This is a genomic window from Vagococcus sp. WN80Y (assembly GCF_059621045.1).
In genome coordinates this window covers 1-53874 of sequence record NZ_JCAQHY010000145.1, presented here as the reverse complement: position 1 = coordinate 53874, position 53874 = coordinate 1, and the positions used below count along the sequence as shown (strand labels likewise).

At 37.3% G+C, this 53874-nt stretch carries 47 protein-coding genes; 39 read left to right on the top strand and 8 right to left on the bottom strand.

Annotation, left to right across the window (positions count from 1 at the left end):
* Positions 1 to 260: 260 nt before the first annotated feature.
* From AC5KOD_RS09730 to AC5KOD_RS09720, 3 genes are all read right to left on the bottom strand, one after another.
* Positions 261 to 641, bottom strand: coding sequence for a PH domain-containing protein (locus AC5KOD_RS09730; RefSeq protein WP_496914359.1), 381 nt, complete (start codon positions 639 to 641; stop codon positions 261 to 263).
* Positions 642 to 747: 106 nt separating this feature from the next.
* The gene (locus tag AC5KOD_RS09725; protein ID WP_496914358.1) at positions 748 to 1179 is read right to left on the bottom strand and encodes a GNAT family N-acetyltransferase; all 432 of its coding nucleotides are present in this window, start codon (positions 1177 to 1179) and stop codon (positions 748 to 750) included.
* Positions 1180 to 1198: 19 nt separating this feature from the next.
* A complete protein-coding gene (locus AC5KOD_RS09720; protein WP_496914357.1) occupies positions 1199 to 2254 on the bottom strand; it encodes a YdcF family protein in 1056 nt (351 codons plus the stop codon).
* Between the two features lie 757 nt (positions 2255 to 3011).
* On the opposite strand from AC5KOD_RS09720, the gene abc-f reads away from it, so the two are divergent.
* The 3 genes from abc-f to AC5KOD_RS09705 all read left to right on the top strand — a co-directional run bounded on the left by abc-f (position 3012) and on the right by AC5KOD_RS09705 (position 6161).
* Positions 3012 to 4622 carry a ribosomal protection-like ABC-F family protein gene (abc-f, locus tag AC5KOD_RS09715; RefSeq protein ID WP_496914356.1) on the top strand — a complete coding sequence of 537 codons (1611 nt, stop codon included), beginning with the start codon at positions 3012 to 3014 and terminating at the stop codon, positions 4620 to 4622.
* Positions 4623 to 4705: 83 nt separating this feature from the next.
* The gene (locus AC5KOD_RS09710; RefSeq protein ID WP_496914355.1) at positions 4706 to 5143 is read left to right on the top strand and encodes a DUF1801 domain-containing protein; all 438 of its coding nucleotides are present in this window, start codon (positions 4706 to 4708) and stop codon (positions 5141 to 5143) included.
* 175 nt (positions 5144 to 5318) lie between these two features.
* The gene (locus AC5KOD_RS09705) at positions 5319 to 6161 is read left to right on the top strand and encodes an SDR family NAD(P)-dependent oxidoreductase (protein ID WP_496914354.1); all 843 of its coding nucleotides are present in this window, start codon (positions 5319 to 5321) and stop codon (positions 6159 to 6161) included.
* Between the two features lie 50 nt (positions 6162 to 6211).
* Here AC5KOD_RS09705 and AC5KOD_RS09700 read toward each other — a convergent pair whose 3' ends face one another.
* On the bottom strand, positions 6212 to 7105 hold the full coding sequence (locus tag AC5KOD_RS09700) for a LysR family transcriptional regulator (protein WP_496914353.1): 894 nt from the start codon (positions 7103 to 7105) through the stop codon (positions 6212 to 6214).
* Positions 7106 to 7360: 255 nt separating this feature from the next.
* On the opposite strand from AC5KOD_RS09700, the gene AC5KOD_RS09695 reads away from it, so the two are divergent.
* From AC5KOD_RS09695 to AC5KOD_RS09685, 3 genes are all read left to right on the top strand, one after another.
* A complete protein-coding gene (locus AC5KOD_RS09695) occupies positions 7361 to 8224 on the top strand; it encodes a sugar phosphate isomerase/epimerase family protein (RefSeq protein ID WP_496914352.1) in 864 nt (287 codons plus the stop codon).
* A 33-nt stretch (positions 8225 to 8257) separates the two neighbouring features.
* Positions 8258 to 9124 carry a shikimate dehydrogenase gene (gene aroE, locus AC5KOD_RS09690; protein WP_496914351.1) on the top strand — a complete coding sequence of 289 codons (867 nt, stop codon included), beginning with the start codon at positions 8258 to 8260 and terminating at the stop codon, positions 9122 to 9124.
* A gap of 89 nt (positions 9125 to 9213) precedes the next feature.
* Entirely contained in the window at positions 9214 to 10449 is a 1236-nt protein-coding gene (locus AC5KOD_RS09685) for an MFS transporter (protein ID WP_496914350.1), read from the top strand.
* Positions 10450 to 10500: 51 nt separating this feature from the next.
* Here AC5KOD_RS09685 and AC5KOD_RS09680 read toward each other — a convergent pair whose 3' ends face one another.
* Positions 10501 to 11388, bottom strand: a complete 888-nt coding sequence (locus tag AC5KOD_RS09680) for a LysR family transcriptional regulator (protein WP_496914349.1) — start codon at positions 11386 to 11388, stop codon at positions 10501 to 10503.
* A 154-nt stretch (positions 11389 to 11542) separates the two neighbouring features.
* Between AC5KOD_RS09680 and AC5KOD_RS09675 the strand changes: the two genes are divergently transcribed.
* The 8 genes from AC5KOD_RS09675 (at position 11543) to AC5KOD_RS09640 (ending at position 19638) form a co-directional block, all read left to right on the top strand.
* Positions 11543 to 12766 (top strand): MFS transporter, encoded by a 1224-nt coding sequence (locus AC5KOD_RS09675; RefSeq protein WP_496914348.1) that lies wholly within the window; start codon positions 11543 to 11545, stop codon positions 12764 to 12766.
* Between the two features lie 271 nt (positions 12767 to 13037).
* Positions 13038 to 15086 carry an oxidoreductase gene (locus AC5KOD_RS09670; protein WP_496914347.1) on the top strand — a complete coding sequence of 683 codons (2049 nt, stop codon included), beginning with the start codon at positions 13038 to 13040 and terminating at the stop codon, positions 15084 to 15086.
* 37 nt (positions 15087 to 15123) lie between these two features.
* Positions 15124 to 15999 (top strand): shikimate dehydrogenase, encoded by an 876-nt coding sequence (locus tag AC5KOD_RS09665; RefSeq protein ID WP_496914346.1) that lies wholly within the window; start codon positions 15124 to 15126, stop codon positions 15997 to 15999.
* Between the two features lie 30 nt (positions 16000 to 16029).
* Positions 16030 to 16788, top strand: coding sequence for a type I 3-dehydroquinate dehydratase (aroD, locus tag AC5KOD_RS09660; protein ID WP_496914345.1), 759 nt, complete (start codon positions 16030 to 16032; stop codon positions 16786 to 16788).
* Positions 16789 to 16971: 183 nt separating this feature from the next.
* The gene (locus AC5KOD_RS09655) at positions 16972 to 17847 is read left to right on the top strand and encodes an ABC transporter ATP-binding protein (RefSeq protein WP_496914344.1); all 876 of its coding nucleotides are present in this window, start codon (positions 16972 to 16974) and stop codon (positions 17845 to 17847) included.
* Between the two features lie 10 nt (positions 17848 to 17857).
* Positions 17858 to 18673: a DUF2705 family protein gene (locus tag AC5KOD_RS09650; RefSeq protein WP_496914343.1), complete on the top strand. Its 816-nt coding sequence runs from the start codon at positions 17858 to 17860 to the stop codon at positions 18671 to 18673.
* Positions 18674 to 18807: 134 nt separating this feature from the next.
* Entirely contained in the window at positions 18808 to 19260 is a 453-nt protein-coding gene (locus AC5KOD_RS09645; protein ID WP_496914342.1) for a VOC family protein, read from the top strand.
* 12 nt (positions 19261 to 19272) lie between these two features.
* The gene (locus tag AC5KOD_RS09640; RefSeq protein ID WP_496914341.1) at positions 19273 to 19638 is read left to right on the top strand and encodes a VOC family protein; all 366 of its coding nucleotides are present in this window, start codon (positions 19273 to 19275) and stop codon (positions 19636 to 19638) included.
* Between the two features lie 88 nt (positions 19639 to 19726).
* Here the strand turns inward: AC5KOD_RS09640 and AC5KOD_RS09635 are convergent, their stop codons facing one another.
* Positions 19727 to 20353, bottom strand: coding sequence for a nitroreductase family protein (locus AC5KOD_RS09635; protein WP_496914340.1), 627 nt, complete (start codon positions 20351 to 20353; stop codon positions 19727 to 19729).
* Positions 20354 to 20488: 135 nt separating this feature from the next.
* Between AC5KOD_RS09635 and AC5KOD_RS09630 the strand changes: the two genes are divergently transcribed.
* The 15 genes from AC5KOD_RS09630 to AC5KOD_RS09560 all read left to right on the top strand — a co-directional run bounded on the left by AC5KOD_RS09630 (position 20489) and on the right by AC5KOD_RS09560 (position 37225).
* Positions 20489 to 21778 carry an alkaline phosphatase family protein gene (locus AC5KOD_RS09630; RefSeq protein WP_496914339.1) on the top strand — a complete coding sequence of 430 codons (1290 nt, stop codon included), beginning with the start codon at positions 20489 to 20491 and terminating at the stop codon, positions 21776 to 21778.
* A 71-nt stretch (positions 21779 to 21849) separates the two neighbouring features.
* The gene (locus AC5KOD_RS09625) at positions 21850 to 23094 is read left to right on the top strand and encodes an MFS transporter (RefSeq protein WP_496914338.1); all 1245 of its coding nucleotides are present in this window, start codon (positions 21850 to 21852) and stop codon (positions 23092 to 23094) included.
* A 436-nt stretch (positions 23095 to 23530) separates the two neighbouring features.
* The gene (gene aroE, locus AC5KOD_RS09620; protein ID WP_496914337.1) at positions 23531 to 24391 is read left to right on the top strand and encodes a shikimate dehydrogenase; all 861 of its coding nucleotides are present in this window, start codon (positions 23531 to 23533) and stop codon (positions 24389 to 24391) included.
* A gap of 25 nt (positions 24392 to 24416) precedes the next feature.
* Positions 24417 to 25445, top strand: coding sequence for a 3-deoxy-7-phosphoheptulonate synthase (gene aroF / locus AC5KOD_RS09615; protein ID WP_496914336.1), 1029 nt, complete (start codon positions 24417 to 24419; stop codon positions 25443 to 25445).
* Between the two features lie 11 nt (positions 25446 to 25456).
* Positions 25457 to 26527, top strand: coding sequence for a 3-dehydroquinate synthase (gene aroB, locus AC5KOD_RS09610; protein WP_496914335.1), 1071 nt, complete (start codon positions 25457 to 25459; stop codon positions 26525 to 26527).
* A 118-nt stretch (positions 26528 to 26645) separates the two neighbouring features.
* Entirely contained in the window at positions 26646 to 27812 is a 1167-nt protein-coding gene (gene aroC, locus AC5KOD_RS09605) for a chorismate synthase (RefSeq protein WP_496914334.1), read from the top strand.
* Positions 27813 to 27845: 33 nt separating this feature from the next.
* Positions 27846 to 28961: a prephenate dehydrogenase gene (locus AC5KOD_RS09600; protein WP_496914333.1), complete on the top strand. Its 1116-nt coding sequence runs from the start codon at positions 27846 to 27848 to the stop codon at positions 28959 to 28961.
* A gap of 10 nt (positions 28962 to 28971) precedes the next feature.
* Positions 28972 to 30255 carry a 3-phosphoshikimate 1-carboxyvinyltransferase gene (aroA, locus tag AC5KOD_RS09595; RefSeq protein ID WP_496914332.1) on the top strand — a complete coding sequence of 428 codons (1284 nt, stop codon included), beginning with the start codon at positions 28972 to 28974 and terminating at the stop codon, positions 30253 to 30255.
* Between the two features lie 8 nt (positions 30256 to 30263).
* Entirely contained in the window at positions 30264 to 30779 is a 516-nt protein-coding gene (locus AC5KOD_RS09590; protein ID WP_496914331.1) for a shikimate kinase, read from the top strand.
* A gap of 11 nt (positions 30780 to 30790) precedes the next feature.
* Positions 30791 to 31642, top strand: coding sequence for a prephenate dehydratase (gene pheA / locus AC5KOD_RS09585; protein WP_496914330.1), 852 nt, complete (start codon positions 30791 to 30793; stop codon positions 31640 to 31642).
* Positions 31643 to 31945: 303 nt separating this feature from the next.
* Complete coding sequence (locus AC5KOD_RS09580) at positions 31946 to 32962, top strand: LCP family protein (protein ID WP_496914329.1); 1017 nt, start codon at positions 31946 to 31948, stop codon at positions 32960 to 32962.
* Between the two features lie 105 nt (positions 32963 to 33067).
* Positions 33068 to 33916, top strand: a complete 849-nt coding sequence (locus tag AC5KOD_RS09575) for a DegV family protein (RefSeq protein WP_496914328.1) — start codon at positions 33068 to 33070, stop codon at positions 33914 to 33916.
* A gap of 173 nt (positions 33917 to 34089) precedes the next feature.
* Entirely contained in the window at positions 34090 to 34659 is a 570-nt protein-coding gene (locus AC5KOD_RS09570; RefSeq protein WP_496914327.1) for a DNA-3-methyladenine glycosylase I, read from the top strand.
* Between the two features lie 264 nt (positions 34660 to 34923).
* Positions 34924 to 35808 carry an Rgg/GadR/MutR family transcriptional regulator gene (locus AC5KOD_RS09565; RefSeq protein ID WP_496914326.1) on the top strand — a complete coding sequence of 295 codons (885 nt, stop codon included), beginning with the start codon at positions 34924 to 34926 and terminating at the stop codon, positions 35806 to 35808.
* Positions 35809 to 36022: 214 nt separating this feature from the next.
* Positions 36023 to 37225: a multidrug efflux MFS transporter gene (locus tag AC5KOD_RS09560; protein WP_496914325.1), complete on the top strand. Its 1203-nt coding sequence runs from the start codon at positions 36023 to 36025 to the stop codon at positions 37223 to 37225.
* A gap of 74 nt (positions 37226 to 37299) precedes the next feature.
* Here the strand turns inward: AC5KOD_RS09560 and AC5KOD_RS09555 are convergent, their stop codons facing one another.
* Both AC5KOD_RS09555 and AC5KOD_RS09550 read right to left on the bottom strand, forming a co-directional pair.
* Complete coding sequence (locus AC5KOD_RS09555) at positions 37300 to 37971, bottom strand: hypothetical protein (protein ID WP_496914324.1); 672 nt, start codon at positions 37969 to 37971, stop codon at positions 37300 to 37302.
* A gap of 112 nt (positions 37972 to 38083) precedes the next feature.
* Entirely contained in the window at positions 38084 to 38269 is a 186-nt protein-coding gene (locus AC5KOD_RS09550; protein WP_496914323.1) for a YjzD family protein, read from the bottom strand.
* A 177-nt stretch (positions 38270 to 38446) separates the two neighbouring features.
* Between AC5KOD_RS09550 and dnaE the strand changes: the two genes are divergently transcribed.
* The 10 genes from dnaE to trmFO all read left to right on the top strand — a co-directional run bounded on the left by dnaE (position 38447) and on the right by trmFO (position 53657).
* Positions 38447 to 41779, top strand: coding sequence for a DNA polymerase III subunit alpha (gene dnaE / locus AC5KOD_RS09545; RefSeq protein WP_496914322.1), 3333 nt, complete (start codon positions 38447 to 38449; stop codon positions 41777 to 41779).
* Between the two features lie 163 nt (positions 41780 to 41942).
* On the top strand, positions 41943 to 42905 hold the full coding sequence (gene pfkA, locus AC5KOD_RS09540; RefSeq protein WP_496914321.1) for a 6-phosphofructokinase: 963 nt from the start codon (positions 41943 to 41945) through the stop codon (positions 42903 to 42905).
* A 59-nt stretch (positions 42906 to 42964) separates the two neighbouring features.
* Positions 42965 to 44728: a pyruvate kinase gene (gene pyk, locus AC5KOD_RS09535; protein WP_496914320.1), complete on the top strand. Its 1764-nt coding sequence runs from the start codon at positions 42965 to 42967 to the stop codon at positions 44726 to 44728.
* 229 nt (positions 44729 to 44957) lie between these two features.
* Positions 44958 to 46415: a S41 family peptidase gene (locus AC5KOD_RS09530; protein ID WP_496914360.1), complete on the top strand. Its 1458-nt coding sequence runs from the start codon at positions 44958 to 44960 to the stop codon at positions 46413 to 46415.
* A gap of 77 nt (positions 46416 to 46492) precedes the next feature.
* The gene (lepB, locus tag AC5KOD_RS09525) at positions 46493 to 47035 is read left to right on the top strand and encodes a signal peptidase I (protein ID WP_496914319.1); all 543 of its coding nucleotides are present in this window, start codon (positions 46493 to 46495) and stop codon (positions 47033 to 47035) included.
* 442 nt (positions 47036 to 47477) lie between these two features.
* The gene (ylqF, locus tag AC5KOD_RS09520) at positions 47478 to 48338 is read left to right on the top strand and encodes a ribosome biogenesis GTPase YlqF (RefSeq protein ID WP_496914318.1); all 861 of its coding nucleotides are present in this window, start codon (positions 47478 to 47480) and stop codon (positions 48336 to 48338) included.
* Positions 48331 to 49107 carry a ribonuclease HII gene (rnhB, locus tag AC5KOD_RS09515; protein WP_496914317.1) on the top strand — a complete coding sequence of 259 codons (777 nt, stop codon included), beginning with the start codon at positions 48331 to 48333 and terminating at the stop codon, positions 49105 to 49107. The genes ylqF and rnhB overlap by 8 nt, the downstream gene beginning before the upstream one ends.
* Before the next feature lie 64 nt (positions 49108 to 49171).
* Positions 49172 to 50044: a DNA-processing protein DprA gene (gene dprA / locus AC5KOD_RS09510; RefSeq protein WP_496914316.1), complete on the top strand. Its 873-nt coding sequence runs from the start codon at positions 49172 to 49174 to the stop codon at positions 50042 to 50044.
* Between the two features lie 134 nt (positions 50045 to 50178).
* Positions 50179 to 52257, top strand: coding sequence for a type I DNA topoisomerase (topA, locus tag AC5KOD_RS09505; RefSeq protein ID WP_496914315.1), 2079 nt, complete (start codon positions 50179 to 50181; stop codon positions 52255 to 52257).
* Positions 52258 to 52355: 98 nt separating this feature from the next.
* Positions 52356 to 53657: an FADH(2)-oxidizing methylenetetrahydrofolate--tRNA-(uracil(54)-C(5))-methyltransferase TrmFO gene (gene trmFO / locus AC5KOD_RS09500; RefSeq protein ID WP_496914314.1), complete on the top strand. Its 1302-nt coding sequence runs from the start codon at positions 52356 to 52358 to the stop codon at positions 53655 to 53657.
* The last annotated feature ends 217 nt before the right edge of the window (positions 53658 to 53874 follow it).

Here is a 53874-nt window from a genome sequence, read left to right as displayed (position 1 = left end):
CTTCAGGTATGGACTCAACTAATCCATTGACCGCTTTTACAAGGTCAGTTTCTGGAATTTTAACCTCTAAGTCTAGTGGTAAAACAACTGTTCCATGTTATAATTTTGATACATAAATAACGCTCCTCTCTGATTGGGTTTTGTCACTTTAATCATATCAAGGAACGCTATTTTTGTGTACCCTAAAACGCAAAAAAGGGGGGATAAAAGCAGATTAATTATCTACTTATGTCCCACCCTCATTTAACTTTAGAGGATGACTATTTTAGTACAGCTATTGCCAGTGCTTGTTGAATCTGAACAATATTTTTATCTTTCCTAAATTGTAGTACCTCTGCTGGCTCAACCGCACTAGAAATCCATAAGCTTAGCTCAGCATCTAAATCAAAATGGCCAGTTGTTTCAACAGTGAACCGGGAAATTGATTTGTAGGGAATTGATTTATATTCAACTTTCTTTCCAGTGAGTCCTTGTTTATCAATAATGATTAAGCGATAATCAGTAAAAATAATTAAATCTCTCACAAGTTTAAAAGCTAGATCCACCATTTCATGAGGCATTAAAACATCTTCAAGTCGTTGTTGAACTTTTTCATTGTTAGCTCGTGAGGCATTACCCATTAATCCATCAAAAATACTCATGCGCATCTCTCCTTTGTTGACCATTTATTGTGTATTTATTAAATCATACCATGGGATTGGGCCCACTACAATAATGAAAGAGTGCTGAGCGGTTGCAGTGGGCATGTTAGTGAGTTGAGCCAGTGATATGTTTAACTAAATAAATTTTACTTTGCTCAACTTTTGGTAGCCCTTTGACTTCTCCAAAAATAGTAAAGCCATTTTTTTCATAAAATAACGGAGCCTGCCAGATCATAGTTTCGACAATCATCAAATGGCAGCCTCGTTCTAAAGCAAGTATCTCGGCCTCTTTTATCAAAGCACTACCAACACCACCGTATCTAATTTGTGTGTCGACTCCTAATAGGCTAATATGAAGATGGTTCCAAACAATTGAACCAGTTAATCCACCGAGATAATGATCGCCATCATAAGCGGCTAGCGAAACCATTTCTGGTTGATAAGCAGGAATTGGCTCAGATTGATTTAGACTATGTTGCTCCAATAATTTTGCTAATTTTTCTTCATTCTCAGTTAAGGGAATAGATATGATTATCATATGGTAGCTCCTTTTAGTGTTATAGTTTTAGCAATAAATCAAAGATTAATGGTAAGAGTGATAAACCGAATAGAATCGTAATTATGGTCAAGTGTTTCTTTTTAGTCATGACAAGATAGCCGATGTATTCACGAATGAATGCAGTTGGTAAATAGTATAGACGTGTTTTAGCCCCGACTCCGCGAGCTTTTATATCGATTAATCTAGCAAGTTTACCTGCTCGCAATAGATGATAGTTGTTAGTTGCAATGACAACCTGTTTGTCAGTTAATCCTGTAATCTGATCATTAGAACTGGCAACTCGTTCTGAAAACAGCAAATTTTCTCGAGTGTTAGTTGATTTATCTTCTAGATAAATTGTTCTAACGTCGTATTCTTGTTCCTCGATGTAATTGCTCATCGCTTGGGCCTCAGAAATTTCTTCATCTTCTCCCTGTCCTCCAGATAGTATAATAGTTGGATAATGTCCTTTTGTAACAACCTGCTTGTTATAGAGTTGTATGCCACTGTTAATTCGGGCCGCTAGAAGGGGGGTTACTTTATCCCTATTAAGTCCTGCACCTAAAATAATAATGTAATCAACTTTATAATTAATTGGGTAAAAGTTGTATAAGATTGCTGTTAACGCGAAGAGAATAAAGGTCATAGCAAAATAGATAAACGATGCATTGAGGAATCCAAATAGTTTTAATATGATAGAGTTACTAACTTTAGTGTTAACTAAAAGCAAAGTAAACTCAAATACAATTAATCCCGTTGCTATGATTAAAGGAAGCATGTTGGCAAGAGATTTGCGTTCATGTTTGAGTAAAATGCGTTCATTCCAAAAAAGCGCAATAATCATGGCGTAAATACCAAAAAGTGCTAAAGTCAGTAGTGGTAGAGAGACAGCGATAGCAAGTATTAGGGCAAGTGTATTGTTGACTTTTTCGAGGCCAATAAAGAACATCAAACTGACGCCTCCTAAAAAATACAAAAAGAAAAAACCAGTCCAAAGACTTGTTGGTTTTTGATAAATCCAATAGAGAAAGAGAAAAGTTGGAATAAAAATAAACAATGTGATAGCGATTAGCATATATGTGACCCCTTTAGCAACTTTATAGTATTAGTATAACACGCTTGCTAGAGACAATTAAAGGAAATAGAATAATCTGAAAAAATAGTTATGATAGTGGAATAATAAAGGAAATTGACGTTCAAAAAAATTTTCTAGTAGAGGGATAAAATAGGATTGGATGCGCTTTTTGTTATTGATCTTTTAGAATGCTATAAAAAAGAATAAATTTACAAATCAAAAAGTGAGAACTTTCGCTAATTATCAGAGACACCTAGTCGAAATATAAGATCATTAAGTTAAAGATTAATCCTTTTAAAGTAACCTAATTCATTTTTTTCTAGCTAATCCGTATGTAAACTATTATTCATAACTGAATCAAATAATATCCTTCTATAATTTAGTAGCTCACGAGAAGCCAGCTTACAGTTTTTGAATTGTTAAATAATAACTTTCAATTGATGTGTACTGAAAAAAATCTTCCATAAACTTTAGTTAATGAAGATAGTTGCAAGTAGACAGGGTATTCTGTTATAATACAACTATCTATTGAAAGAACGAGGTAAAGTGCATGAAGAACTAATCTTATTGTCAATTTATTTTTTATAATAAACCAATAGGATTAGTGGGCACTTTTTTAGAAACAATATAAATGAACAAAGAGGTTTCTTTGTTTTACACTTGCTAATCCTTCCATCTTAATGGGAGGATTTTTTGTCAGTTAAATAAATTGTAACAGATGAAAAATCCTTTCTTTTACATGAAAGGCAGTGATTTTATGATAGAGTTAATGCGGATATCAAACCTTGAAGTAACAATTGAAGACTATTTGTTATTTGAAGCGCGTAATTTAGGAATTAAAAAAGGAGACATCATCGGTATAGTTGGTAAAAACGGAGCCGGGAAAACTACATTATTAGATAGATTATCAGGTAAGGGAGAATACTCTGGGAGTATTTTTAGCGAGTTATCTGATTCTGATCGAGTCTACGTTGAACAAGAAGTAGAGGTCTATGATCAAGGCAATTTTACTAATTTTGAGCAAGGAGCGCTTAGTCGTTATTGGCAATCACAAGAGGGATTTGAACACCTCAGTGGGGGTGAAAAATTAAAGAAGAGAATTCGCGATGCGTTAAGTAAAAAAAGCGAATTGCTATTCTTAGATGAGCCAACTAATCATCTTGATGAAGAAAGTGTAACAGAATTAATCAAGGCATTAAAACAGTACCGAGGCGCTATTGTATTGGTTTCTCACGATCGTTATTTTTTGGATCAAATAACAACCGCCATCTGGGCTATTGAAGATCATGAGGTTAACGCTTTTAAAGGAAACTATACTGCTTACTTAAATCAAAGAGAGGCGCTTAGGGAACAACAAAGACGTGAGTTTAATAAACAACAAAAAGAAATTAAGCGAGTGAAAAAAGAAATTCAAAAACTTTCTAATTGGTCGGATTCGGCGCATTCACAATCAACTAAACAAGAGGGGTTTAAAGAATATTATCGATTAGCGGCTAAGCGGATGGATGCACAGAAAAAATCTATTCAAAAACGCTTAGAGGCTGATTTAGATAAAAGAACTGTTGAACGTGTTAAAGATGATTATCGTGTAAGCTTTCAGTTGGCAACTTCTAAGTTAAAAAGTGGCCCAGTTTTTTTAGTAGAGCAATTACAAAAGAACTTTGACGGACATGTTATTTTCGTTCAATCCGATTTTTCAATTATGTTTGGAGATCGAGTTGCCATTATTGGTCACAATGGCTCTGGAAAAACGACATTATTAAAGAATTTATTAGGGATTGAACCCTATCAAGGTAAAATCTGGCAATCAGAATTTGCTGATATTGGTTACTTAAGTCAAGAGGTATATGATTTACCAAACACTCAGTCAATTTCCGATTATTTCGATGTCAATCGTGATCAGTTAGGACAGGTTTTAACACTCTTCGTCCACCTTGGATTTCATGTAGAGCAATGGGATACGAAGATTTCAGATCTAAGTATGGGAGAACGTGTTAAAATTAAATTAATGTCACATATTATTACCCAGAAAAACGTGCTAGTGTTAGATGAGCCGACAAATCACCTTGATATTCCTGCCAGAGAAGAATTGGAGCGTGTACTTGAGAGCTATAAAGGAACAATTATATTTGTTTCTCATGACAGATACTTTAGAGAAAAAGTTGCTTCTCGGACATTGGAAATAGTCAATCAAAAAATTGTTTCCGTTTCTGAAAAAGTCACTAGTCAACCTACAGATAAGTTGTTATTGGAGTTTCAACGAGATGAATTATTATCAAAACTTTCAGTTTTGCCAAGTGGTGGGCAAGAATATCAACAAACTAGTGAGGCTTTTGAACGTGTTATTAAGCAGTTGAGAGAAATATAGTCTTACAATGGTAGACAAGTTTCTGGTCAATCACGGGGGTGGTTTGCTAAACTAAGTTTAAGTAAAACGAGAGGGTGATTTAAGTGACGCAAATTTCGACCTATATTCAAACAATTCCCGAAAAATGGCGAGATTCCTATGTAAAACTTGATAAGATAATCGATATAAACATTCCAAAGGGGTTTGAAAAAGTAATGCAGTATGGTATGCCGAGCTATGTGGTTCCTTTAAGTAGGTATCCCGATGGTTATTTGAATCGTAAGAATGAGCCTCTTCCTTTCTTAAGTTTGGCAGCTCAAAAAAATTATTTGTCTCTGTATCATCTAGGGATTTACGCTGATAAGGAGTTATTGGCTTGGTTTGAAAATGAATATCAAAAGCAAGTTCCAACGAAGTTGAACATGGGGAAAAGTTGTTTACGATTGAGTAATCCAAAGCATATTCCCTTTGAGCTGATTGGTGAACTAGTTAGCAAAGTGAGTGTTGATCACTGGATTAATCTTTATGAGCTAAAAAAATAAACTTAAACACTGTAACGGAAATACTTACCGCTACAGTGTTTTTAATAATACCACCTACTACTTTTAGTCTATCTATAGGTATTGGCTATAGAATTAAAAAAAAAAGCAATTAGTCAAATAGATTTACCTGAGATATAGTGAATGTATAAACAAGAACGGGAGGTTTTTGAATAAAATGGATAAACAATGGTTAGATTTAGCAGGTGATGTTTGTGTAATTACAGGTGCTGTAGGTGGCATGGGAACTGAGATTTGTAAAGAATTTGCTAAACAAGGAGCAAACTTAGTTCTAGTTGACTTGAATGGTGAAAAATGTCAAGAATATGCAGAAGAACTAGTGAAGGACTATGGTATTCAGGCCATTGGTGTATCGTGTAATACAACAAGTGAGGAAGCGGTAGATGGCTTAGTTGCTAAGGTCAAACAGACTTTTGGTCGTTGTGATGTGTTAGTTAATACGGCTGCGATTTTAAAATTTTGTCCCTTAGAAGATTTACCATTGGATGAGTGGAAATTAACACTAGATGTCAATTTGACTGGTTATTTTCTAGTTTCACAACGAATTGGTCGATTAATGATTGAACAAAATGCAGGTAGAATGGTTCATATTTCAACAATAGCATCTAAAAGCCCTGAAACATACAGTGGGGCGTATAGTTCTACAAAGGCTGCAGTTAGCATGTTATCTAAGCAAATCGCGGCAGAGTGGGGTCAATTCGGGATTCGTAGCAACGCTATTCTTCCTTGTTTTGTTAAAACTCCCTTATCTAAAAAGTTTTATGAAGATAAAGAAGTTGAGTCAGGTCGCGAACGAATGACCGCCAATCGTCGTATTGGAGAAACAATTGATATTGCAAATGCTGTTTTATATATGGCGAGTAATCGTTCAGATTATTCGAATGGAGCAGAATTGACGGTTGAAGGTGGTTATAATGTCATGCTTGGTGATTTAGTTCCTAGACCAGGTGGACGTCGCAATTTTGCGATTGAACAACATGAAAAATCAGTAGAGAAATAGAAATGAATAAAAAGTCGATTGGGGTAGTTTACATTACCCAATCGGCTTTTTTAAATAAGGTGTTTATAGTAGGTATTTTCTAGTACATATTGCTTAAAATGATACACAACTGGTGGCAAATAGATATTTTTTGGAATGGCAAGGTAAAAGATACGTTCCCAGCTGAGATTCACAATTTCAATTTTTTTTAGGGGCAAAGAATCTAATAATGGCATATTCGGAACAATAGAAATACCAAAACCTTGACTGACAAAGCCAGCAATTACCTGGTCTTCTTCTACTTCAAAAGCGATTTTTTGAGTTAGATTAGCTTTTTTAAACAAATCGTTTACGATGGATCTAAGACCACTAGATTGTGAAAAAGCGATATAGGAGTAATTAAGCGTGTCCCTCAAATCAACAGTTTCTTGCTTAGCTAGTGGATGATCTAGTGGAACAATTAGAACAAGCTCTTGTGAAGCGATAGGAAAAAAATCAATGTCGTCTTCTTCCTGAACGTAGGAACAAAAGCCTATATCATATTTTCGTTCCTTGATACCTGCAATGATTTCACTTGTTACGCCTGAGTGGAAAGAAAAATCGATCTCTTTATCATGGTTTTTAGCCAAATAGTTACGAACCAGTTCAGGTACAAATGAGGTGCCGAGAATTTGTAAAAAACTAAGCTCAATTCGACCGAAACCACTACTAATTTTTTCAAGGGTATCAATACCTGTGTCTAATGTTTGTAATGACTTCTCGACATACCCTTGGAAAACCTTCCCTTGTTTTGTGAGGATAACATTACGACCGTCTTTCTCAAATAAGCGAACACCTAATTCATCTTCAAGCAAGGAAATAGCATTACTTAAACTAGGTTGTGTAATGTTTAACAATTTGCTTGCGTTTGTGTAATGTTGAACATTTGCTAGGGTTTCAAAATAGCGTAAGTGGTGTAAATTCATAGTTGTTTTCTCCTAAAGTTAACCTGATACTGTCATCATAACAAACAACTAGGGATAAAAACAAGTTAATCTATTCGATTTATCTATAGATTAACTAAAAAAAACAATTAGACGTTAAAGAAAACAGAGTATAGTATGTGAAGTATAGAAAGATAAAATTTTCACATGGTGAGTTGCGCACACTTATTAATGAAGATTATCTGGGCGAATAACAGACTAATCCAATTAACAATTATTAAAGAAGGAGAGTTTATCATGAATTTAGCAGGAAAACGTGTACCATTAACTATCAGTTCTTATACATTAGGAATGGAAATTGATTTTGAGGAACGAGTAAAAGTCGCTAAAAAGGCAGGGTTTGATGGAATAGGCTTACGAGCTGAAACTTATATGTTGGCGGTTAAGCAAGGGTATTCAGATGCGGATATGCTTCGTGTTCTGGAAGAAAATAAGATGGAAGTATCTGAGGTTGAATACATTACGTTGTGGGCTGACCCGAATAAGACGAAAGAAACGCCTGAAACGTTGTTGCAGCAATTTAAAGAGCAAACGGTTTTCCATATGGCTCGTTTATTTAATGTCGGTCATATTAACTGTGGTTTAATGGAGCACTATTCTCAGGAAGTATTAGCACAAGCGTTTAAAGAGTTATGTGATCGAGCAAAAGAGCTCATTATTGGGTTAGAATTTATGCCTTATAGTGGTGTACCAGATTTGGCATCTGCATGGGAAATAGTTGATTTAGCGGGCTGTGAGAATGGGATGTTGATTTTAGATACATGGCATTGGGCTAGAGCTAATCAAACCGCTGCAGATTTAGTTGGAATTCCAAAAGAAAAATTTATTTCAGTTCAAATCTGTGATGTTTTGGAAAGACGTTATCCAGAGACTATTTTGCGAGATGAGTCAATGCACGATCGTTTAAGCCCTGGTACTGGTTGGGGAGATACAGTCGGTTTCTTAAAAGCAATTAAAGAACATGGTATTGAACCAGTTGTTATTGGCACAGAAGTGATATCTGACCCGATTTTAGCGATGGGATATGAAGAATCAGCCGCGCAGAATTATGCAACAAGTATTAAAGTGATTCAGGAAGCATGGCCAGAATTATTGGCATAACAATATAAGGAATCAAGAAAGAGGAGGACATACATGGAAGCGAGAATTTCAGGAACAACTGGCTTATTGGGGTTAATCGGTAGTCCAGTCGGACACTCTGGTTCACCAGCAATGTATAATTACAGTTTTGAGCGTTTAAATTTGGATTATGCTTACCTAGCGTTTGACATTAAGGTGGATCAAGTAAAAGAGGCAATTGGGGCAATTAAAACCTTAGAAATGCGTGGTTGTAATGTGACAATGCCATGTAAAACGGCTGTTGTTGCTTATATGGATCAGCTGTCACCAGCAGCAGAAATGGTTGGAGCGGTTAATACAATTGTTAATGATGATGGGAAATTGACAGGTCACATCACAGATGGACAAGGATTTATTGCAAATTTGAAAGCTCATGGTGTCTCGGTTGTAGATAAGTCTGTCGTTGTTTTAGGAGCTGGAGGTGCGGCAACAGCAATTCAGGTTCAATTGGCTCTTGATGGAGCAAAATCGATTGCTATTTTTAATCAACGGGATGACTTTTTTGCTAACGGTCAAGCGACAGTTGAAAAAATTGAAAAAGAGGTTGGTTGTAAAGTGAGCTTATCTGATTTGGCCGACCAACCAGCTTTAGCTCAAGCCGTTTCTGAAGCAGATATTTTAATTAATGCTACAACAGTTGGCATGGGTAGCGAGTCTAAGGAGTCTCCGATTAAGGATAAACATATTTATTACCCTGAATTAGTGGTAGCAGATGCTATTTATAATCCAGCCGTTACTCAGCTTTTAAGTGATGCGGCTGCTCAAGGCTGCCAGGTTATTGGTGGAAAAGGGATGTTACTGAGACAAGGAGCGGAAGCTTTTAAATTGTATACAGGATTGGAAATGCCAGTTGTCGAAGTAGAAGAAAAATATTTTTCATAAAAAGAACACCTGTTCTATCTTAGTCAATTAATTGGTTGGGATAGAACAGGAATGTTTAAGTTATTATTTAAGAGATTAGGAGAAAACAAATGAATAAGAGCAAATACTATTTAACAGCATTTTCATTATATTTTACTTATTTTATTCACGGTATTGGGGTATCAATTATCGGGCAGTACAAACAAGATTTTGCTGGAGTTTGGGGAGCCGAAAAAATTGCTGATGGTTCTTTCGATGTTAGTGCTGTTTTGGGTGTAATAGCAGCACTTGGTTTAGGACGATTAGTCAGCTTGCCGTTTTCAGGCCCGTTATCTGACCGTTTTGGTCGGAGAGCATCTGGTTTGATTGGAGTGGGCCTCTATACTATCTATTTTATGGGGGTTGCCTTTTCTCCGTCAATGCAAATTGCTTACGCCTTTGCCCTAATTGGTGGAGCAGCCAACTCATTTTTAGATACGTGTGTCACGCCTTCTGTCTTGGAAATATTCCCTGAAAATGGCTCAGTAGCTAATTTATTTACTAAATTTTCTATTTCAATTGGTCAATTTTTGCTACCGTTTTTCATTGGGATGGTTGCGACAATGGGGATGTCCTTTAGAAGCTTGTTTATTATTGCAACGGTCTTGATTGCAATTGATGGTATCTTAATTGCAGTCTTACCTTTTCCTGAGAAAGAAGTGGAAGAAACATCTGAAAAAACCACTACTGGTACGAAGGATGGTAAGATTAAGTTTAATTTATTGACTATTGCAGTTGTGATGATTGGATTTACTTGTACCTCTACTTTTCAACTATGGTTGAATTGTAATCAGGAATTAGGTAAAATGTATGGACTAGCTGATCCATCGAAAATTCAGTCTTTTTATTCAGCAGGTACTTTTGTAGCGATCCTATTGACAGCGTTTCTTATTAGTAAAGGCCTAAATGCTACAAAGGTCTTAATAATTTATCCAGTTATTTCATTTGTTATGTTATTAGTGACGTATTTTGTCCAAAATCCTATTATTACGTTGGTTGCCGGTTTTGTTTTAGGTTATGCAGCCGCGGGTGGAGTCTTACAAGTAGCGGTTTCTACGGCTGTCAGCATGTTCCCAATGCATAAAGGAAAGATGACCTCTATCGTCATGATTGCTTCTAGTGTTGCAAACTTTGTTATTTTAACGATTGCTGGTATGATTACTAAATCTGGCGGAGTTGATGGACCTAAGTATGTGTTACTATTTAATGCAGCAATTACATTAGTCGGAATTTTACTAGCTATTTACGTTAATTTGAAAATCAAAAATCAAGAAAGTATCGTAACAGCACAAGCAAAGGCTGCTTAAGTCTATAATAAAAAAGAGAAGAGGAGGAGAACCGTTCTCTTCCTCTTCTCTTTATGAAGTAAAGGTGTTAGCTAAAATGAAATGCTTAAATTTTAAGGTGGCCGCGGTTAATTCTTGTCCTTTTAAGCTAGCCAGATAGATATATCGAGGGCTTAACTCATCTTTTAAATTAATTATTTTAACCTCATAAGAATTAATTGTTTGAATTCTTGGCATTAAGGCAATACCGAAACCTTGAGAAACGAAACCAAGCATAGTATGATCTTCCTCAACTTCTACAGTGATGCTGGGAGAGACAGCTGCGGATTTTAATAAATGATCGACATGAGGACGTAAGCCACTGTCTTTATTAAAATGAACGAACTCACAATTTTTTGTTTCTTTTAGCCAAATAGAGTCATGTTTTGCTAAGGGATGGTCGATTGGAGCAACTAACACAATTTCTTGTTCAGCTAAAATAGTATAGTCAAGAAGTTCACTTTTTTTTATTTTAGAGGTAATTGCTAAGTCAATTTCATTTGATAACAGCAAATCAATCATTTCAAAGGAGTTACCTTGAGCAAGGTTAAATCGAACAGCTTGATTGTTCGGTAAAGATTTGAAATGTTTGATTAAATTTGGTACTAAGTAGGAACCAGCTGTATAAATGAAGCCAAGATCTACGATACCTCTTTCCGGACTGATAAGTTCTTTTAGGGCTTGTTCACCAGTTGCCAGTTCATTTAGTGCAGAGGCAACATATTTATAGAAAAATTTACCGTAACGAGTGAGCCTGATGTTGCGTCCAACTTTTTCAAATAATTTAGCATCTAATTCTTTTTCTAATTCGGACATTGAGTGACTTAAATTCGGCTGAGTCGTATTCAATAGTTCTGCTGTGCGAGTCATGTGTTGTAAATCAGCTAAGGTTTTGAAATACTCTAGTTGTCTTAAATTCATTTAATAACCCTCCAATTTCGATCGATAAATTTATTTTATCAGTTTGCTTAATAAAAAGCATTAGATATTTATTGGTTTTAGAGGTAAATTTAAATTATCTTAAGTAGTGAAAAAGTGAGCATGTCAAAAAATACTAGTCAAGGAGCTAATAGTCATGAAAATAGCCAAAAACAAATACATGTCATTAATTGGGTCGATGTACACTAATTTCATCTTTCAAGGGATGGCAGCAATAATTTTAGCACAAAATTTGCCTGCTTTAATGACCGCATGGGATGCTAGTTTACAAGAAGTGACTCTTGTTATGAGTGGGATTGGGCTAGGTCGAATGGTGATATTGTATTTCGCCGGGTATTTTTCTGATAAATATGGCCGAAAAAAAACGGTCCAATTGGGTATTATTAGTTATTTCTTTTTTTTCTTAGGAATGATCATTAGTCAAAATTACCTTCAGGGCTTATTCTTTTCTCTGTTTGGTGGGTTTAGTAATGCTTTTCTAGATACAAGTACTTATCCAACTTTAGTTGAAGCTTTTCCAAGTGAAAAAGATAATTGTTCATTGAGCGTGCTAAATAAAGCATTTATTTCAGTAGGGCAGTTTATCTTGCCATTTTTTACTCGATGGTTGTTAACAAATCAATTATATTTTGGTTGGGTGTTTATTGGATGTGCAATTTGTCTAGCTATTAATTTGATTTATCTATCTCGTAAGACGTTCCCGCCTCTGATCAATGTTAAGGAGGAGTTAAACAGTGTTGAAGAGATTTTAATTTCCACTCACAAACCAATCTTTAAATTTGAAGGTGTGGCGCTTCTTATCTTTAGTTTTACGTCTGTTTCAACATTTAATATTTTCATTTTATGGGTTCCAAAGTTTGCAGAAACTTTAAAATTAGTAAACCAAGCTGATAGTCTAATTTTTGTCAGTGTTTATAGTTTGGGTTCGTTTATCTCTGTTTTTATTACTTCAATATTAGTGAAAAGAGGTGTCAGCTCAACACTTATGCTAATGGTCGGTAGCTCATTTTCATTTCTTTTTCTTCTTGGAATGACTCTTTTCCCGAGTATTCCAATGTTTTTCTTAGCTTCTGCTGGAGTTGGAATTTTTGCAGCAGGAGGAATTTGGCAAATAGGCTTAGCAATCTTACTCGATTTGTTTCCAAAACGTAAAGGGAAGACAACAAGTTATTATTCGTTAGCTACTTCAGCCTCAGTGATGATAACGCCGTATATAACAGGCTTATTAGGAAGTACCAGTATTTCAACGATCTTTTGGTATAACATTTTCTTGACAGGAATTGCTGTGATAGCTTCTTTAGTAGTGAATTACCGATACAAAAAAATTATGGGAACGAACTTTGTGGTTAAACCGACATAACCTAGATTTAGCTTTGTTTTCCTATTTTCAGGTTAAACGATACAAGTGCTTTTGTGGTTAGAATTAGTTAAAATGAAATAGACGTAGTAACACGTCTTGTTTAAAAGAGTGCGAAACATAATAAGATTTTCGTGTTCTTTTTTCAATATATACATGAATTATATTTATTGAAAACTACATAAATATACATTAGTATTTATATATCAGTTGTCATAGAATAGAGATGAGTTGATTGTGAAAAAAATAATAAGAAGGAAATTAGGAGGCAATCATGAGTAATTATCAAGCAATCTTTGAACCGTTAACCATCAAACGAATGACCCTGAAGAATCGAATTGTAATGCCACCAATGGGAACAAACTTTGCCAATGTTGATGGGACATTTAGCCATGAACAATTAAGCTATTATGAACAACGTGCCAAAGGCGGAACAGGACTGATTACGTTAGAAAATGTTTGTATTGCGTATCCAATGGGCACAAATGGTGCCCGTCAGTTGCGAATGGATAACGATCAGTATATTTCTGGGCTTTGGGAATTTAATGAAAAGATGCATGCTTATGGTGCTTGCACTTCTGTACAAATTAATCATGCGGGCGCTTCAGCCTATGGATTACGTTTGGATGGAGCGCAACCAGTATCATCATCAACAATTCCCTCTAAAAAAGGTAATCCTATTCCGAGACCATTGTCAGAAGAAGAAATTAATCAAATTGTGATAAACTATGCTGAGGGAGCACTAAGAGCACAGCGGGCTGGATTCGATTGTGTAGAAATTCACGCAGGGCATTCTTACTTGTTAAGTCAATTTTTGTCGCCACTGTATAACAAGCGGACAGATAAATTTGGTGGTTCGGCAGAAAATCGTGCTCGGTTAACGACATTAGTTGTTGAAGCTGTTCGTGAAGCGGTAGGGCCATTCTTTCCCATTTCGTTGCGTTTTAGCGCAGATGAGCTGTTGGAAGGGGGGAATACGTTAGAGGACACCTTGGATATTTTAGCGTATTTTGCTGAAGAGGTGGACATTTTAAATGTATCTGCTGCTTTGAATGATAGTTTGCAGTATCAAATTGATAAGATGAACCTACCAGATGGCTGGCGGTCTTATATGTCAAAAGCGGTAAAGGATCGTTACCCAGATAAATTAACCATTACCTCTGGAAATGTTCGTACGCCTCGAAAAGTTGCAGAACTTTTAGAAACAGGTCAAGCTGATTTAGTTGCGATTGGACGGGGCTTAATTGCTGAACCATTTTGGGTAAGCAAAGTTGAAAACGGACAAGAAGCGTTGCTACGACACTGTTTATCTTGTAATATAGGGTGTGCTGATCATCGGATTGCCAAAGCTCGCCCAATGCGGTGCACTGTTAATCCCGATTTATATGAAGAGGATGTTTATAAAATGAAAACAGTCAAGCATTCAACTAAGATGGTTGTGATTGGTGGTGGAACTGCTGGTTTAGAAGCAGCGGCGACTGCTGCTGAAATCGGTGTGAATGTGGAATTGTTTGAAAGCAAGCGTTATTTAGGTGGACTAGCTCATGAAATTTCTCGCTTGCCTGATAAAAAACGAATCGATGATTTTGTGACCTATCAAATCAATCGTTGTAAAGAATTAGATAATCTGGTGATTCATACCAATCATGTAGCAAGTTTGGCGGATATTGAATTAAGAAATCCGGATATTATTGTTAATGCGACAGGTGCTAAACCACTTTTACCACCAATTGCCGGTTTACATGAGCAATTAAAACGAAGCGAACGCAAGGTTTTTTCGATTGCTGATTTATTGGAGAATATGTCAGCTTTTCAAACATTCGAAGGACAAGAAGTTGTTGTAATTGGTGGTGGCGCGGTTGGACTGGATGTTGTAGAGTACTATGCAGAACGTGGAGCAAAAAAAGTTACTATTGTTGAGATGCAAAAAGAGCTAGGCAAGGACCTTGATTTAATTACTAAACAAGCGATGATGGAAATTGTCAACAAGCATCATGTTGAGGTCTATCTTGAAACAAAATTAACACGAGTTGATGAGGAATCATTTATGGTTGAGCGTAAAGGCGAAGAGCTAGAATTAACCTTTGATCTAGGATTTGTTTGTCTAGGAATGCGTGCAGAAGCTCCATTAATGAAAGAGTTAGCTCACTATGCAAGAAATAATAACGTGATGATTCATAATATTGGAGACAGTAAAGTTGCGCGGCGAATTATGGAAGGAACGAGAGAAGCTCGAGATATTTTACAGGCAATTGATGTTTTAGAAGCGAGTCGGACACAAAAGTCGCACTATGAGCAAGCAAAGCGTTTAGTTCGAAACTAGATGCATATTACAAATAAAAAGAACGAGGTTGACTGAGATGACAGAACGTTTAAATGGAGAAACATTATTGATTGGCTTAATGGCGACACCCATTCGACATAGTTTATCGCCAACGATGCACAATGAAGCGATGGCAAAGTTAGGCTTAAATTATGCTTATTTAGCTTTCGAAGTAGGTAATACTGAATTAGCTGATGCTGTACAAAGTATTCGGGCCCTTGGACTACGTGGATCCAATATCTCGATGCCGAATAAACAAGCAATCTTGCCCTATCTGGATGAACTATCCCCAGCTGCCGAATTGGTTGGAGCGGTTAATACAGTGACAAACAAGGATGGGAAAGGCCACTTGGTCGGACATGTGACCGACGGGACTGGTGCAATTCGAGGGCTTAAAGAGGAAGGTGTTGCTGTTTTAGGTACAATTATTACACTGACTGGGGCAGGTGGAGCTGGAACAGCTATTGCAATTCAGGCTGCTTTGGATGGAGCGAAGGAATTACGGATTTTTAATGCGGCTGATGCTCATTTTGACAATGCTAAAGAAACAGTTAAAAAAATTAATCAACATACTAAATGTGTAGCAACAGTCACTGACTTAGCGGATCAGCAAGCGTTTAAGCAATCGATTGCGGAAAGTCAGATTTATATTGATGCAACAGGAGTTGGAATGAAACCATTAGAAAGTGAAAGCCTAATCACTGATCCAGAGATGATTCGTCCTGATTTAGTCGTTTTTGATGTTGTTTATATGCCAAAAGAAACAAAGCTATTAAAATTTGCTCGTGAGCATGGTGCGAAAAAGACAATTAATGGCTTAGGAATGATGCTTTATCAAGGAGCAGAAGCTTTCAAATTATTTACTGGTGAAGAAATGCCAGTTGACTATATTCGTGAATTGTTGTTTGATTAGTATAAGGAGATGAAAGGAGCTGTCTAGTTGATGGGAGTAATGATTAAAAATGTAATGATAGGTGAAGGAAAGCCTAAAATAGCAGTGCCGATTGTTGGGAAAACAACTGAAGATATCTTGAGTGAAGCAAAAAAGTTATCGTTCTTAACATGCGATATTGTTGAGTGGCGGTTAGATCTATATGAGGAGATTACGAATTTTAAGCAAGTTGCTGAGCTGTCACATGAACTAGCCGAGTTGCTGCCTGATATCCCGTTATTACTGACTTTTAGAACGTTGGAAGAAGGGGGCACCCGAGCGTTTGATACTACTGATTATTTTAGGTTATATCACTATCTTATTCAACATGGAGCATGTGATTTACTTGATTTAGAGCTATTTATGAGTGATGGTCAAGGAATAGAATTGATTGAACTGGCCCACGCTCAAGGTATTAAAATTATTATGAGTAATCATGATTTTAAGCAAACTCCTTCTAAAGAAGAGCTTGTTAAGCGATTATCGTTGATGGCAGAAAAAGGGGCAGATATTTGCAAGATAGCTGTTATGCCACAATCACCAGAAGATGTTTTGACCCTATTAACTGCCACTAATGAAATGAAACGTGTGACTGAGCGACCAGTTGTTACCATGTCAATGGGACAATTAGGCTTGGTTAGTCGGATATTTGGCGAAGTATTTGGATCTGCTATTACCTTTGGTGCAGCAAAGAAGAATTCTGCGCCGGGACAATTACCAGTGGCCGATTTAGCCGGTTTACTAAATTTAGCCAGTTGGCAAGAGAACTAATGGTTATGATATTATTGTAAAACAGGGAGTGAGACCAATGTGTTTCACTCTTTTTTTGATGTCTGTACAGTTTGCAGAGAGTCAGTTTAGTTTTATTGACCTGCCACTTAAAGGGGTGTAAAATTTGCTTAACAAGGGCAGTTGAGGTTAAAAAAAGTTGTATTTTCGATAGGAGGAGATGTTTTGGTTAAGGCAATTGAGATAACTCAGTTAAGTAAGCGGTACAAAAATAAGTTGGCTGTCAATGAAGTTTCACTTGACATAGAGCAAGGTGAAATTTTTGGATTTATTGGGCCTAATGGAGCGGGGAAATCAACGACCATCAAAATGATGCTAAACATGATTTTCCCAACGAGTGGCAATGCTCAGATATTTGGTTTTGATTGTGTCCGTGACAGCGTGGCGATTAAAGAAGTGACAAGCTATGTCTCAAGTGATGTTCGGTATTACGCTGGGATGACATCTCAGGATATTTTTAATTATGTTGCAGAGTTTCATCACATTAAACAGGCCTCCAAAATAATTGCTGACTATTTAGATCTGTTTGATGTTGATCCTCATAAAAAAATCTCTGAACTATCTTTAGGTAATAAGAAAAAGATTGCTATTATTTCCGCTTTAATGCAACAGCCTAAATTAATGATTTTGGATGAACCCACTAATGGCTTAGATCCGATGATGCAGCACCGGTTGTTTGAGGTTTTGGAAGAGAAACGCCAGAATGGAATGAGTATCTTTTTGTCTAGCCATGATTTACACGAAATTCAAGCTCACTGTGATCGTGCGGCATTTATTAAAAAAGGTGAGATTATTGCTGTTGAAAGTATTAGTAAAGAGATTGTTGGTGGCAAGCGAGTATCATTAAGAAGTACAACTGTTAAGGTAGCCGAATTAAAGTTGCTTGGTGCAACTATACTGACTCATAAAGAGGGAGCGATCGAATTTCTTTATGAAGGCAATTATAAAGAATTGTTGGCATACTTGGCAACTCAAGAGATTGCGGATATTGCTATCCATCCGTTGGAATTAGAAGATAAGTTTTTATCAATGTATGAGTGAGGTGAAAAGAATGACAATTTTGAAAATGGAATGGCAAACGGGTCGCAAAGGGTTAATTTTATGGAGTGGAATTGTCGTGGTCGTTTTAACATTGTTTATGAGCGTTTTTCCGACGATGCAGACGAATGTTATGAAAGAAATGTTGGATACGAAATTAGGGGGATTGCCTGATAGTTTACTAAAGGTTTTTCATTTAAACGATGGACCTAGTCTTTTAGAGCCGATTGGATACTTTGGATACGTCTTCCAATACCTATTTATAGCCGCTAGTGTTTATGGCGCATTATTAGGTAGCAAGGCGTTGGTTAAAGAGGAGAGCGAGGGGACGATTGAGTTTTTATATGCTCAGCCTATTAGCCGAATTAGAGTTGTTTTACAAAAGTTTGCCGCATGTTTAAGTTTGTTGGCAGTTTTCTGGCTGATAACTTTCATTAGTAGTCTAGTAGCGATTATTTTCTTCAATAATACTAGCACGACAACACGAGCAATTACTCAGGATTTGCTCAAGATTATGTTGCCTGAGTTTTTTGTTTTGATATTCTTTTTAGCGCTGGGCTTTCTTTTTTCTAGTTTACTTCGTTCTGTTAATCAAAGCACAGGTCTATCATTAGGATTGGTGTTTGGCTTTTATTTACTAGGAATTCTTGGTGATTTACAAGATAAATTAAGTTTATTTAAAAAGTTGTCACCTATGGCGCAAGGGGGGCCAGCTAATCTATTGGGTAATGATTTTGCATTTCCTTTGATAATCATTCTTATTGTTGTTAGCTTATTATGTTTAAGTGGTAGTTTGGCTATTTATAGTCGGAAGGATTTACATATATAGCTTAGGATTATGAGTAAGTCATTTTTCTAGTCGGGATAAAAAAACTGTCGTTATAAATTCAAAGTAGTGGGAAAATATTTGTGAGCGGTTTATAATTTGAGGTGAACTATCAATAAATAATGAAAGGAAGTAGAATGGCAAAGAGCTATCCGTATTTGGCCTTTAAACAAGCAAAAGAAGCACTAGACTATTATGAACAAGTTTTCAGTGCGAAAAATTTATACCGTCAACCAGTGGCAGAAGAACAAGCGGAGCAATTTAAACTATCATTAGACAGCCTCTCTGAAACGACGATTCATGGTAGTTTTGATGTACTTGGAACAACCATCTTTTGTTCAGATGCGTTTGGTTTTGACGTTGAGCCTAGTCGTCAAATTTCAATCATGCTTGATTTAGATTGGGAGGATCCGCAAGCAGTGAAGGAAGCGGATGATTTTTATCAACATATTTTGGATTCTGGTGAAGCAACAATCACTATGCCTTATGAAACACAATTCTGGGGTGGTAAGATGGGACAGATTTCTGATAAATACGGCATTAATTGGATGCTACATGCCCAACCTTATTCAAAAATCTATTCACAATAAGAGGATATTGTTATGAAATTAGTCGTTCCATTTCTAACTTTTTCAACAGAAGCAAAAGAAGCCATGGCTTACTATGCAGAAATCTTCCCAGATAGTCAGATTTTATCGCAAGTGGCTTATCCGGATCAGCTGGAGTTACTAATGAATGGTCAATTACGATTAAAAGAATTGGATCTCTACTTCTTAGATATGGGGGAAACTTATCAGGTGCCAATTGAGTGGGGAATTTCTCTTTACAGTGAACTGGACTCTAGTGAAGAATTTTATGCCATCTTCAATCCAATTGCTGAAGAAGGTGTTGTTATCATGGGACCAATGCCGATTGGTGATTTTCAACTGGCTACTTGGGTAACTGATAAATTTGGTGTAACATGGTAGTTTACTTGTCGCTAGTAGTGCTGTGAAAACAATAGAGGACGAGATGAGAGTGTCAAACTGTCATCTCGTCTTCTAATTTGTTTTTTAATCATTGCCATTCAGTTATATCTGCGACAGGTAGCCGATAAGATTGGTAACCTTTTTCAGCGGCCTTACCAATCGAAATAATTACAAGTGGCAGATATCGTTCAGAGTCTAGTCCTAAAGCTTCAGCGAGTTGGTCCTTTTCAAAGCCACCAATTGGACAAGTGTCAAAGCCGTATTTTCGGGCTGCTAACATCAGGCTCATGCTAATTAACCCACCATCTAATAAAACAGTATTTTTGATATACTCAGTATTAATAGATTGATAGTATGCCGTAATTTTTTCGATTTGTTGGTCACGAATTTCTGGTGTCATAGTACCATGGTCAACTGACCCTTGCATAATTTTAGTTAAGTTTGTTTGTGGCTGGAGATCGCCAAAGATACAGATAAGGGCTGCTGATGTGTCACACTGCAATTGGTTAAATTTTAATAAAGGTTTGATTTTTTTCTTTGTTTTTTGCGATTCTACCACAACGAAGCGCCAAGGCTGCATATTTAAAGAAGAAGGGGCACTCGTTGCATCGATTAAAATCTGAGATAATTCTTCTTTTGTTATCTTTTTACGTGTATCATAGCGACGAATTGATCTACGACCTAGCATGATATCATCTATGGATGTTTGTATCATAATAGTCACACCTTTCATAGTTGCGTGTTTTTCTTTTAGTTTATCATAGATTGACCAATTTGTTTGCTCTCGGAGTGAATAGTCGCCTAACAAAACAATAATTTGTTATAATGACAGTAGAAAGTGGGTGGAAAGATGCAGACTAAATTAGTTGTAATTTCGATTGATGCAATGGGGGCGGAAGATTTAAAGGGAGACTTGGTAGCCACGCCAACTTTAAAAGCTTTTAGAGAAGAAGGGACTCATGTGAAGGCAGTTGAGGCGATTTATCCTTCGTTAACTTATCCCTCACATACGAGTATTGTGACAGGTGTTTATCCGCGTACCCATGGCATTATTAATAATACCAAGTTACAAACGGATGTTAGTTCACCTGATTGGTTTTGGTATCGTAAAAGCGTTCAGGTACCTACTTTATATGATGTTGCACATGAACAAGGGTTAAAAACGGCAGCTTTTTTATGGCCTGTCACAGCCAAAAGTAAAATTGATTACAATATCGCTGAGATATTTCCAAATCGAATTTGGACTAACCAGGTTTTAGTCTCGTTACAAGCCAGCTCACCGTTATTCTTGTTTGAAATGAATCGAAAATACGGAAAATTACGTAAAGGGATTCGTCAGCCGTATTTGGATGATTTTGTGACAGCCTGTGCTATAGACACCTTGAAGACTAAACAACCTGATTTAACATTAATTCATCTTGTTGACATGGATAGTCAGCGACATGCTCATGGGGTGACATCTCTAGAAGCCCGTCAAGCTTTTTTGAGACAAGATGAACGAGTAAAAGCTATCATTAATGCGACAAAAGAAGCGGGTACCTATGAAGAAACGGTGTTTGCGATTCTAGGTGACCACTATCAGCTAGATGTGTCAAAAATGATTCGCTTGAATCATGAGTTTGCTTGTCGTGGGTGGCAAGAAATTGGAAAATTGAGAACAACTAAACGTGGGTGGCAAGTCTATGCTAAAAGCTGTGATGGCTCCACTTACATATATTGTGAACAGGAATCAAGCATCACTACAAGAGAAATTCGTGAAGTGGTTGAATCGATTGAAGGAGTTGAAGCGATTTATTCGACTGAAGAGGTCATTAAACAGGGGGGCGCTAGAAATTGTACATTTATGGTAGAGGCTAAAAAAGGGTATTACTTTAGTGATGAATCTGTTGGGCCAACAGTTGAGAAAGTCAAGGTCAAAGAGATTGGGTTACCTAACCGATACAGAGCAGTACATGGTTTTTCTCCTAAAAAAAGCAATTATCACACAACTTTAATGGTGAAAGGTCCTGGAATAAAGTCGGGATTTCAAATTGAGCAAGCTCGTCTTGTAGATGAAGCTCCAACGTTCGCGCGGATACTAGGTTTAACACAGTTTCCGACAAAAATAGATGGAAAAGTTATTGAGAAGATGTTTGAATAGGCAATCGATTAAAGGGAGTAGACGGGATAGTTTAGATAAAATGGTTAGCTTAATAGAAAAAGGAGAATTTAATGAAGTTTACTAAAGAAGAAAAAAGTTGGATTTTGTATGACTGGGCTAACTCTGCCTATTCATTGGTGATTGTAACAGCATTATTACCAATTTATTTTAAAGTAGTCGCTGGAAATAGTGGTATATCAGAAGTTAACTCAACTGCATTTTGGGGGTATGCATCCTCAATTGGGACATTAGTGGTTTCGTTATCCGCCCCGATATTAGGAACGATTGCCGATTATAAAGGGCTAAAGAAGAAATTTTTTAATGTTTTTGCTTGTTGTGGGGTGATTATGACCTTCGCTTTGGCTTTTGTTCCAAATCATAGTTGGCTAGCATTATTAGTGGTTTACATTATTTCTCATGTTGGATTTTCAGGAGCAAATGTCTTTTATGATGGGTTTTTAGTAGACGTTACTACAGATGAACGCAATGATAGGGTATCATCTTATGGGTACGGATTGGGCTATATTGGAAGCGCGTTGTTATTTGTTGTTGTGATGATTTTACAAGTTTTTGGTGCAAAATCATTAGGAACTGAATTTGTTACTAAGTTAAGTTTTATTTTAACAGCGCTATGGTGGGGGCTATTCTCGATTCCTTTCTTTAGGTATGTTCATCAAGTTCATGGCATAGAGCGTGAATCAGCACCAGTTAGAGCCAGTTTGAAACGAATTGGTGAAACCTTACGTGATATTCGTAAATATCAGCATATCATGTTGTTTTTAATTGCTTATTTCTTTTACATTGATGGTGTTGATACAATTTTTACTATGGCAACAGCTTTTGGAATTGACATGGGAATCACTTCAACTACCTTAATCATTATTTTATTAGTTGTAAATATAGTAGCATTCCCTTTTACAATTCTTTATAGTTATTTTGCTAAAAAGTTTGGAACAAAGCGCTTAATTTTAGTTGCGATTGCTGTTTATATTTTAATATGTATTCTGGCTATGTTTATGACAAAACCACTACATTTTTGGATTTTAGGTGGATTAGTAGGGACGTCTCAAGGTGGAATTCAGGCTTTAAGTAGGTCGTATTTTGCAAGGATTATTCCTAAGGATCGCTCGAATGAATTTTTTGGTTTTTACAATATCTTTGGTAAATTTTCGGCTGTTTTAGGTCCACTAATCTTTGGGTTAATGACTCAATTGACTGGTAAATCGCAATACGGCATAGCTAGTTTGATTGTGTTGTTTATAGTTGGCGGATTACTGTTTTACCGTGTGCCAGAATTGAATACAAGTAACAAATGATAATGGTTAATGGATTGTAAATTACCGAGAAACTTTCAAAAAAGAATGAGAATGAAGAAAAAATGATTGACAAGGATTTTTTTTAAGGCTATACTAAGAACAATTCTTATTTGAATAAAAAGGAAAGAGTGATAATTATGAATTCGATAATAAAAAACGCAAAACTAAATAATTATTACTTTAGCTATTTTAGATAAGTTTGTAGCCATAAAACATTATGGGTGCAAACATCACATGTTTGTATCTATGATGGCTAAGGGATTTTTGAGACGACCAAGCCACATGGATGAAAATCTACGGTGGCTTTTATATTTTTGTTAATGATGCTTATATTTTTAAGCTAACAAGCAAAGACGTTTACCGTAGATGTTATCTAAAGGTAAACGTCTTTTTCTATTGGTTAACTGAAACTTACAGAAAGGAGATTAGAAAATTAATGATAACAGGAGAGACGAAGTTAGCGGCTGTCTTGGCTACGCCAATTAAACACAGTATTTCACCATTAATTCATAATACAGCTTTTGCTGAATTAGGTATTGATGCTGTCTACTTGGCTTTTGAGATAGGCACAGCAGAATTGGCGGAAGCCTTAGAAACGGTCAAAACCTTTGGTCTTATGGGAGTCAATTTATCGATGCCAAATAAACAATTAGGCTATGAATTAGTTGATGAAGTGTCAGAAGTTGCTCAACTAGTTGAGTCAATTAATACAATTGTTAACAAAAATGGCAAGTTGATTGGCTATAATACAGATGGCTATGGCTTCATGCAGAGCTTAAGAGACGAAGCCATTGAGTATGTGGGACGTAAACTTACGATTTTAGGTGGTGGCGGTGCTGCCATGTCAATTATTGCCCAAGCAGCAGTTGACGGTGCTAGAGAAGTGGTCGTTTTCAATCGGACTAGTAGTAGTTATGATAAAATCGCGCAAAAACTAACACAAATTACTAAACAAACAGGTTGTTTGATGAGATTGTTACCCATGGAGAATCATTCATTGATGCAAGAGGAAATTGGCTCTAGTGATCTATTAGTTAATGCAACAAGTGTTGGGATGAGTCCAAATGAACAGGACAGTATCATCACAGATGGTAGTTGGCTTAAACCAGAATTAGCGGTTGCAGATATCGTGTACCAACCGAGAGAAACACGGCTACTGGCCCTAGCTAGAGCTCAAGGCTGTCAAACTGTTAACGGATTGGGAATGTTGCTCCACCAAGGGGCGTTAGCTTTTGAATTATGGACAGGGCAACCAATGCCTGTTGAAGTTGTTCGTTCGGCAATAAAAAATATCTAAAAACAATAAATGGAGGATGATGTAGATGATCGTTATTATGAAACCAAATGCAACTAAAGAGCAAGTTCAGGTAGTGATAGACAGAGTAAAAAAAGAAGGTCTGGATGTCCATTTGAGTGAGGGGACCGAGCAGACTATTATCGGATTAGTCGGAGACACTCGTGGTGCTCAGGATATTGGCTTTAAGAGCTATGAGGGCGTTGAGCAGACTGTTAGAATTACATGTTCATACAAATTGACAAGTCGTGAGTTTCACCCAACTGATACAGTTGTTGATGTTGACGGGTTGAAAATTGGTGACGGAAGCATGGTGATGATGGCAGGTCCATGTTCAATCGAGGGATTAGACCAGATTATGGAGTGTGCACGAATTGCTAAAGAGGGTGGTGCAACGGTTCTACGTGGTGGAGCGTTTAAACCAAGGACATCTCCTTATGCCTTTCAAGGGTTAGAAGAAGAAGGATTGAAATATATTCGTCAAGCGGCTGATAAATACGATATGAAAGTTATTACAGAGGTTATGGATGAGGCTAATTTAGAGCTTGTGTGTCAATACACTGACATTATTCAAGTCGGCGCTCGTAATATGCAAAACTTTAAATTACTTGAAGCAATTGGGGAAACAGGTAAGCCAGTTGCTCTAAAAAGAGGGATTTCTGGTACGATTGATGAGTGGCTAAATGCGGCAGAATATATAGCTAATCGTGGTAATTTTAACATTATGTTCGTAGAGCGAGGGATTAGAACTTACGAAACAGCAACTCGAAATACATTGGATTTAAGTGCGGTGCCTGTGATTAAGAAATTGAGTCATTTTCCAATTATTGTTGACCCGAGTCATGGTGTCGGTGTTTGGGATTACGTTCCTCAAATGGCTGTAGCTGGTGTTGCCGCTGGAGCAGACGGCTTGATTGTAGAGATACATCCAGAGCCAGAGAAAGCTTGGTCAGATGGTCAACAATCATTAAATGAAAAAACGTACTTGAATATGATGGAGCAAGTTCATATTATTGAAGAGGCAATGAAGAAAGTGAATGCGATCAAATTAATTTAAGGAGTGAGTGGATGAAATTGGCAGTTACTTTACCTCACCATAGCTATGATCTGACGATTGAGTCTGGTTCACTAGCTAATGTGGGTCAGTGGGTCAGTGAATTGTGGGAGCCTCAACGAGTAATGGTAATTACCGATGAGACCGTTAAAGAATTGTACGGAGCTCAAGTGGTTACCAGCATACGTCAGGCTGGTTTTGAGACACAGCTTTTTGCTGTTCCAGCAGGAGAAACAAGTAAGAGCTTGAGTCAAGCAGAAGAATTATATGATTGGCTAGCTTCCCAAGGAATGACACGTAAGGATGGCATAATTGCTTTAGGTGGCGGAGTTGTAGGTGATTTGACAGGGTTTGTTGCTTCTACTTTTATGCGGGGAGTACATTTTTTACAAATCCCAACAACTTTATTAGCGCAAGTGGATAGCAGTATCGGGGGGAAAACTGCTGTTAATACCTCATCTGCCAAAAATTTAGTTGGAACATTTGCTCAACCTGATGGGGTCCTAATTGATACAGATACGTTAAAGACATTAGCCCCTCGTCGTGTCCGTGAGGGAATTGCGGAGATCGTGAAGTCGGCTGCCATTGCTGATTATGATCTTTGGCAACAGCTCAGTCGGCTGCCAAATGAAGAAGCGCTCCTTGAAGAGGCTGAGGCAATTATCACTGCCTGTTGTCGTGTGAAACGTCAGGTTGTTGAAGAGGATGAGTTGGATACGGGACAGCGTTTGATTCTTAATTTTGGCCATACTATCGGTCATGCGATTGAAAATACTGCTGGCTACGGTGTCGTTACACACGGAGAAGCAGTCTCCATTGGAATGATTCAAATGAGCCGAGTAGCTGAAAATAAAGGCTTGATGCCACAAGGGGTAACGGACCAATTGAGTGATATGGTTACAAAGTTTAACCTTCCCATTACCACAGAACATTGGTCGGAGGAGGCATTGTATTTGGCTTTAACCCATGATAAGAAGACAGCTGGGACCGCCATCAGAATTATTTTATTGGAGCAGTTAGGTCAAGCAAAAATTGTGACAATCCCAACAGAAGAGATGCGGGAATTCTTAATAAAAATGCTGTGATAAAAAGGATAAATGATAGGAAGTTATTTACGAAGGAATAAATTTTTTGACGAATTGTGATAAATCATCAAAAAATTCGAATAATTAGTTAGACAGAGTGAAATTAGGAGGAAATACGATGAGATATTTTACAGCGGGAGAATCACACGGACCGGAATTAACAGCAATTATTGAAGGATTGCCAGCAGGTATTCCACTATCAGTTGAGGACATTAATCAAGAATTGGCACGTCGACAAATTGGTTATGGACGTGGTGGTCGGATGTTAATAGAGAAGGATCAAGTACGAATTACTTCTGGTGTTCGCCATGGTGAAACATTGGGATCACCTATTACATTAGTAGTCGAGAACAAGGATTGGAAAAATTGGCAATCAGTTATGTCAGTAGATGCTGTATCCGAAAAGGAAAAGAAGAAGCGTCGTGTAGCTAAACCACGCCCTGGTCACGCTGATTTAGTTGGCGGTATTAAATATGGTTTTAACGATCTGCGTAACGTTTTAGAGCGGTCGTCTGCTCGAGAAACAACAATGAGGGTGGCTATTGGGGCTGTTGCTAAGAAAATGCTGAAGGAATTAGGTATTGAAGTAGCTGGGCATGTTTTAGAAATTGGTGGTGTCCGGGGTACAGTTCCAGAAAATTTAACTGTAACTGAAATTGCTAGTCGTTCAGAAGCATCTGAGGTTCGTTGCTTAGACCCCGAAGTAGATACTGAAATGAAGCGTGTGATCGATGAGGCTAAAAAGAATGGTAATACTGTGGGTGGTGTCGTAGAAGTTATCGTGGGAAATGTTCCTGTCGGCTTAGGGAGCTACACTCAGTGGGATCAAAAATTAGATGCAAAAATTGCTCAGGCAGTAGTTAGTATCAATGCCTTTAAGGGAGCTGAATTTGGTGTCGGTTTTGAGGCTGCCCGTCTACCTGGTAGTGAGGTTATGGATGAAATTATTTGGTCGGAAGAAGTGGGGTATACACGGACTAATAATAATCTTGGAGGCTTCGAAGGTGGGATGACAAATGGCATGCCAATTGTCGTTAGAGGTGTTATGAAGCCTATTCCAACATTATACAAGCCGTTAAAGAGTGTTGATATTGATTCTAAGGAAGTGTATAAAGCAAGTGTTGAGCGTTCTGATAGCTGTGCGGTACCGGCTGCAAGTGTTGTAGCTGAGGCAGTAGTAGCGACAGAAGTCGCTAAAGCCGTTTTAGATAAATTTGAAAGTGATTCTTTTGCTCGTTTAAGTGAGCTTGTTAAAGACTATCGCGAATATGTTCGCACGTTTTAATGATAGGATTTATTAATGAAGGGAAGCTGTCAAATGACAAAGACGGGGTTTAAACGAATTTTAATAGTAGGAACAGGGCTGATTGGTGGCTCAATTTGCTTGAATATTAAACAGGAGTATCCTGAATTGCTTGTGGTGGGATTGGATCAAAATCAAGATTCGCTGAATGGAGCTTTATCGGCTGGTGCAATTGATAGTATCGGACAGTCTTTCAGTGAGGAGGTTCTTAAAAGTGATGTATTATTTTTATGTACACCAGTCAAGCAAACGATCGCTTTTCTAAAAGAATTAAACTCACTCACGTTAGTTAAACCATTGATTGTGAGTGATGTTGGCAGTACTAAAGGCGATATTATGAAGATGGCAGAAATTGTAACGAATGAAAAGCTTACGTTTATTGGTGGACATCCAATGGCTGGGTCTCATAAATCTGGATTTATTGCAGCAGATATTGATTTGTTTGAGAATGCTTATTACATTTTTACTCCGAGTTCTCAGAGTACAGCAACAAACTTACATCAGCTTCAACGCTTACTCAAAGGGACGCGAGGTAAATTTCTTGAAATGACAGCGGCTGAACATGATCAAATCACGGGAGTCGTTAGTCATTTGCCCCATATTATTGCGTCTGCTTTAGTAAGGCATAATGAAGGGTTAGCTGAGCAATTGCCAATGACTAAAAAATTGGCTGCAGGTGGCTTTCGTGATATTACGCGAATTGCGTCATCAGATCCTGCGATGTGGACCGATATACTATTGAGTAATCAAGAGATACTTGTCGCAGAGATGAAAAAGTGGCAAGAACAAATGACAGAGATACTTGGGTGGCTTGAAGAGACGGACAAGGAAACTATTTTCGATTTCTTTCTTTCGGCTAAGAATTCACGAGATGCTCTTCCTAGAAGGAAATCAGGTGCGATTCCGGCCTTTAATGATTTATTTGTTCAAGTTCCAGATCATCCAGGAGAGATTGCCAAGGTTTCGGGAATTTTGGCCAAGGAACATGTATCGCTGACTAATTTAAAAATTATTGAGAACCGAGAAGATATTTTTGGTACACTACAGATAACATTTAAAAATGAACAAGATGTCAAAATTGCCTTTGAGCTCTTAACGCGTGAAGGCGGTTATACTTGTTATGAAAAGTAAGGAGCTAAGGATGAAATTATTAACAAATCAACACGGGATAAAGGGTAGCTTAGAAGTACCGGGAGACAAGTCAATTTCCCATCGCAGTATTATGTTTGGAGCGCTATCTATAGGCACGACAACTATTCGTAAATTTTTAAGAGCAGACGATTGTTTGGCAACAAAGGCCTTGTTTGAACAACTAGGAGTTAAAATCGAGGATGATGGTGAGGTTATTACGGTTCATGGAACAGGGGTTGAGGGATTAAAAGCCACGGATAAGCCGATTGATATTGGAAATTCTGGTACCACAATTCGTTTAACAAGCGGTATTTTGGCAGGAACATCTTTCACGACAACCTTGTTTGGAGATGAATCAATTGCTAAGCGGCCAATGAATCGTGTGATGTTACCGCTACAAGAGATGGGAGCAGTTTGCGAAGGTGCTAATGGGAGCGAATTTCCTCCTCTGACGATTACAGGCACTCAAAAATTGCATGGTATTACTTATAAAATGCCAGTTGCTAGTGCTCAAGTTAAGTCAGCCATTTTGTTAGCTGCGCTACAGGCTAAAGGTGAGACAGTGATTGAAGAGAAAGAAGTGACACGTGATCATACAGAGGATATGATTCGCCAGTTTGGCGGGACAATTGAGGTTGATGGAAAAACGATTCGATTGTCTGGAGGGCAAGAACTGACTGGTCAGGCTGTGGTTGTTCCAGGAGATATTTCTTCAGCAGCGTTCTTTTTAGTTGCGGCTAGCCTTTTAAATAATAGTCAGCTTGAATTAATTAATGTTGGGCTAAACCAAACTCGGACAGGGATCATTGATGTATTGAGAGAGATGGGTGCAAAGATGACTGTTACAGAGGAGGATCCCTCAAATAAGTCTGGCTCAATCATTGTTCAAACTAGTCAATTACAAGGAATAGAGATTGCTGGGGACATCATCCCTCGATTAATTGATGAATTACCTGTGATTGCGTTATTAGCTACGCAAGCCAATGGCCGGACAGTGATTCGTGATGCAGAGGAACTGAAGGTCAAAGAAACCAATCGAATTGATGCGACTGCAAGAGAATTATCGAAGATGGGCGCTAAAATAGAAGCAACAGCAGATGGTTTAATTATAGATGGGCCGACCCCCCTACATGGAGCAAAAGTAACAAGTTATGGCGATCATCGGATTGGCATGATGCTAGCGATAGCTGCGCTACTTGTTGAAAATGGTGAGGTAGAATTAGAAAAACCAGAGGCTGTTTCGGTGTCTTATCCGAATTTCTTTGATGATTTAGCAAGATTACTTGAAAGGTAGGTAAGATAATGAAGCAAATTTTATTAATTGGGTTTATGGGAGCAGGCAAATCAACTGTAGGTAAAATGCTAGCTAATCAATTAGCTGTTGATTTTGTAGACAGTGATGAAGTAATTGTAGAGAAAGCGGGAATGACTATTGCTGACTATTTTGAAAAACACGGTGAGGAAGCTTTCCGTCAATTAGAAACTGATACGTTAAAGGAGCTCGCTTCTAAGCCTGGTATTATTGCAACAGGTGGAGGGATAGTCACAGGTGAAGGGAATCGTGACGCTTTGAAAGAAGTTCACAATGTCGTCTTTCTTAAAGCAGATCCACTTGTGTCATTGGAAAGAATTATGAATGACAATCATGTTATTCGTCCTTTAGTTTTAGAAAAAACGAGTGATGAGATTGTGGATTTATTCATGGGTCGTCTTAAGTTTTATGAAGAATGTGCTGACTGGCATGTTGACACAAGTCAATTATCACCGGAAGAAGTTTGTCAAGTTATCTTGAATCAGGTATCGATAAAAAATAGTTAGAGGATGATCAAATGAAAGTTGCTTATCTGGGACCAAAAGGGTCTTTCACTCATAGCGCAACACAGGAATATTTTCGCGAAGCTGAACTGATTTCTTATGGGACTATTCCCTCATGTATCAAAGCAGTGACTCAAGGTCAAGCGTCAATTGGAATTGTGCCGATTGAAAATACTATTGAGGGGACTGTTAATTTAACCTTAGATTATCTGTATCATAAAGCTGATATTACAGTGATTGGCGAGTTGGTAATGCCTATCGCACAGCAATTATTAATAAAAAAAGAGCAATCAATAGAGTTGTCTAAGTTGACTCATGTGTATTCTCATCCGCAAGCTCTTGCGCAAAGTCAGGAGTTTATTGCTGAGTTTTTACCTGATGTTCAAGTTGTTGCGACGGATTCAACTTCTTTAGCGGCTGAGTTTGTTGCTAGTAGTGAAAATTTGACCATTGCCGCGATTGGGCCAGCAGCTTGTGGTCAGGAATATGAATTGCAAATTGCCAAGTCAAATATTCAGGATATTAGTCATAACAAAACACGGTTTTGGGTGATTAGTCAACAATCCGATTTGCGAGATGTTTCTGAACCAATTGAAAAAGCTTCTCTTTGTTTCACGATGCCGAATAACTTACCAGGTGCTTTACAAAAGGCTTTAACAACTTTCAGTTGGCGAGAGCTTAACCTAAATAAAATTGAGTCTCGGCCCCTAAAAACTACTCTGGGGGAATATTTCTTTTTAATCGATATTATTTTAACTGAAGAACAATTACCGTTATTGGAAAATGCAGTAGAAGAAATTCATTATTTAGGAGGACAGGTGAAACAATTGGGTTGTTATCATGTGAATGAGATAAAAGGTCTGTAGTTAGTGAAACCAACTGGATCATAAAGCAATGTTTAGTTGAGGATTAGCTACTGTTGAATGACTTAACTGATAAGAATAGTGACTGGCAAGTTTATTAGTTTGGCCTTTAAAATTTGTTAAGTTTATGTAGTCGTTAAATTTAGGACGATGAAGCAAGTGAGGGTGAGACGTTTGTCCGACCCTCCTTTTTAATAGGAATTGCTGTAGATTTAATTAAATTTCTTCTTTCTGCTGTTCAAAACGGTACTCTTCCTATATGCTTAGATAGGTAGATGTAGTTAAATAACGATCGAGGTGACAGTTATGTCAAGAATGGAACGATTCCATAGTCAAGGGACAGAGGAAGAGACAATAGTCCCAGAAACAGTAAAAAACAAGCAATCTAAACCACCAAAAAAACCTAAAAAAATCAAAAAACATCGTGGAGGCATAGTTCTATCGATAGGGAAGCTACTATTATTATTGATTATTTTATTGGCTGCTTATAGCTTTTATGAATATAATAAAGGGTTACGAGAGGCGAAGCATGACAAAGATTTTGCACCTCGGGAGTTCAATGATTTTTCAGGACAAAAGAGTGACAAAGATTCGATTAATGTTTTGTTTTTAGGGAGTGATTCTCGGGGAGCGGACCAAGGGCGTTCTGACACGATCATGATTGCTCACTACAATAAAAAGGACAGGACACCGAAGCTTGTATCATTTATGCGTGATACTTACGCAAACATTCCCGGCTATGGTTACAATAAAATAAATGCGTCTTATTCCTACGGAGGTCCGGAACTAGTGAGGAAAACAATCAAAACCACTTTCAATGTGGATGTTGAATACTATGCAATTGTTAATTTTGGTTCTTTTCCTAAAATAATCGACACCTTAACTCCTAGTGGTTTAAAGATTAATGCTGAGAAGGATATTGAGTTAGATGGTGTTAATATTAGCAAAGGTGAGCAAAAAATGGATGGGCATACTGCTTTACAGTATGCGCGTTTTAGAATGGATGAAGAAGGTGATTTCGGTCGTGTACGTCGTCAGCAGCAGGTAATGAATGCCATTTTTGCCCAAGGGTTATCGGCAAAAAACATACTTAACTTTCCTGAGGCAGTGGGAAAAGTTCAAGGGTATACTCATACTAATTTACCTGGAAGCCTTTATCCGAGTATAGGTAAGGATTTTCTTCTAGGTTTATCTAAGCCGCTGGAAAAATTAACAATACCAGTTGAAGATTCATGGTCTTATGGCTCATATGCTGATGCGGGAAGTGTTTTAGAAATTGACGAAGCAGCTAATAGTCAAGCAATAGCTAATTTCCTGAAGTAGTTGTGGACTCTCGATGGAACTACTTAGAAGTTTTCATCAATTAGTAATTATGGTATAGTAAAGGAACAATGTTTTGCGAATGTGTAATAAAAGTGAGGGAAATATATGAGAACTGCTGTTGTGACAGATAGTACGGCCTATTTAACAGATGACTTAAAAAATCATCCAGATTTATTCATTATTCCGATTCCGGTTATTTTGGATGGGAAAATTTATAATGAAGGCATTGATATTGAAGCGAATGAGTATTACGAGTTACTTAATAATAGTAAAGAGTTTCCAACAACTTCTCAGCCTTCTATTGGTGAGGTTTTAGAATTATTTCAATCAATTGCTAAACAAGGTTATCAACAAGTGATTAGCATTCATTTATCATCAGGTATTTCAGGGTTTGTTAATAATTTGATTTCCATGTCTCCAGGCATTGAAGAAATTCAGGTTCGTGCATTTGACTCGTTAATTACTAGCATGCCGATGGGGTATATGGTAGAAGCTGCTTTAGAAATGGCCGAGTCAGGAAAGACTTTGGATGAAATAGTTGAAAAACTAACAGTGATACGCGATCATACTGAAGCTTTTTTAGTGGTTCAAGATTTAAATATTTTGGTTCGTGGCGGACGATTGAAAAATGGTGCCGCACTTATAGCAGGCTTGTTAAAAATTAAACCTGTTCTAAAATTTGATGTGGGAAATATTGTTTTGTCTGAAAAAATACGCTCGACAAAAAAAGCGTTGGCGAGAGTTGAAGATTTGATGGCAAAAAAATATAAGAAATCTAAAGTAGACATGCAATTTTTCATTATCCATGCGAATAATTTAGCAGTAGCTGAGTTAGAAAAAACAGAGATGGAAGAGCGATGTCCAGGTATTGACATTAAAATTGGCCATTTTGGCCCAGTAATAGGCACTCATTTAGGAGAAAAAGCTATTGCTTTTGCTTGGTGTGCTAAATAATTTGCACTTATAATGATTAATTTGAATGGTTGAGACAAAAGTATCTTTTACTTTTGATTCAGCCCTTTTTTGTTATTCTTCACCTTGATCAAGAACGTACGTTCTTGATTTTCTATGAATATAAAGAAGGATATGGTATGATTTAATAAGAAATTAGTTAAAGGAGAGAGACGATGACGGAAAAAGAAAGATGTAGTTGGGCGACAAGTAGTGAATTGGAAATGGCATATCATGATAAAGAGTGGGGCGTACCAAAACATGATGATTTATTATTGTTTGAATTTTTGGTATTAGAAAGTATGCAAGCTGGTTTGAGTTGGGCAACTATTCTGTCTAAAAGAGAAACGTTACGAGAAGCTTTTGATCAGTTTGATCCGACTATTATCGCAAACTATGGACCTGAAAAAATAAGTGAGTTATTAGCTAATCCTGGCGTTATTCGACATAAATTGAAGATTGCTGCAACTGTTACCAATGCCCAAGCTTTCTTAACTATCCAAAAAGATTCCGGTAGTTTTGATCAATTTATTTGGGAGTATGTTGATAATCAAGTTATCAAAAATAAGTGGTCAAGTATTTCTCATGTTCCTTCATCAACGGAGTTATCGGTAAAAATAAGTAAGGACTTAAAAAAGTTAGGATTTAAATTTGTTGGACCAACGATTATCTATTCATTTTTGCAAGCTGCGGGACTAGTGAATGATCATGTGACAAATTGTTTTAGGTATCAAGAAATCAATTAATAGTGACTCTTTAAAGTCCTTAATTGAGAACCGTCATTTTTCGTGATTTTGATGAGATAGTTTTTGGGGTGTTTCACGTTAATATACCCAAGAAACAGCGAAAAGGTAGTCCTTTTTAAATGACTTCGGGTAGGCAAAACACTGTTTGTTTGGTATGATATATTTATATAATTTTTATTTGAATAATAATTATATAAGTAATCGTAGTAACATTTTTATTTAGATTATTTTGTGAGATATAAATAGTAGAAAAAGAGGTGGGGTATGGAGAATTACGGTGTAACTGTAAGAAAGATAAGAAAGGATAAAGGCTTTTTGCAAAAAGAAGTCTATGAAGGCGTGGTGGCTAAAAGCTTTGCTATTCGGTTTGAAAAGGGTGAAGTTATGTTACAATACGATACTTTTTTAACAGTCCTGGAACTATTAAATGTTTCTCAAACCGAATTTCATTTTATTCACCAAGGCTATTCTCCCAAAAAAGAAGAGACTCTTTGGAAGAAATTTATATCGGCTTTTACCACTAATAATAAACGACAATTAGAAGCAATTTATCAGCAAAAAAGAAGTAGCAAAATTGTTTTCGAGCGTGTAATTGCGTATTTATCACATATTACAACCATTCGTTTAGATTATTTTCCTCAACAAGATTATAAAGAAAAGCTAGTGGCACAGGAAGTTATCTACATTCAAGAGTACCTGCAAAAAAAAGAGATATGGACACTGGATGATATCACCATTTTCACTCATTGTTTATTTGTTTTTGATTATCGAATGAGTCAAGCCTTGAGGAAAAAGTGTTATCATTCATTACGAAATTATCAAGAGTATCCTAACTATCTTGAACGAATGAGCCAGTTATTAAGTCATTATATTTTGTATTGCTATGATATTGGTGAGTATCAGGAAGGGAATAGTTGGTTTGTCAAGATTCAATCCTTGCCTAGAAAGCGAGATTTTTTATCTCAATCTTTAATAATTGATTTGTGTTCTGCGTACTACTTCTATATCAAGCGTGAGTTTTCATCATCAAAAGACAAGATAGATCATTATGTAACAACCTTAACTAACAGTGGATTCCGTGGAGAAGCTGAATTATCGCTTAAAGAATTTAATGAGTTTAAAATGACTGTTGACCGGCACAGAAAATAATTCTCATCAAACTTAAAAATAGACTTCTTACTGTAGTGAGATAGTCTTTTTTTGTCAGAATGCCTAATTTTTTCGGTAATTTTCATGAATATTATAAAATCATTATTTTTCTGTCATATGTCTAATCTAGTTAGGAAATAAGGTGTATACTTAATTGAGTAACTAATTTTTTGACCATGTTTGTGTCTGAAAAGAAAAATACTGGAGAGATTAAATGCGAGTTGACTGGAAACGAAATTTATATATTGCTTGGATTGGATGTTTTTTTACAGGGGCTAGTTTTAGTTTAGTTATGCCGTTTATCCCAGTTTATATTGAAAATTTGGGAGCACCTAAAAATAAGATAGAATTTTATGCGGGGCTATCAATTAGTGTGACAGCTTTAGCAGCAGCAATAGTTGCACCTATTTGGGGAAATCTGGCTGACCGAAAAGGGCGAAAGCTGATGATGGTTAGAGCCGCAGCAGGAATGACTTTTTCTATGGGCGCGTTAGCTTTTGTGCCAAATGTAGAATGGTTGTTGGTTATGCGTTTCTTGACAGGTGTGTTGTCAGGCTATATACCTAATGCGACAGCAATGATCGCTTCTCAAGTTCCGCAAGAGCGCAATGGTTGGGCTTTGGGAACATTAGCAACAGGAACAGTTGCTGGTAATTTAATTGGTCCTTTAATGGGTGGTGCTTTAGCAGGAGCTTTTGGGATTCGGAATGTTTTCTTGATAACAGGAACTGTTTTACTAATTAATACTGTCTTGACAATCTTTTTTGTAAAGGAAGAGTTTACCCCTGTTGAAAAGAAAAATGTCATTTCGACGAAGGAAATTTTTAGCAAGGTCAAGAATCCAACAATGCTATTCGGTTTGTTTATCACAACATTAATTTTACAAGTGGGAATTACCAGTATTAGTCCAATCTTAACACTTTATATTCGTCAACTTGGTGGAGCTAGTGGTAATATCTTGTTTGTTAGCGGATTGATTGTGTCAGTAGCAGGTGTTTCAGCCTTTGTTTCATCACCACTTTTAGGTAAACTAGGGGATAAAGTTGGCAATCAAAATGTCTTATTAGGTGGACTAGTCTTTTTCCTATTGTGCATTTTTCCGATGGCGTTTGTCAAGACGCCTTTCCAATTAGGATTGCTAAGGTTCATGATGGGATTCTCAACGGGAGCCTTGATGCCATCAGTCAATTCGTTGATTAGTCGTTTGACTCCACGAGAAGGAGTTAGTCGAATTTTCAGTTTTAATCAAATGGCACAAAATTTTGGACAAGTTCTAGGGCCGATGGTTGGGTCTACTGTTGCTGCTGGTTTTGGATACGGTGGAGTCTTTATTGGAACTTCTTGCTTTATTCTTGTTAATATTGGTATTTCTCTAGTTAATTTTCGCGGTACAATCGGCAAAAAAATTAACTTTTAATCAGGATAAGGAAGGCACAGATGGAAAAGCATTTGTGCCTTTTTTAATTTGCTGGGAATAATAGGATACACTATTTATTCTTCTGATACTAATCGATTCAAATCGTAAATACCACTAGCCGTTTTCCCGATCATAAGGGTTGAGATGGTTAGAATATCATTCGCAAGTTGGTTAAAGCCAATAACTCTACAAACCAGATCATCTACCCTCCATTCATTAATCAGTTCATCAAACTGTAGTAACGAGTTGATCTCTAAAGTTTTGTTAGTCTCGGTTTCCACTCGGAATTTAATAACTTTAGCCGTTTCACTAGGTATCTTTTTTGTTTTGTAGTGAGTTTCTGTAAGCTTAATATTGTGATTGACATTAGTTGCATAATCAACGACATCATCAATGAATGTTTTAACTTTAAATTGAAAATTACCTCCCCGAAAAATAGGAATGATCCATGAGGATTTCTCAATCAATTCTAAATGTGCCTCATTTAACCCAGCCGTACCAATTACTAAAGGCTTATTTAGTTGGATGGCATAATCGATTATCGACTCAAGATTATCTTTGTGAGAAAAATCGACAATAACATCAAAATGTTCAGATATTGTGTCTAATTGGTTATAATTATAATATAATTCGTTATTTCTACAAAGCCCTGCAACAATATCGACATCCTTACGACTATTAGCAAATTGTAAGGCTATTCGGCCTGTCCTTCCAGTAATTCCACTCCACAAAATAGTTGTTTTCATTTCTAAGCCTCCTAGCTACAATGACTGTTAATTAACTAATATAAAAAGACTGAGACTATGCAGCTGAGTCTCAGTCTAAAATAAGTGCCAATTACTTGAGTTTAATTTGTTATTATTGATCTGTTTGCTTTTTACTTGGTTGAGAAACTTCCCCAATGATAATCACAAAAAGTGCAATTACGATAGATCCCATGACTGCTTGTGGGAAATTGTATAGGCCGTGATTTAGAGCAGCCCCAAGGTAGGCAACAATTTGTCCTAAAATCAATGACCATGCTAAAATTATTAGATAACGCATATTGTAACACCTCTCTTCACTAGCTTATTTTAGCACAAAGCTAGGTGGAGTGAAAGTAAAAGAATAGTAGTCTGAAAAATAGTGACAATCATGGGTGAAATCTCATTCTTAAAAAATTACGAATGACTGTTTTCATGTTATAATAAGCATTAAAGTGGAGAGGGAGGGAAAAGTGGCATGGAAATTACGCAATTACAAGTGATGACCGCCTATTCGCTGTTAGCAAGTACGATTCGAATTGATGATCTTGTAAAAACAGCTAAAGAACGTGGATTTAAATCTCTCGCTATTACGGATTTAAATGTAATGTCAGGTGCTGCTGAGTTTTACCGTACCTGTCAAAAGCACCAGATAAAGCCTTTAATTGGTTTAACAATAGAATACCGCGAGACCTTACAATCTGATGAGGATGTTCGCTTGATCTTATTAGCAAAAAATCAAATAGGTTATGAACAACTATTGAAAATTTCCACTGCGAAAATGGAATTAGAAGCAAATCAGCATTTCTATTTTCAGCAATTTGCTGAATTGTTACATGATTTAGTGGTCGTAATACCAGATGAACAATCAACAATTACCACACTTTATCGCGAGCAACGAACAGAAGAGCTAACAGTAAGCCTTAATGAATTAAAAAAAAGAGTGGATGCTGACAGCTTATTTGGCGGAGTTTCACTACATGAGGAAGAGCCGCGAAAGCAACACTGGGTAGAAATTCTTACAGAGCATCAAATTAATGAGGTAGCTTTACAAGAAGTTCGATATTTGAATCCAAGTGATGATTTTTCTTTACGTGTCTTAAAGCACATTGATGAAGGGACTCGTATTGGACCCGAGCATCTTCAACAAACAGGCTCATATTTTTTGTCAACTACAGCTGATTTAGAAGAGAAGTTTCGTGTTAATCAGGTCTTGTCGGCATTAAAAAACACTCAAAAAGTAGTGGATTTATGTCAATTTGAAATGATGTTTCATCAAACGCTATTACCACATTTTGATGTACCAAAAGCTGAAAATGCTGCGAGCTATTTGCGAAAAATCTGCCAGGAGGCTTTGCCGAAACGCGTTCAACAACCTGATCACCGCTATGCCGAGCGTTTAGAAATGGAACTATCAACCATTAGTGAGATGGGTTTTGATGATTATTTTCTAATTATTTGGGATGTGATGAAATTTGCTGCAGATCGTCAGATAGTGATGGGGCCAGGGCGTGGCTCGGCAGCTGGGTCTTTGGTATCATTTGTGACGGGAATTACTGAGGTTGATCCGATTGAATATGATCTTCTTTTTGAGCGATTTCTTAATAAAGAACGTTACACAATGCCTGATATCGATTTAGATATACCTGATAACAGACGAGAAGAAGTTCTCCATTATGTGAGTCAAAAGTACGGTCATCATCAAGTGGCGCAAATTGCTACCTTTGGGACGATGGCGGCCAAGATGGCTTTAAGAGATGTTTGTAGAGTATTTGGTTTGTCTCAAAACGAAGCAAATCAATGGTCAAACGCAGTTCCGTCAGTTTTGAAAATCACCCTAGAAGAAGCATTCAAACAATCTCATAAACTTCAGCAGTTGGTAGAAGAAAGTGAACGTAATCGTTTGATTTTCGATGTGGCAGTTAAAATTGAAGGATTGCCCCGTCATGTTTCAACACATGCAGCTGGGGTTGTGATTAGTGACCAAGATTTGACAGGATTAGTGGCACTGCAACTAGGCTCCAACGGTATTCCGTTGACTCAGTTTACAATGGGAGATGTAGAAGCAATAGGGCTGTTAAAAATGGATTTCTTGGGTTTGCGAAATTTGTCAATTTTAGATGATACGATTCAACAAATTAAGCGAGTCTATAAAGAAGAGATTATTTTAAAGGACTTACCTATGGACGATGATAAGACTCTTGCGATTTTTCGTAAAGCTCAGACTGTTGGAGTCTTCCAATTTGAATCTTCTGGAATCAAAAATGTCTTGCGTAAGTTAGGGCCAACTTCAATTGAAGATGTTGCTGCCGTGAATGCTTTGTATCGTCCTGGACCAATGGAAAATATTGATTTGTTTATTGCCAGAAAAAAGGGACAGGTGCCAGTTGATTACCCGCATCCCAATCTTAAAGAGATCTTGGATGTGACATACGGAGTCATTGTCTATCAGGAGCAAATTATGCAAGTCGTTTCCAAAATGGCTGGATTTTCTTATGGAGAAGCTGATATTCTAAGGCGTGCGATTAGTAAAAAAGAAAAGACGGTTCTTGATGAGCAACGAAAACATTTTGTTGACGGCTCACTTGCCCAAGGATACACAACCGAAGTGGCTAATCAGGTTTATGATTACATTGAACGTTTCGCCAACTATGGGTTCAACAGATCTCATGCAATGGCATATTCTTTTATTGCTTATCAGATGGCTTATTTGAAAGTCCATTATCCAGCTCCTTTTTTTGCTTCATTGCTGCATTCAGTTAGACATAATTTAGGGAAGATTAAGGAATACATAACAGAAGCTAAGCGATTTGGTTTAAAGGTTAAGGGACCAGATATTAATTCTAGTCGGTACAGTTTCTTTTTAGAAAAACAGGCGATTTTATTTGGCTTCAGTTCCTTGAAAGGAATACGTAAAGATTTTATTCGTAACGTTTTAGATGTTAGAAAAGCAGATGGGCCGTTTAAATCACTAGATAATTTCTTATTGCGAATTGACCGTAAGTGGTTGAAGGAAGATAATATTTTGCCGTTAATATACATTGGAGCTTTCGACTCTCTTCATGGTAATCGCAAGCAACTTGTGATTGACTTAGAAGGGATGATTAAGAATATTTTGTATAGTGGTGGCAGCTTGGATTTGTTATCCATTTTAAGCCTGAAAAAAGAAACGGTTGCTGATTTTTCGATAGAGGAAAAGTTGGATCAAGAGGAACAATATCTTGGGATTTATTTATCAGGGCATCCCGTAGATGAATATCAAACCTTGCGAATTGTCAAAAATGCCCGATCAATTGATCAGGTTGAAGTGGGGAAACGTGGTAGTTTGTTAGTTTATAGTCGTCAGATTAGAGTTATCCGGACAAAAAAGGGCGAGCAAATGGCCTTTATCGAAGGAAATGACGCGACAGCTGAAATTTCTGTAACCATTTTCCCTCAGCTTTATCGCAGGATAGGGAATGACTTACATGAAAATAAAGTATATTTTGTTGAAGGGAAGGTGGAAAGAAGCACTTATAATCAAGCGCTCCAAATAATCGGTGAGACAGTTGTTCTAGCTGAAAGTTTTAAAGAAACTATTGGTTCTAAGATTTGTTACTTAAAAATTAGTAACGGTCAAGAAACCCGTGATGTCTTAGCAGAAATCAAAGAGACATTAAAAAAATATCCAGGAAATAATCCAGTGATTATTTTTGACGAACAAAGTGCCCAAAAAATTGCGTTATCTGACGAATATTGGGTAAAAGAAAGCACAGAATTAAAAAATGAGTTATCCTATTTAGTGGATAAAAAAAATATTATTTTTAGGTGATAGATGGTTTATCTACGTGTTTTCATGTTTTTTCATGATTTTTTCTTTTTTACAAAGACTTTTCATTTAAAAAATGGTAGAATGAATTCGAGGTTTAAGTATTAAATACATTTAACCATCTGTTCCAAAGTAAGTTTAAAATAATTATTGAGGTGAAAGTTGAATGAAACGTATCGCTATTTTAACCAGCGGTGGAGACGCCCCAGGAATGAACGCGGCTATTAGAGCAGTTACCCGCAAAGCCATCTATGATGGATTAGAAGTATACGGAATTAATTATGGTTTTGCTGGCTTAGTAGCCGGGGATATCCGTAAATTAGAAATTGCCGATGTTGGCGATAAAGTGCAACGTGGGGGAACCTTCTTGTACTCAGCTCGTTATCCTGAGTTTGCTACAATTGAAGGGCAACTAAAAGGAATTGAGCAATTAAAGAAATTTGGTATTGAAGGCCTAGTAGTCATTGGTGGCGATGGGTCTTATCATGGTGCATTAGCACTAACTAAACATGGATTCCCAGCTGTTGGAATACCAGGAACAATCGATAATGATATTCCTGGTACTGATTTTACGATTGGATTTGATACAGCAATCAATACCGTATTAGAATCTATTGATAGAATTCGTGATACAGCAACTTCTCATGTTCGTACGTTTATTATTGAAGTTATGGGACGTAACGCTGGTGATATAGCACTTTGGGCAGGCGTTGCTGGTGGTGCAGATGACATTATTATTCCAGAGCATGAATTTGACATGGCTGCAGTAGCTAAGAAGATCAAAGAAGGCCGTGATCGTGGTAAAAAACATTGCCTAATTATTTTAGCTGAAGGTGTAATGGGCGGTAATGATTTTGCTAATCAATTAGCAGAATTCGGTGATTTCCATGCTCGTGTATCAGTTTTAGGGCATGTCGTTCGTGGTGGTTCGCCTTCTGCGCGTGACCGCGTTTTGGCTAGTAAATTCGGCTGGAAAGCTGTCGAACTCTTAAAAGCTAATCAAGGTGGTCTATGTATTGGAATTCGTGATAATGAAATCGTCGCAACAGATATTGTTGATACATTAGAAAATGGCAAACATCAACCTGACTTGTCATTATATACACTAAATCAAGAGATTTCTTTCTAGTTAACGGTAATACCTTTAAAGTAGTTATTAAATAATTTGAATATAGGAGCGTTTATGTAATGAAAAAAACGAAAATTGTTTGTACAATTGGACCAGCTAGTGAAAGTGTTGAAATGCTAGTAGATTTAATGAATGCGGGAATGAATGTTTGTCGTCTTAATTTCTCTCATGGAGATTTTGAAGAGCATGGCAATCGAATTAAAAATATTCGTGAAGCTTCTAAAATTTCTGGTCATCGTGTCGCGATCTTGCTAGATACAAAAGGTCCAGAAATTCGGACTCATGATATGGCTGGTGGTCAAAAAATTACCATTACTAAAGGATCAACTGTTCGTATTGCAATGAGTCAAGTTGAAGGAACGCCAGAAAAATTCTCTGTTTCTTATGAAGAATTAATCAATGATGTTGAAGTTGGGTCACATATCTTACTTGATGATGGTTTAATTGATTTAGAGGTAGTTGAAATTGACAGAACAGCTAACGAATTAGTAACTGTTGCCCAAAATGAAGGTTTATTAGGTAGTAAAAAAGGCGTTAACGTACCAGGTGCTTCTATTAACTTACCAGGTATTACAGATAAAGATGCTGCTGATATCAAATTTGGTATTGAGCAAGATGTTGACTTTATCGCAGCTAGTTTTGTTCGTCGTGCAAGCGATGTTCTTGAAATTACAGATATCTTAGAAAAAAATGACGCAACTAATATTCAAATTATTTCTAAAATTGAAAATCAAGAAGGCGTAGATAAATTAGATGAAATCTTACGTGTTTCTGATGGTTTAATGGTTGCTCGTGGTGACTTAGGGGTAGAAATCCCGACTGAGGAAGTGCCTATTGCTCAAAAATTAATGATAAAAAAATGTAATGAATTAGGGAAACCTGTTATTACAGCTACTCAAATGCTTGATTCTATGCAAAAAAATCCTCGTCCAACTCGTGCGGAAGCAAGTGACGTGGCTAATGCTATTTATGATGGAACAGATGCTATCATGTTATCAGGTGAAACAGCTGCTGGGGATTATCCAGTTGAAGCAGTTAAAACAATGACAAGTATTGCTGAGCGTACAGAAGAAGCGCTTGTTGATCAAGATGCTTTTGCGCTTAAAAAATACAGTAAAACTGACATGACTGAGGCGATTGGCCAATCAGTTGGACATACTGCTCGTAACTTAGGAATTAAAACAATTGTAGCGGCTACAGAATCAGGCCATACAGCGAAAATGATTTCTAAATACCGTCCAAAATCTCATATTGTTGCAATTACATTCAGTGAACGCAAAGCTCGCGGTTTGTCATTAACATGGGGTGTTTTCCCAACAGTTACAAGCAAACCAGATTCAACAGATGATATGTTTAACTTAGCAACAGATGTTTCTAAAGAATTAGGTTTTGCTAAAGAGGGCGAATTAATCTTGATTACTGCTGGTGTACCAGTTGGCGAACGTGGCACAACAAACTTGATGAAAATTCAATTAATTGGTTCTAAATTGCTTGACGGTCAAGGGATTGGTCGCGAATCATTTATCGGTACGTCTGTTGTAGCTAATTCAGCTGAAGAAGCTAATAAAGCTGCTGTTGAAGGATGTGTCTTAGTAGTTAAAACAACTGACAAAGATTACATGCCGGCGATTGATTTAGCAGGTGCATTAGTAGTTGAAGATGGTGGCTTAACATCTCATGCTGCTGTCGTTGGTATTGCAAAAGGTATTCCAGTGATTGTTGGCGCTAAAGATGCAACTACAATCATTGCTAATGATACACTTGTAACAATTGATCCACGTCATGGAATGATTTTTAGTGGTGCAGCTAGCGTTTTAGCATAGTTTAATTCAATAATAGGAGCTAGGAAGATTATTCTTCCTAGCTTTTTTCGTATGCACTTGTTTTAGGTGAAGTGAGCCGATTTATTAATAGGAAACTTGTGATTTTATTGAGAAGATATAGCCAATTTAACAGGAAATTCAATCGTTTTATGGTAGAATGGAAGAAGTAGTTTTGAGCTGGTAGCAAAAATTTGTTACTTAGCTTATTTTATGATAGAAAGAGTGTGAACTGGTGAATAATAAACATAATAACGGGATTCCTTATGGTCGACATATCATCTCATTAATTTGCGTGGCAATCATTGCTGGCGGAGGTGCCTATCAACTAAATGAAATTAAACATGAGCGGGCTAGGATGAACGAGGTTAACCGTTATCCCCATTCTTCTGATCTGGAAAAAGTAGATAGTACTTATGAAACAATTATCTCAAAATATGTGGGAGATATTGATAAAGATGCCCTTGTTGATGGGGCGATTAAAGGAATGACCTCTGCGCTAGATGATCCGTATTCTGATTATTTTAGTGGTGAAGACGCTGAGAGTTTAAACGAAACCATTGATGGAAGCTTTCAAGGGATTGGAGCAACTATGTCTATAAAGGATGAGCAACCGGTTATTGCTGAACCACCGATGAAGGATTCGCCTGCTGAAAAAGCGCGTTTAAAAGCGGATGATATCATTACTAAAGTTGATGGCAAGGAAACAAAAGGTCGGAAATTAGACGAAGTAGTTGGAACCATTCGCGGGAAAAAAGGAACAGATGTAACACTGAGTATTTTACGTGGTGAAGAAAACTTTGATGTGACTATCACAAGAGATGAAATTCCGCTAGTAACCGTTAAAAGTGAGTTAGATGAAACGGAGAAAACTGTTGGTAAAATTGTTGTCACAAGCTTCACTAGTCACACAGCAGAAGAGTTTGAAGAGGCTATCAAGGCTTTACGTAAAGACGGAGCTAAGTCATTTGTTATTGATGTTCGTTCAAATCCAGGAGGGCTACTTGATCAAGTGGCAATCATGTCTAGTATGTTCTTAAAAGATGGTAAAACAATTGTTAGTTTTGAAGATAAGGAAGAAGAGAAGCAAAGTTTAGTAGCAGGTAAAGAACTTGATAGAGGCTTTAAGGTTAAGGAGCCAACGGTTGTTTTAGTCAATGGTGGAAGTGCGAGTGCCTCAGAAATTTTTGCAGCGGCCCTTAATGAATCGGCTAAGATTCCTGTTGTCGGCAGTAGTAAGACCTTTGGTAAAGGAACGGTTCAGACTGTTAATCCTTTAGAAAATAATAGTGATTTAAAGCTGACGACAAGTAAGTGGTTAACACCAAAGGGAACATGGATTCACGAGAAGGGGTTTGAACCAAGTGTTAAAGTCGATCTGCCTGCATATTATGAGTCTAATCCGATAGATCGCGAAGCGACTTATGAAGAAGGGGCGAAGAGCCCAGCGGTGAAAAATCTAAACTTGATATTAAGTGGGTTAGACGGAACGGTTTCAGCAGAATCAGATACTTATTCAGTTGAAACGGTTAAAGCAGTTGAAGCCTTCCAAACAGCTGAAAGCTTACCAGTAACTGGAAAAGTTGATGCTGAAACAGCCGCCGCATTAGAGTTGAAACTAGCAACCAAACTTTTTTCAAAAGATTTGCCTTATGAGAAGGCTTTGGAGGAAGTAAAGAAAAGTAAGTAGTTAATTCGTCAGGTTTTTGATATAGGAACGTATGAGAGGCGTTATCTTGGAAATTAAGTGAAGGATGGGAATGACAGATGAAAACACGACTAATAGAAGTCACATTGTACTGGCTTAAAATGATGGTTTTAGCTGGTGTCTTGGTGATGATAATTCGGGGGTTCGTCTTCATTCCGATGGCTGTTGAAGGAAATTCAATGGCTAAAACACTGCGACAAAATGATCAAATTGTTTATGAGAAATTCTCTCGAATAAAACGGTTTGATGTCATTATTTTCAAGTTTTCCGATGGCAACACTTATATTAAACGTGTAATTGGTATGCCTGGTGAGCATATTCAATATGTTGATGATGAACTTTTAGTTGATGGTGAACGAGTTGAGGAAGATTTTTTGGGACAAGCTAAGATTAAGCGCAGCAGTAATCAGTACACGACTAACTTTGATACGGCTGATATTTTGTCGAGTAGAACTATTCCAAAAGATTCCTATTTTGTTTTAGGGGATAATCGCCGTCTAAGCAAAGACAGTCGTTCCTTCGGTGAAGTTAAGAGTTCTCAAGTGATAGGCAAGGCTCGTATGGTCTACTATCCTTTTAGTGACTTTGGCTTGATTAGATAGTGGGGCGTTGTTTGAAAAAATAGTTTAAATGACGTTCAAAATTGGGCGTCTTTTTTTTCTATTATTCTATTCCTTCATCAAGAAAATTTAGCAATTGAATAATTAATTTTTTAATCGCATTCTAAATAAGTTTACGACTCATTTCTCAAAGCATGTATAGTAATCCTATTTTAGAACGCAACAGCAGAGTAGCTACGAGGGCGTCAGACTTCTGTATGCTAAAAACTACAGGTAATCACTAGAAAGATGTGGTACAATGTGAAAGGGAATTAAGTGGTACAGGTCTTTTTTTTATCGAATTTCCACAATTTAAAGCGTACTAATTAACATTTGTTTTATTAGAGAGTTTATTTATAGTCAAAATAAGCAAGGCGTGAACTTTACCTGAATACAAGAGAGAAGTAAGGGGTAAGCGCTATATAGCAAGGAGGAATACTTAGATATGACGATTCAATGGTTTCCGGGTCATATGGCGAAAGCTCGTCGAGAAGTAACTGAAAAATTAAGGTATGTCGATATTGTATTGGAACTAGTAGATGCTAGACTGCCAATATCAAGTCGTAATCCGATGATGGATGAAATTATACAACAAAAACCACGGTTGGTGCTATTAAATAAAGCTGATTTAGCAGATGGTCGAGAAACTCAGAAATGGCAACAGTATTTTGAGGGGAAAGGTCACCGAACTTTGATCATCAATTCGAATGAAGGGCGTGGGATAAGCACGATTGTTCCTGCTTGTAAAGAAGTATTGCAAGAAAAAATTGCAAGAAAACTTGCTAAGGGCATGAAACCGCAAGCCATCAGAGCTATGGTTATCGGTATTCCTAATGTTGGCAAGTCAACATTGATGAACCGATTAATTCGTAAAAATGTTGCTAAGACAGGGAATCGGCCAGGAGTGACAAAAGGACAGCAGTGGCTTAAGGCTGGACAAGATTTAGAGCTTCTTGATACTCCTGGAATCCTTTGGCCCAAATTTGAAGATCAAGAAATTGGCCGTAAATTAGCGTTGACAGGCGCTATTAAAGATGACCTTCTTCATATGGATGATTTGGTATTGTACGCAATTCGTTTTTTTAATGAGTTTTACCCGCAAGAGCTAGCTGCACGTTATGATTTAAGTGAATCTGAAGCCGCACTTTCCGATGTCGATCAACTTCTTTTAATCACAAAGAAAAGAGGGTTTAGAGAGGATTATGAACGAGCAAGTCAAATGATTATTCGTGAAATTCGTGATGGTATGTTAGGTCGCTTCACACTTGATCGTTATGATCAGATGGAGGCAGAGGAGCATGAGTAAACCTGCTGCAATCGCTGAAATTAAAGCAAAATTAGCTCAAATTGATAAGGCAGATGATCCGTTTGTTCATGAATTAGAGCAGGATCCGCGTAAAGGGGTCGCACTGCTATTACTAGCTTTTCACAAACGTTTGGCAAAGGCTGAGTCGCTTCGGGAGGAAGCCTATGTACTACGTCAATTTGAGCGACAAGCATTAGAAAATGGTTACCAGGTGATCGCAGGAATTGACGAAGTTGGACGAGGTCCATTGGCAGGGCCAGTAGTGGCTGCGGCTGTTATTTTACCAAATAATTGTGAGTTATTGGAAGTCAATGATTCAAAGAAGTTATCTGAAAAAAAACGAGATGATTTATTTACAATTATCTGTGAAACTGCTGTGGCTGTTGGGATAGGCATAGTTGATGAAGAGATGATTGATAAGGTAAATATTTATCAAGCGACTAAAATCGCAATGAAAGAAGCAATCAACAAATTGTCATTTACTCCTGATTATTTGTTATTGGATGCGATGAAGTTAGAGGATGTGGCAATTGCTCAGGAAAGCATCATTAAAGGAGATGCTAAAAGTGTCTCAATTGCCGCTGCAAGTATTGTCGCAAAAGTAACGCGTGACCGCTTGATGACAGAATATGCTGAACAATACCCTGGTTATGGTTTTGAAAAGAATGCTGGCTATGGTACTAAAGAACACCTAGTTGGACTAGATGCCTATGGACCGTGCCCAATTCATCGTAAATCGTTTGCGCCAGTTAAAAAGTTTTTTGAATAGAATAAAGACAAAAGTTCTTTTTTTACGTATCTATTTAGGTAGAGACTAAAAGGAGGCTTTTTTTGTGGAAGAATTAGATTTTTTTATTTATCGGTTGAAGCACGTTAAAGGAATTGGAAACAAAGGATTATTAAAGATAATTCAATATGCACTGGAAACCGATTGGCAAAGGGTAACTGTGACAGAATGGATTAAAATTGGGCAGGTTAAAGCCAATTATCAACAGAGTTTTCGCGAAACATATGAGCTCTCACTCCAACAAATCCAAATTCATTGGCAAAACTATTTAAAGTCAGGTTTTTTAACGATTTTGGATGATGACTATCCAATCTATTTAAAGGAAATATACAATCCGCCTGCAGGGTTATTTTATCAAGGTGATGTAAATTTGTTGAAACGGCCAGCGCTTGCTATTGTTGGCTCTCGGGCAGCAACTGCTTATGGTGAACGAATTACTAGTAGTATGATTCCTGCTCTTGTTAAGGAATTTGTGTTGATTAGTGGTTTAGCTAAAGGGATAGATACAATTGTTCACCAACACACGATTCGACATCATGGATCTACAATTGGTGTGATTGGAGCTGGTCTTGATGTTATTTATCCTAAAGAAAATAGTCGTTTACAACATTATTTAGCTGAACATCATTTGTTGCTAAGTGAGTACCCTCTTGGAACAGCCCCTCTTCCTTATCATTTTCCTGCTCGCAATCGAATAATTGCGGGACTTGCTAGAGGGACCATTATAATAGAAGCAAAACAAAAAAGTGGTAGTTTGATAACAGCTCAATTAGCACTTGAATCTGGTCGTGAGGTTTTTGCTGTCCCAGGCAGCATTTTAGAAGAAGGGTCAATTGGGTGTCATGAACTCATTCAACAAGGCGCAAAATGTGTGATTAGAAGCCAAGATATATTGGAAGAATTTTCTTTTTTATCATGAATTTTTTATTTATTAAGGAACAAATGTTGACAAACCAGTATCATATGGCATAAGATTGAAACGATTCGTTTTATGAATAAGAGTTGTTTTCGTAATATATGAAGAGTTTATTGAAAAAGGTGGTAGTTAACTACATGGCATATAAATACATAGTGATCGTGGAATCTCCAGCCAAAGCAAAAACAATTGAAAAGTATCTGGGTAGAAATTACAAAGTTGTGGCTAGTGTGGGGCATATTAGAGATTTGCCTAAGAGTAAGATGGGGGTCGATGTTGAAAATAATTATGAGCCTCATTATATTTCAATTCGAGGTAAAGGCCCTGTTATTAAAGAATTAAAGAAATTTGCTAAAAAAGCTGAAAAAGTTTATCTCGCGAGTGACCCGGATAGAGAAGGAGAGGCTATTGCTTGGCATTTAGCTCACCTCCTGGATTTAGATTTAACAGATAAAAATCGGGTAGTTTTTAATGAAATCACAAAAGATGCGGTTAAAGCAGCATTTAAGGAGCCGCGCTCAATCAATCTTGATTTAGTAGATGCACAGCAAGCAAGACGCATTCTAGATCGCTTGGTGGGATATTCTATTAGCCCTATTCTTTGGAAAAAGGTTAAAAAAGGTTTGAGTGCAGGACGGGTTCAGTCAGTAGCGCTTAAAATTATTATGGACCGTGAAGCCGAGATTAATGCTTTTGAGCCAGAAGAATATTGGAGTATTAATGGTAATTTCTTAAAGAAACGAAAAAAATTCAAGGCTGGTTTTTATGGATTGGATGGTAAAAAAACCAAACTATCCAATGCTGAGGATGTTCAAGCGGTTACGAAACGCCTTAAAACCAAAGACTATACTGTTGAAAAAATTACTAAGAAAGAGCGGAAGCGTAATCCTGCTAAGCCCTTCACAACAAGTAGTTTGCAACAGGAAGCTGCTCGTAAGTTAAACTTCCGAACGCGTAAAACGATGATGGTCGCTCAACAGTTATATGAAGGGATTAACCTAGGAAAAGAAGGAACGGTTGGGCTGATTACTTACATGCGTACGGATTCAACTCGGTTGTCAGATGTTTGTAAAACAGAAGCAGCTGATTATATAGAGTCTGTTTATGGTAAAGAGTACTCTGTTGGAGTTAAGAAAACGGCTTCTAGTGAAAAGGGAGCTCAGGATGCCCATGAGGCGATTCGTCCATCTAGCATTATGAGAACACCTGATTCCTTGAAAGATCGCCTTGATAAGGATCAAATGAAGCTTTATAGTTTGATTTGGTCACGGGTGGTTGCCAGCTTGATGACTCCAGCTGTTCTTGATACGATGCGTGTTAATCTTGTTCAAAATGGCGTGATGTTTGTAGCAAATGGCTCCAAAATTAAATTCCAAGGATTTATGAAAGTGTATGTTGAGGGGAATGACGAGGGAAAAGAAGAGAAAGAGAATATTTTGCCTGATTTAGAAGAGGGTGAAGTCATTAAAGTGGTTGATTTAGAGCCTAAACAACACTTTACTCAACCTCCAGCTCGTTTCAGTGAAGCAACACTTATCAAAACCTTAGAAGAAAATGGAGTAGGTCGTCCTTCCACTTATGCGCCAACTTTGGAAACTATTCAAAGGCGTTATTATGTTAAGTTAGTGAGTAAGCGATTTGAGCCAACAGAGCTAGGAGAAATTGTTAATGGCTTAATTGTCGAATTCTTCCCACAGATTGTTGACGTTAATTTTACGGCTTCTATGGAATTAGATTTAGATAAGATTGCTGATGAACAAGAGCAATGGGTTCAAGTTGTCGATAAGTTTTATAAACCATTTGCAGTTGAGTTGGAAAAAGCCGAAGAGAATATGGAAAAAATCCAAATCAAGGATGAACCGGCAGGGTTTGATTGTGAGTTGTGTGGCAATCCAATGGTTATTAAACTTGGTCGTTATGGTAAATTCTATGCTTGTAGTAATTTTCCAGATTGCCGCAATACAATGGCAATTGTGAAAGAAATTGGTGTGAAATGTCCAACGTGTAAAGAGGGAGAAGTCATTGAACGGAAATCTAAGAAAAATAGATTATTCTACGGCTGTAGTCGCTATCCTGAATGTGAGTTCACTTCTTGGGATAAACCAATTGCGCGTAACTGTCCGAAGTGTGAGCACTATTTAGTTGAGAAGAAAGTTAAGGGCGGCAAGCAAATTATCTGTAGTGACTGTGACTATAAAGAAGACGTGCAGAAATAAGCGTTAAAACCTAAATGTAAGTTAAATAAGCAAATAAATACGACAGCCCCATTTTTTGAGCTGTCGTATTCGTGATTAAATATAGGAGATGTGACAATATGACAGTAGTAAATGTAATAGGTGCAGGATTAGCTGGTAGCGAAGCCGCTTGGCAAGCCGCAGAGGCAGGTGTTAAGGTCAACCTTTATGAGATGCGTGCGATAAAAAAATCACCTGCTCATCATACTGAAAATTTTGCTGAGTTAGTGTGTTCTAATTCGTTGCGCGCAAACAATATTACGAACGCTGTAGGGCTTTTAAAAGAGGAAATGCGTCGTTTTAATTCAATCATCATTGAATCTGCTGATGAAACAGCTGTACCTGCTGGTGGAGCTCTGGCGGTTGATCGTGAGACATTTTCTCAAACAATTACTGATAAAATCCGTAATCATCCTAATATTACGGTGATTGATGAAGAAGTGACAGCAATTCCTGAGGGGATCACCATCATTGCAACGGGCCCTTTAACTGCGGAGGCTTTAGCAGGTGAAATTGCGGAATTTACGGATTCTGATGGGCTATACTTCTATGATGCAGCAGCTCCAATTATTGATAAAGCGTCAATTGATATGGATAAGGTTTACTTAAAATCACGCTATGACAAGGGCGAAGCAGCTTATTTAAATTGTCCGATGAATGAAGAGGAGTTTACGGCTTTTCGTAATGAGTTAATTAATGCGGAAGTCGCGCCTTTGAAAGAATTTGAAAAAGAGAAGTTCTTTGAAGGGTGCATGCCAATTGAAGTAATGGCTAACCGTGGCGAAAAAACAATGTTATTTGGCCCATTAAAGCCTGTTGGATTAGAAGATCCAAAAACTGATAAACGCCCACATGCAGTTATTCAATTGCGTCAAGATGATGCGGCTGCTTCTTTGTATAATATTGTAGGTTTCCAAACTCATTTGAAGTGGGGAGAACAAAAACGGATTATTCAAATGATTCCAGGTTTAGAAAATGCTGAAATAGTGCGTTATGGTGTGATGCACCGTAATACTTTCATGAATTCACCAGAATTATTGGAACCGACATATCAATCACGTAAACGAGATGATTTATTTTTTGCCGGTCAAATGACTGGTGTAGAAGGGTATGTTGAAAGTGCTGCGAGCGGGATGGTTGCGGGAATTAATGCAGCTAAATTAGCTAAGGGTGAGGCACCAATTATTTTCCCTCGGGAAACAGCTGTTGGAAGTATGGCTTACTATATCACTCACACAGCGGGTAAACATTTTCAACCAATGAACGCCAATTTTGGAATTTTCCCAGAGTTGCCTACTCGTATTCGTGATAAAAAAGAACGCTATACGGCTATTGCAGAGCGTGCTATAGATGCCACCGTGGATGTTTTAGCATCTATTTAGTCCTGAAAGACTGGAGCAAAAAGTGAAAAATCCGCTCTTTTAGTTGAATCGAAGAGGACGGACGTTATCACATAATACATAATATACATGAAATAAGTGAGTTTGGGACGTAAGTCCGAAGAACCTTAAGATAGAAGACCGAAAATCGTAAAAAATGATTTTCAGTCTTCTATTTTTTAGATTATTAGGAGAATCCTCTTTGTTTTCTAGCTTACTT

Coding starts and splice junctions, on each gene's coding strand:
- AC5KOD_RS09730 (WP_496914359.1), bottom strand. CDS start 641: ATGAGTATTTTTGATGGATTAATGGGTAATGCCTCACGAGCTAACAAT.
- AC5KOD_RS09725 (WP_496914358.1), bottom strand. CDS start 1,179: ATGATAATCATATCTATTCCCTTAACTGAGAATGAAGAAAAATTAGCA.
- AC5KOD_RS09720 (WP_496914357.1), bottom strand. CDS start 2,254: ATGCTAATCGCTATCACATTGTTTATTTTTATTCCAACTTTTCTCTTT.
- abc-f (WP_496914356.1), top strand. CDS start 3,012: ATGATAGAGTTAATGCGGATATCAAACCTTGAAGTAACAATTGAAGAC.
- AC5KOD_RS09705 (WP_496914354.1), top strand. CDS start 5,319: ATGGATAAACAATGGTTAGATTTAGCAGGTGATGTTTGTGTAATTACA.
- AC5KOD_RS09700 (WP_496914353.1), bottom strand. CDS start 7,105: ATGAATTTACACCACTTACGCTATTTTGAAACCCTAGCAAATGTTCAA.
- AC5KOD_RS09695 (WP_496914352.1), top strand. CDS start 7,361: ATGAATTTAGCAGGAAAACGTGTACCATTAACTATCAGTTCTTATACA.
- aroE (WP_496914351.1), top strand. CDS start 8,258: ATGGAAGCGAGAATTTCAGGAACAACTGGCTTATTGGGGTTAATCGGT.
- AC5KOD_RS09685 (WP_496914350.1), top strand. CDS start 9,214: ATGAATAAGAGCAAATACTATTTAACAGCATTTTCATTATATTTTACT.
- AC5KOD_RS09680 (WP_496914349.1), bottom strand. CDS start 11,388: ATGAATTTAAGACAACTAGAGTATTTCAAAACCTTAGCTGATTTACAA.
- AC5KOD_RS09675 (WP_496914348.1), top strand. CDS start 11,543: ATGAAAATAGCCAAAAACAAATACATGTCATTAATTGGGTCGATGTAC.
- AC5KOD_RS09670 (WP_496914347.1), top strand. CDS start 13,038: ATGAGTAATTATCAAGCAATCTTTGAACCGTTAACCATCAAACGAATG.
- AC5KOD_RS09665 (WP_496914346.1), top strand. CDS start 15,124: ATGACAGAACGTTTAAATGGAGAAACATTATTGATTGGCTTAATGGCG.
- aroD (WP_496914345.1), top strand. CDS start 16,030: ATGGGAGTAATGATTAAAAATGTAATGATAGGTGAAGGAAAGCCTAAA.
- AC5KOD_RS09650 (WP_496914343.1), top strand. CDS start 17,858: ATGACAATTTTGAAAATGGAATGGCAAACGGGTCGCAAAGGGTTAATT.
- AC5KOD_RS09645 (WP_496914342.1), top strand. CDS start 18,808: ATGGCAAAGAGCTATCCGTATTTGGCCTTTAAACAAGCAAAAGAAGCA.
- AC5KOD_RS09640 (WP_496914341.1), top strand. CDS start 19,273: ATGAAATTAGTCGTTCCATTTCTAACTTTTTCAACAGAAGCAAAAGAA.
- AC5KOD_RS09635 (WP_496914340.1), bottom strand. CDS start 20,353: ATGATACAAACATCCATAGATGATATCATGCTAGGTCGTAGATCAATT.
- AC5KOD_RS09630 (WP_496914339.1), top strand. CDS start 20,489: ATGCAGACTAAATTAGTTGTAATTTCGATTGATGCAATGGGGGCGGAA.
- AC5KOD_RS09625 (WP_496914338.1), top strand. CDS start 21,850: ATGAAGTTTACTAAAGAAGAAAAAAGTTGGATTTTGTATGACTGGGCT.
- aroE (WP_496914337.1), top strand. CDS start 23,531: ATGATAACAGGAGAGACGAAGTTAGCGGCTGTCTTGGCTACGCCAATT.
- aroF (WP_496914336.1), top strand. CDS start 24,417: ATGATCGTTATTATGAAACCAAATGCAACTAAAGAGCAAGTTCAGGTA.
- aroB (WP_496914335.1), top strand. CDS start 25,457: ATGAAATTGGCAGTTACTTTACCTCACCATAGCTATGATCTGACGATT.
- aroC (WP_496914334.1), top strand. CDS start 26,646: ATGAGATATTTTACAGCGGGAGAATCACACGGACCGGAATTAACAGCA.
- AC5KOD_RS09600 (WP_496914333.1), top strand. CDS start 27,846: ATGACAAAGACGGGGTTTAAACGAATTTTAATAGTAGGAACAGGGCTG.
- aroA (WP_496914332.1), top strand. CDS start 28,972: ATGAAATTATTAACAAATCAACACGGGATAAAGGGTAGCTTAGAAGTA.
- AC5KOD_RS09590 (WP_496914331.1), top strand. CDS start 30,264: ATGAAGCAAATTTTATTAATTGGGTTTATGGGAGCAGGCAAATCAACT.
- pheA (WP_496914330.1), top strand. CDS start 30,791: ATGAAAGTTGCTTATCTGGGACCAAAAGGGTCTTTCACTCATAGCGCA.
- AC5KOD_RS09580 (WP_496914329.1), top strand. CDS start 31,946: ATGTCAAGAATGGAACGATTCCATAGTCAAGGGACAGAGGAAGAGACA.
- AC5KOD_RS09575 (WP_496914328.1), top strand. CDS start 33,068: ATGAGAACTGCTGTTGTGACAGATAGTACGGCCTATTTAACAGATGAC.
- AC5KOD_RS09570 (WP_496914327.1), top strand. CDS start 34,090: ATGACGGAAAAAGAAAGATGTAGTTGGGCGACAAGTAGTGAATTGGAA.
- AC5KOD_RS09565 (WP_496914326.1), top strand. CDS start 34,924: ATGGAGAATTACGGTGTAACTGTAAGAAAGATAAGAAAGGATAAAGGC.
- AC5KOD_RS09560 (WP_496914325.1), top strand. CDS start 36,023: ATGCGAGTTGACTGGAAACGAAATTTATATATTGCTTGGATTGGATGT.
- AC5KOD_RS09555 (WP_496914324.1), bottom strand. CDS start 37,971: ATGAAAACAACTATTTTGTGGAGTGGAATTACTGGAAGGACAGGCCGA.
- AC5KOD_RS09550 (WP_496914323.1), bottom strand. CDS start 38,269: ATGCGTTATCTAATAATTTTAGCATGGTCATTGATTTTAGGACAAATT.
- dnaE (WP_496914322.1), top strand. CDS start 38,447: ATGGAAATTACGCAATTACAAGTGATGACCGCCTATTCGCTGTTAGCA.
- pfkA (WP_496914321.1), top strand. CDS start 41,943: ATGAAACGTATCGCTATTTTAACCAGCGGTGGAGACGCCCCAGGAATG.
- pyk (WP_496914320.1), top strand. CDS start 42,965: ATGAAAAAAACGAAAATTGTTTGTACAATTGGACCAGCTAGTGAAAGT.
- lepB (WP_496914319.1), top strand. CDS start 46,493: ATGAAAACACGACTAATAGAAGTCACATTGTACTGGCTTAAAATGATG.
- ylqF (WP_496914318.1), top strand. CDS start 47,478: ATGACGATTCAATGGTTTCCGGGTCATATGGCGAAAGCTCGTCGAGAA.
- rnhB (WP_496914317.1), top strand. CDS start 48,331: ATGAGTAAACCTGCTGCAATCGCTGAAATTAAAGCAAAATTAGCTCAA.
- topA (WP_496914315.1), top strand. CDS start 50,179: ATGGCATATAAATACATAGTGATCGTGGAATCTCCAGCCAAAGCAAAA.
- trmFO (WP_496914314.1), top strand. CDS start 52,356: ATGACAGTAGTAAATGTAATAGGTGCAGGATTAGCTGGTAGCGAAGCC.